36 protein-coding genes, 1 tRNA gene, 1 pseudogene and 1 riboswitch (1 of these 39 running past the window's edge) are annotated in these 57,671 nt (G+C 55.3%); of the genes and pseudogenes, 20 read left to right on the top strand and 18 right to left on the bottom strand.

The features are described 5' to 3' along the window. The 4 genes and pseudogenes from BHW66_RS11100 to BHW66_RS11085 form a co-directional block, all read left to right on the top strand. A protein-coding gene (locus BHW66_RS11100) for a beta-phosphoglucomutase family hydrolase (protein ID WP_012420683.1) crosses the window boundary here: on the top strand, positions 1-328 show its 3' portion. 281 nt of this gene lie to the left of the window's left edge; the window shows 328 of its 609 coding nt (coding positions 282-609); the start codon falls outside the window, past its left edge; the stop codon is at positions 326-328. 149 nt (positions 329-477) lie between these two features. After that, entirely contained in the window at positions 478-2,331 is a 1,854-nt protein-coding gene (gene ilvB, locus BHW66_RS11095; protein ID WP_094140204.1) for a biosynthetic-type acetolactate synthase large subunit, read from the top strand. Between the two features lie 714 nt (positions 2,332-3,045). Beyond that, positions 3,046-3,877, top strand: a pseudogene (locus tag BHW66_RS11090) (basic secretory protein-like protein). Positions 3,878-4,196: 319 nt separating this feature from the next. Beyond that, positions 4,197-5,093: a phosphatidylserine decarboxylase gene (locus BHW66_RS11085; RefSeq protein ID WP_022198805.1), complete on the top strand. Its 897-nt coding sequence runs from the start codon at positions 4,197-4,199 to the stop codon at positions 5,091-5,093. Positions 5,094-5,221: 128 nt separating this feature from the next. On the opposite strand, the gene rpe is transcribed toward BHW66_RS11085, so the two are convergent. Next, entirely contained in the window at positions 5,222-5,875 is a 654-nt protein-coding gene (rpe, locus tag BHW66_RS11080) for a ribulose-phosphate 3-epimerase (protein ID WP_031931165.1), read from the bottom strand. A gap of 24 nt (positions 5,876-5,899) precedes the next feature. Further along, the gene (gene leuS, locus BHW66_RS11075) at positions 5,900-8,473 is read right to left on the bottom strand and encodes a leucine--tRNA ligase (RefSeq protein WP_046435859.1); all 2,574 of its coding nucleotides are present in this window, start codon (positions 8,471-8,473) and stop codon (positions 5,900-5,902) included. Positions 8,474-8,642: 169 nt separating this feature from the next. Between leuS and BHW66_RS11070 the strand changes: the two genes are divergently transcribed. Further along, positions 8,643-10,328: a sulfatase gene (locus BHW66_RS11070; RefSeq protein WP_232051405.1), complete on the top strand. Its 1,686-nt coding sequence runs from the start codon at positions 8,643-8,645 to the stop codon at positions 10,326-10,328. 315 nt (positions 10,329-10,643) lie between these two features. On the opposite strand, the gene BHW66_RS11065 is transcribed toward BHW66_RS11070, so the two are convergent. Further along, entirely contained in the window at positions 10,644-11,390 is a 747-nt protein-coding gene (locus tag BHW66_RS11065) for a hypothetical protein (RefSeq protein WP_128153903.1), read from the bottom strand. A 221-nt stretch (positions 11,391-11,611) separates the two neighbouring features. On the opposite strand from BHW66_RS11065, the gene nspC reads away from it, so the two are divergent. Further along, a complete protein-coding gene (gene nspC, locus BHW66_RS11060) occupies positions 11,612-12,814 on the top strand; it encodes a carboxynorspermidine decarboxylase (protein ID WP_022198810.1) in 1,203 nt (400 codons plus the stop codon). A 23-nt stretch (positions 12,815-12,837) separates the two neighbouring features. After that, on the top strand, positions 12,838-14,775 hold the full coding sequence (gene speA, locus BHW66_RS11055) for a biosynthetic arginine decarboxylase (RefSeq protein ID WP_046435856.1): 1,938 nt from the start codon (positions 12,838-12,840) through the stop codon (positions 14,773-14,775). Positions 14,776-14,845: 70 nt separating this feature from the next. On the opposite strand, the gene BHW66_RS11050 is transcribed toward speA, so the two are convergent. After that, complete coding sequence (locus BHW66_RS11050; protein ID WP_164907728.1) at positions 14,846-15,940, bottom strand: site-specific integrase; 1,095 nt, start codon at positions 15,938-15,940, stop codon at positions 14,846-14,848. 325 nt (positions 15,941-16,265) lie between these two features. On the opposite strand from BHW66_RS11050, the gene BHW66_RS11045 reads away from it, so the two are divergent. From BHW66_RS11045 to BHW66_RS11035, 3 genes are all read left to right on the top strand, one after another. After that, entirely contained in the window at positions 16,266-18,404 is a 2,139-nt protein-coding gene (locus BHW66_RS11045; RefSeq protein ID WP_102732122.1) for a glycoside hydrolase family 2 TIM barrel-domain containing protein, read from the top strand. Between the two features lie 22 nt (positions 18,405-18,426). After that, positions 18,427-22,296 carry a glycoside hydrolase family 2 TIM barrel-domain containing protein gene (locus BHW66_RS11040; RefSeq protein ID WP_249851450.1) on the top strand — a complete coding sequence of 1,290 codons (3,870 nt, stop codon included), beginning with the start codon at positions 18,427-18,429 and terminating at the stop codon, positions 22,294-22,296. A 151-nt stretch (positions 22,297-22,447) separates the two neighbouring features. After that, positions 22,448-25,024 (top strand): glycoside hydrolase family 2 TIM barrel-domain containing protein, encoded by a 2,577-nt coding sequence (locus BHW66_RS11035; protein WP_249851451.1) that lies wholly within the window; start codon positions 22,448-22,450, stop codon positions 25,022-25,024. Here the strand turns inward: BHW66_RS11035 and BHW66_RS11030 are convergent. From BHW66_RS11030 to BHW66_RS11005, 6 genes are all read right to left on the bottom strand, one after another. Next, entirely contained in the window at positions 25,019-26,398 is a 1,380-nt protein-coding gene (locus BHW66_RS11030; RefSeq protein WP_253822269.1) for a replication-associated recombination protein A, read from the bottom strand. The genes BHW66_RS11035 and BHW66_RS11030 overlap by 6 nt on opposite strands. A 248-nt stretch (positions 26,399-26,646) precedes the next feature. After that, the gene (locus BHW66_RS11025; RefSeq protein ID WP_286689035.1) at positions 26,647-26,847 is read right to left on the bottom strand and encodes a hypothetical protein; all 201 of its coding nucleotides are present in this window, start codon (positions 26,845-26,847) and stop codon (positions 26,647-26,649) included. 50 nt (positions 26,848-26,897) lie between these two features. Next, positions 26,898-27,893, bottom strand: coding sequence for a hypothetical protein (locus BHW66_RS11020; RefSeq protein WP_146023918.1), 996 nt, complete (start codon positions 27,891-27,893; stop codon positions 26,898-26,900). A gap of 520 nt (positions 27,894-28,413) precedes the next feature. Then, positions 28,414-29,658, bottom strand: coding sequence for a 6-phosphofructokinase (locus BHW66_RS11015; protein WP_102758619.1), 1,245 nt, complete (start codon positions 29,656-29,658; stop codon positions 28,414-28,416). Between the two features lie 78 nt (positions 29,659-29,736). Next, positions 29,737-30,234 (bottom strand): sialate O-acetylesterase, encoded by a 498-nt coding sequence (locus tag BHW66_RS11010; protein ID WP_205596314.1) that lies wholly within the window; start codon positions 30,232-30,234, stop codon positions 29,737-29,739. Positions 30,235-30,874: 640 nt separating this feature from the next. Next, positions 30,875-31,975, bottom strand: a complete 1,101-nt coding sequence (locus BHW66_RS11005) for a substrate-binding domain-containing protein (RefSeq protein WP_081863700.1) — start codon at positions 31,973-31,975, stop codon at positions 30,875-30,877. 403 nt (positions 31,976-32,378) lie between these two features. On the opposite strand from BHW66_RS11005, the gene BHW66_RS11000 reads away from it, so the two are divergent. Together BHW66_RS11000 and BHW66_RS10995 are read left to right on the top strand one after the other, a co-directional pair. After that, positions 32,379-32,657, top strand: a complete 279-nt coding sequence (locus BHW66_RS11000; RefSeq protein WP_286689034.1) for a hypothetical protein — start codon at positions 32,379-32,381, stop codon at positions 32,655-32,657. Between the two features lie 43 nt (positions 32,658-32,700). Beyond that, positions 32,701-32,856, top strand: a complete 156-nt coding sequence (locus tag BHW66_RS10995) for a hypothetical protein (RefSeq protein WP_253822271.1) — start codon at positions 32,701-32,703, stop codon at positions 32,854-32,856. A gap of 65 nt (positions 32,857-32,921) precedes the next feature. On the opposite strand, the gene BHW66_RS10990 is transcribed toward BHW66_RS10995, so the two are convergent. From BHW66_RS10990 to BHW66_RS10960, 7 genes are all read right to left on the bottom strand, one after another. After that, positions 32,922-33,004 (bottom strand) — tRNA-Leu (locus BHW66_RS10990). Between the two features lie 443 nt (positions 33,005-33,447). Beyond that, entirely contained in the window at positions 33,448-34,038 is a 591-nt protein-coding gene (locus BHW66_RS10985; RefSeq protein ID WP_094140151.1) for a bifunctional adenosylcobinamide kinase/adenosylcobinamide-phosphate guanylyltransferase, read from the bottom strand. Continuing rightward, positions 34,013-34,828 (bottom strand): cobamide remodeling phosphodiesterase CbiR, encoded by an 816-nt coding sequence (gene cbiR, locus BHW66_RS10980; protein WP_022198824.1) that lies wholly within the window; start codon positions 34,826-34,828, stop codon positions 34,013-34,015. The genes BHW66_RS10985 and cbiR overlap by 26 nt, the downstream gene beginning before the upstream one ends. Next, the gene (gene cobS, locus BHW66_RS10975) at positions 34,825-35,565 is read right to left on the bottom strand and encodes an adenosylcobinamide-GDP ribazoletransferase (protein WP_022198825.1); all 741 of its coding nucleotides are present in this window, start codon (positions 35,563-35,565) and stop codon (positions 34,825-34,827) included. Before cobS ends, cbiR begins: the two co-directional genes overlap by 4 nt. A 19-nt stretch (positions 35,566-35,584) precedes the next feature. Next, a complete protein-coding gene (gene cobT, locus BHW66_RS10970) occupies positions 35,585-36,625 on the bottom strand; it encodes a nicotinate-nucleotide--dimethylbenzimidazole phosphoribosyltransferase (RefSeq protein WP_253822272.1) in 1,041 nt (346 codons plus the stop codon). Between the two features lie 5 nt (positions 36,626-36,630). Further along, on the bottom strand, positions 36,631-37,614 hold the full coding sequence (cbiB, locus tag BHW66_RS10965) for an adenosylcobinamide-phosphate synthase CbiB (protein WP_253822273.1): 984 nt from the start codon (positions 37,612-37,614) through the stop codon (positions 36,631-36,633). 3 nt (positions 37,615-37,617) lie between these two features. Then, positions 37,618-40,194, bottom strand: a complete 2,577-nt coding sequence (locus BHW66_RS10960) for a cobyric acid synthase (protein WP_102759459.1) — start codon at positions 40,192-40,194, stop codon at positions 37,618-37,620. 337 nt (positions 40,195-40,531) lie between these two features. Beyond that, positions 40,532-40,678, top strand: a riboswitch (cobalamin riboswitch). A 61-nt stretch (positions 40,679-40,739) separates the two neighbouring features. Between BHW66_RS10960 and BHW66_RS10955 the strand changes: the two genes are divergently transcribed. From BHW66_RS10955 to BHW66_RS10945, 3 genes are all read left to right on the top strand, one after another. Continuing rightward, positions 40,740-42,719: a TonB-dependent receptor gene (locus tag BHW66_RS10955; RefSeq protein WP_237970306.1), complete on the top strand. Its 1,980-nt coding sequence runs from the start codon at positions 40,740-40,742 to the stop codon at positions 42,717-42,719. Between the two features lie 272 nt (positions 42,720-42,991). Beyond that, positions 42,992-44,983 carry an extracellular solute-binding protein gene (locus tag BHW66_RS10950; protein WP_162000323.1) on the top strand — a complete coding sequence of 664 codons (1,992 nt, stop codon included), beginning with the start codon at positions 42,992-42,994 and terminating at the stop codon, positions 44,981-44,983. A 98-nt stretch (positions 44,984-45,081) separates the two neighbouring features. Beyond that, positions 45,082-47,424 (top strand): beta-galactosidase, encoded by a 2,343-nt coding sequence (locus BHW66_RS10945; RefSeq protein ID WP_102758558.1) that lies wholly within the window; start codon positions 45,082-45,084, stop codon positions 47,422-47,424. Positions 47,425-47,677: 253 nt separating this feature from the next. Here the strand turns inward: BHW66_RS10945 and BHW66_RS10940 are convergent, their stop codons facing one another. Further along, positions 47,678-48,280, bottom strand: coding sequence for a porin family protein (locus BHW66_RS10940; protein ID WP_161994102.1), 603 nt, complete (start codon positions 48,278-48,280; stop codon positions 47,678-47,680). Positions 48,281-48,427: 147 nt separating this feature from the next. Between BHW66_RS10940 and BHW66_RS10935 the strand changes: the two genes are divergently transcribed. The 5 genes from BHW66_RS10935 (at position 48,428) to BHW66_RS10915 (ending at position 57,505) form a co-directional block, all read left to right on the top strand. Then, positions 48,428-49,756, top strand: coding sequence for an amidohydrolase (locus BHW66_RS10935; protein WP_046435845.1), 1,329 nt, complete (start codon positions 48,428-48,430; stop codon positions 49,754-49,756). Positions 49,757-49,888: 132 nt separating this feature from the next. After that, positions 49,889-51,283, top strand: coding sequence for a dihydrolipoyl dehydrogenase (gene lpdA, locus BHW66_RS10930; protein WP_046435684.1), 1,395 nt, complete (start codon positions 49,889-49,891; stop codon positions 51,281-51,283). Positions 51,284-52,709: 1,426 nt separating this feature from the next. Beyond that, a complete protein-coding gene (locus BHW66_RS10925) occupies positions 52,710-55,529 on the top strand; it encodes a type I restriction endonuclease subunit R (RefSeq protein WP_046435682.1) in 2,820 nt (939 codons plus the stop codon). A 20-nt stretch (positions 55,530-55,549) separates the two neighbouring features. After that, positions 55,550-55,933, top strand: a complete 384-nt coding sequence (locus BHW66_RS10920) for a four helix bundle protein (protein ID WP_046435680.1) — start codon at positions 55,550-55,552, stop codon at positions 55,931-55,933. 27 nt (positions 55,934-55,960) lie between these two features. Beyond that, positions 55,961-57,505, top strand: coding sequence for a type I restriction-modification system subunit M (locus BHW66_RS10915; protein ID WP_046435678.1), 1,545 nt, complete (start codon positions 55,961-55,963; stop codon positions 57,503-57,505). The last annotated feature ends 166 nt before the right edge of the window (positions 57,506-57,671 follow it).

The following is a 57,671-nucleotide window of genomic DNA, read 5'->3' as shown; positions in this document are numbered from 1 at the left end:
AAAGGAAGGCATGCAGCCTATCCGGGAAGTGGTGGAATTCGTGCATTCCCTGGGAGACGCCCCCAAGGCGATAGCTACCGGGAGCGCCATGCCGGGAGCGTCCCGGACTCTGGCTGCTGCCGGACTTTCAGGCCTTTTTGATGTGATTTTGACGCCGGATGAGGTGGAGCATGGCAAACCTGCTCCGGACATGTTTTTGAAGGCGGCGGAACTCCTGGGGGCATCCCCGGACCGTTGCGTGGTTTTTGAGGATGCCGAACCCGGCATGAAAGCTGCCGCGGCCGCAGGAATGGACTGCGTACAGGTCCGGCGGCCATCCCTGTCCTGATTCCTCTTTCCGGATTTGGTACGGAAGGGGATTCCGGGATTTTCCTCCTTTCTCCATGCCCTTCTTCCTTTTAAGGAAAAGGCTTCACATTGCGCCCGGAATGCGTTAGAACCTTTTTTCCTATTGAACAAATAAAATATTATTTGCACATGAGCACAAACGACAAAACATCATCCGCCCCGACGAAAACCCGCATGACAGGAGCTGAAGTGCTCGTGGAATGCCTCGTGCGTGAAGGTGTAGACGTCGTCTTTGCCTATCCTGGCGGCGCCAGCATGCCGATTCATCAGGCCCTGAGCCATCAGCCCAAGATACGGACCATCCTGCCCCGCCATGAACAGGGCGGGGCATTCGGCGCGGAAGGCTATGGCCGCGTTACGGGCAAGGTGGGCGTTTGCATTTCCACTTCCGGCCCCGGCGCCACCAACATGATTACCTCTATTGCGGATGCTTATCTGGACTCCACGCCTCTGGTGGCGATTACGGCTCAGGTCATGCGCTCCTTGATTGGACGCGGCGCCTTCCAGGAAACAGACGTATTCGGCATGACCGCCCCTATCGTGAAGCACAGCTATCTGGTGACGGAACCGGAAGAACTGCCCCGTATCATCAAGGAAGCCTTCTACATCGCCTCTACGGGCCGTCCGGGCCCTGTGCTGATTGACATGCCCAAGGACGTGCAGGAGGCCGTGTTTACACCGGACTTTGACATGGAGATGGATATTCCCGGCTACAACCCCGTGCTGCCCGTCCCTGCGGATAAGCTGGAAGAACTCATCCCGTTGATTGAAAACGCCAGGCGGCCTGTCATTTACGCCGGCGGCGGCATCATTTCTGCGGAAGCTTCCGGGGATCTTCTGGAATTTGCGGAACGTTCCCAGATTCCTGTGGCGACCACCCTGATGGGCATTGGCGCCATGCCGGAAACCCACCCTCTTTCCCTGCGTTGGCTGGGCATGCACGGAGCCGTGTTTGCGAATAACGCCGTGAATGAAGCGGATCTGGTTATTGCCCTGGGCGCCCGGTTTGACGACCGCGTGACAGGCGCCGTCAATATGTTCTGTCCGGAATCCACGATCGTTCACATTGATATCGACGCCAGCGAGATCAATAAAAACAAGAAGGTGGCGTATCCCATCCGCGCAAACGTGAAGGACGCCCTCCGGGTGCTCAACTCCGCTCTGGCCGCAAAAGGCTGGGAGCGCAAATCCTCCGTCTACACCCGCACTCCTGAATGGTTCGGCGTGATTGACGGCTGGAAAAAACAGTACCCCTTCTCCTATGAGGACCGCAAAGGGTATATCGCCCCGCAGGCTGTCATTGAGGAGCTCTACCGCCAGACGGCGGACAAGGACCCCATCATCTGCACGGGGGTGGGCCAGCATCAGATGTTTGCCGCTCAATTCTTCAAATTTGACAAGCCCCGCCGTCTGGCCACTTCCGGCGGTTTGGGAACCATGGGCTATGGACTTCCCGCCTCCATGGGAGCGTGCCTGGCTTATCCGGACAGACTGGTTGTGAATATTGACGGGGACGGTTCCATGCTCATGAATATTCAGGAGCTGGCAACCATTCATGTGGAGCGTCTGCCCGTCAAATGCATTATTCTGAACAACCAGCACCTGGGCATGGTGGTCCAATGGGAAGATTTGAAGTATGATTCCAACCGGGCCCAAACCTTCCTGGCGGACCCGCACGACAATTATGATCCTACCCATAAAACGGAAGATGTCATCTACCCGAATTATCCGCTTATTTGTGCCGGGTTCGGCGTCAAGTGCGAGCGTGTGCTTCGCATAGAGGAGCTTCCGGCGGCTATCACTCGGATGATTGAATCCCCTGAGGCCTATGTCCTGGACGTCATGGTTCCCCATGATGTGCATGTGCTGCCGATGATTCTGGGGGGCATGAGCTACAAGGATGTGATTCTGGAACGTATTGCCGGGGATGGTTCCGCCAAAAAGGCGTCTGAACTGGGCAAGGAAATCCCGACTGCCCTGTAAGAGCGAGGCAAGCTTCTTCTATTGAGCCTTAAACAGGAGCCGTCCGTAAGGGCGGCTCCTGTTGCATGGCGGCGCAAGTGGAATGCAGGTCAGTTGACTGCCATTAGGGTGGCAGCAAGGCATGTATATAGATCCGGATATTCCTGTTTTCCGGTAGGTGAATTCCTGGTTTTGTGAAGGAATGAGGAAGATGTTTCTGGACGCAGTAAAAAAGAACGGTTAGCATCAATGAGCCAAATTGAGTGCAAGCTGGCTCGGACGTGAAGTAACTGAGGTTTTCTAAGATGATGCCACATCGGATGCTGCGCTTGCGCCAACCTCAAGCTCACAGAAAATTTCCGGGAATCCGGCGCATGCTGTAAGCGATTGAGAAATGTAGCTTGACAGAAAAATTCCCTTTGATCAGGCCTGACCGCATCTGGTTCTTGCATCAGGTTGGCGCAAGACCTTTGTTGCATGTTTGATACTCAAACCGTATTCGTCAGGCCGTCGCACCCACACGGGTGCGTGAATTGAAGTTTTTATGTATGTTTGACATATTTAAATACGAATCGTTGTTTTATTAAGGGAGGGAGATATATTGAAATAAGGGTATTTGTTGCTGAAGAATGAAAGATGGATTTTTGTGTTTTTTGTTGAATGCAATATTTTGACGGAGGAAGTTGGTTTTTCGGCTGATAGAGGAGAAATGACGGGAAGTATTATTGGACGAATATGAAAAGATATTGTCTGGTTTCCGGGTTATGTTTGTGCTTGTTCATGGGGATATTTTCATGTATTCTGGAAGCTCCGGAGCATAAGACGGAAAAAGATGCCTCAGCCATTGTTCTGAATGAGGATTCGGATATAATCTGGGGGGAATTTTTCTTTGGGCCGCATTTCATTCGATGATAAGGCTCCGCATAGTAAAGGTTCCCGCATTTTTCACCGATTGATTCCAGATACGGAGGTTTATATCCGTCAGTTGTCCCGTATTGTTCTCCATACGTTGTATGAGAGTCCTGAAGAATGTATTGTTCCTGTCCACCATTTGCGTTTCATGCTGGAGGATACCGATGGAGTTGCCTGCAAATGGGGAGGAAATGGAGAGGTGGCCATTTCCTGCAGCACGCGCCATATTGAGGGTTTGTTTAAAGATGATGATGCGGCGAAGGTTTATTTTGAAATTCGAGGAGTCTTGTTGCATGAGCTAACCCATGTTTACCAACAGGAACCCCAGGGGATAGGTTCCTATGGAACGAACAGGGAATTTAGAGCATTTATCGAGGGGATGGCTGATGCCGTTCGTATAGCTAACGGGGGATTCCATAGAGGAGCCTACCGTCCTACGGGCGGCAGTTATATGGATGGCTACCTCCATGCAGGTCATTTTTTTGTGTGGCTGCGGGATTATAAAGACCCTGAATTTCTACGCAAATTGAACCGTAGTGCTCTTGAGGTCGTTCCGTGGTCGTTTGATGGCGCCGTTAAATATGCTTTGGGCAGCGAGTATCATATTGATGAGTTGTGGCGGGAGTATCAAAGGGTAATGGAAGAGGAGAAATAGGGGCGTTTCATAGTTCAGGAGTTTTGATGGGATATCTAGACAGGAGGCTGGAATAGAAGGAATGGCCGTGGAGAGCGTTCTTAAGGCGTGGGTATTTCTCGTTTACCATTTTTGAAAAGCAAGGTTTGAGTGGCCCGGCAGAAAGACAGGATGCCTCATGCTTCGCAGTATTTGAATCCTGGGCGGGACAGGGTGCCTTGGACAGAGGGATGGGAAACGGTGAGGAGGAGCGAAGCTCCCATGCTGCATGCTGGAAACGGGAGGCAGGGATATTCTTTCGGCTGGACAAACGGAGGGGCGGAAGACACTCTAGGGTTTCATGGAGGGCATACGCTATTACAACCGCTATACGGGCAGGGAGGAACGGGAGCAGGTACCGGGGGAGAAGTATATGCAATGGATTTACGGCACTGCTTCGGGGAAGGCGGCACTGCATGTCCTGATTAAACGCGGCGTTTTTTCCCGTTTGCTGGGTTGGTTGAAGAATCGCCCTTCCAGCGCCCGCTCCATTCCCTCCTTTGTGGAGGAGTACGGCATTAATATGGAAGATTCTCTCAAGGGAGTGGGGGAGTTCAGGCATTTCAACGATTTTTTCTACCGCCGCCTGAAACCGGGAGCTCGCCCTTTGGCCGGCGGGGAGGATACGGCCGTTTTTCCCGCGGATGCCCGGCACATGGGCTGGGAACGCGCCGACCGAATTAAGAACGTTTTCGTGAAAGGGCAGCGTTTTGACCTGCCTTCCCTTCTGGGGAGCGACACCCTGGCTGAGCGGTATGCGGCCGGCGCCGTCGTCTTGTCGCGCCTGTGCCCTACGGATTACCACCGTTTTCATTTTCCGGTGTCCGGGGTGCCCGGTCCCTGGACGAAGCTGGGAGGCCCGCTGGCAAGCGTGTCTCCGTATTGCCTGCGCGGCCGTCTGGCGTGGTTATGGACTAATAAAAGGAATTTGACCCTGATCCGGTCAGAGTTGTGGGGAGAGGTCGCCATGCTGGAGGTGGGAGCTACCGGAGTTGGGTTGATTGAAGAGACGTATGTTCCGGGTGTTTTCTCCGCAAGAGGGGCGGAGAAGGGGTATTTTGCCTTTGGAGGCTCCACGGTAATGTGCTTTTTTGAACCGGGAAGAGTCAGTTTGGCTTCCGATTTGTTGGAAAAGACGGAAGAAGGCTTGGAGCTGTTTGCCCGGCAGGGAGACATGATGGGCACGGCAGCGACATAGCCTCCGGGCTGGCGTGCCTGTCCCGCAATGTTTTGAGTAGGGCTCTTTCCTGACGGAATGCCGGGGATGGATTCCGGCGTTTCAGGGCGGATTTTCGGATTTTTTGATTTTCCGAAGTGCCAGGCGGGTCATTTCATTTCCGCAATGGCGCGGGCCATATCCGGAGCCTTGAAGGTAGAGGAGCCTGCCACCAGCACATCCGCTCCGGCCAGAGCACACTGAGCGGCATTGTTTTGGCCAATTCCTCCGTCCATTTGAATGAGGAAGGAGGCGCGGTTTTCCGTGCGCCATTCGGCGGCTTTTTCCACCTTGTCCAATACGGAAGGCATGAAGGACTGGCCGCCGAAGCCAGGCACTACGGACATGACCAGCAGCAGGTCTATTTCCGCCAGGTAAGGTTCTACGGTTTCAAAGGGTGTGGCCGGGTTGAGAGCCAGGCCGTTTTTTACTCCGGCTTCCCGGATTCGCCCGAGTGTGTTGCGAATGTAGTAGGAGTCTCCCAGTTCCACGTGAAAGCAGATGAGGTTCACGCCAGCCCTGACGAAGCGGTCAAAGTAGTGGTCCGGCCGTTCTATCATCAGGTGGGCATCCAGAAAGCGGTCCGGCCCCACCGCTTTTCTGACGGCGGCGCAGATTTCCGGGCCAAAGGAGATGTTGTCCACAAAGTGGCCGTCCATGATGTCCAGATGCAGCCAGTCGGCGCCGGAGTCAAAGGCCCGCCGCGCTTCCTCCCCAATGCGGGAGAAATCAGCGGCCAGCAGGGACGGGGAGATTATGGTCATGGCTGAGGGAGGCTTTTCGGGATGTCAGTTGGCTACAATGTTGACCAGGCGGCCGGGCACGACAATTACCTTGCGCACAGTGACGCCGTCCAGGAAGGTTTTCACCTTGGCGGAGGCCAGGGCCTGTTTTTCCAGTTCTTCCCGGGAGATGTCCTTGGGCACTTCCAGTTTGTCCCTCAGTTTGCCGTTCACCTGGATGACCATGGGAACGGTATTTTCCTCCAGCAGGGCTTCCTCCCATTCAGGCCAGCTTTTCTGGCAAAGCTGCGTCTGGGCCAGAGCCGGGAAGGCTGTTTGCAGGCGGCTGTGTATTTCTTCCGTAAGGTGGGGGGCAAAGGGATTCAGCAGGGTCAGGAAAGCATCATAGTCCTGAACGTCCACCACATCCGCGGAGGTCATGGCATTGGTGCATTCCATCATTTTCGCGATGGCGGTGTTGAAGGACATGCCATTGATGTCCTCCGTCACTTTTTTAATGGTTTTGTGCAATTCCTTGCGTACGGCAAGCACCCCGGCTTCCGGAGCGTTCTCCACCAGTTTGGAGTTGATTTCCCATTCTCCTTCCTGATTTTCCCGGAAGGCCACGCGCCAGACGCGGGCCAGGAAGCGGGAAATGCCTTCCACACCTTTGGTTGCCCAGGGTTTCACGTCCTTGAGAGGGCCCATGAACATTTCATATAACCGCAGGGAGTCCGCGCCATATTCGCGGACGATGTCATCCGGATTGACGACGTTGCCGCGGGATTTGGACATTTTCTGGCCGTCTTCCCCCAGGATGAGCCCTTGGTTGACGAGTTTCTGGAAGGGTTCATTGGTGCTGAGGTAGCCTAGGTCAAAGAGTACCTTGTGCCAGAAGCGGGCATAGAGAAGGTGGAGCACGGCGTGTTCCGTGCCGCCCACGTACAGGTCCACGCCTCCGGGGGAGCCGGCGGAGCCCATCCAGTATTGTTCCGCTTCCCGGCTGACGAAGCGTTCCGTGTTGGCCGGATCCAGGTAACGCAGGTAGTACCAGCAGGAGCCGGCCCATTGGGGCATGGTGTTTGTTTCACGGTGGGCTGTGGGCGTGTAGGCTATCCATTCCGCAGCCTTGACCAGCGGGCCGCGGGGGTCTCCCGTGGGGGCGAAGTCGTCCAGATCCGGCTGGAGTACGGGGAGTTCGCTTTCCGGCAGGGCGCGGTGGTGACCGTTTTCCCATACGATGGGGAATGGTTCCCCCCAGTAACGCTGGCGGGAGAAGAGCCAGTCGCGCAGCTTGTAGTTTACTTTGCGGCGTCCCTTGCCGTTTTCTTCCAGCCAGAGGATCATTTTTTCCTTGGCTTCCGGAGTAGGCAGCCCGGTCAGGAAGCCGGAGTTCACGCTGGAACCTTCATAACCGCAGAAGCCGCGCCAGTCCATGTCTTCACTGGGCGGCTGAACTACCTGGAGAATGGGCAGGCCGAAGACCTGGGCAAAGGCGAAGTCGCGTTCGTCATGGGCGGGGACGGCCATGATGGCTCCGGTTCCGTAGCCCATCAGCACATAGTCCGCGATCCAGACGGGAATTTGTTTTCCATTGACCGGATTGACGGCATAGGCTCCGGTGAAGACCCCTGTTTTTTCCTTGGAGAGGTCCGTGCGTTCCAGGTCGCTTTTGGAGGCGCACTGGGCGCGGTATTGTTCCACAGCATGTTTCTGTTCCGGCGTGGTGACGGTATCTACCAGAGGGTGCTCCGGGGAAAGAACCATGTAGGTGGCTCCGAAGAGGGTGTCCGGCCTGGTGGTGTAAACAGTAATCGTTTCTCCGTCCAGGGTGAAGTCCACTTCCGCACCTTCCGATTTGCCTATCCAGTTGCGCTGAAGCAGTTTAATGGATTCCGGCCAGTCCAGGGGCTCCAGCTCGTCAATGAGGCGTTCCGCGTAGTCCGTGATGCGCAGCATCCACTGGCGCAGGGGGCGGCGTTCCACGCGGTGTCCCTTGGATTTCCATTCCTCCACTTCCTCATTGGCAAGGACGGTTCCCAGGTCCGGGGACCAGTTGACGGCAGCTTCCGCTACGTAGGCCAGCCGGCGCTGGTCGATTTCTTCCCGGCTCAATCCCTGTTCCTCCAGTTCGGAAACGGGGCGCGCCTTTTTCAGTTCCTTGTTGTAGTAGGAGTTGTAAAGCTGGAGGAATATCCACTGGGTCCAACGGACGTATTCATGGTCCGTTGTTGCTATTTCCCGGTCCCAGTCGTAAGAGAACCCCAGCATTTTGAGCTGGCGGCGGAAGTTGTCTATATTCCGGAAGGTAGTGACGGAGGGGTGCTGTCCGGTTTTAATGGCGTATTGTTCCGCCGGAAGGCCGAAGGAGTCCCACCCCATGGGATGGAGCACGTTGAAGCCGTTCATGCGTTTGAAACGCGCTACAATGTCCGTGGCGGTGTACCCTTCCGGATGGCCCACATGCAGGCCCGCCCCGCTGGGGTAGGGGAACATGTCCAGCACGTAGTATTTGGGTTTGGACGCATCAAAGCCCTCTTCTCCGGGGTTGTTTACTTTAAAGGTTTTCCTCTCGTCCCAGATCTGTTGCCATTTAGGTTCAAAAACGTCAAAGGGATATGGTTTCTTGCGCTCGGACATGACGGGAGGGAATGTATACTCCGCCCGCGGGTCAATCAAGCCTAAACCAGGCGGAATGCAGGCGCTTCCAATGCTCCGGGGGCATGATGCCGTTTTTCGGAAAAAAGGGGAAAGGTAAGAAGACGTTTGCGCGTATTTCTTAACTGAAAGGTTTTTGTTGATTGCGACCATGAAGTTTACTTCCTGTATTATGTCTGCCGTCTGCGGAGCATTGTTCCTGTTTGCCGGGGCATCCGCTCTGGGCAATGGTTCCAACCCTGTTTCCGGAAAGAAGCCCAATATCATCGTTTTCCTGGTAGATGACATGGGATGGCAGGATACTTCCCACCCGTTCTGGTCCGACAGCCAGGGCAACCCGAAGAAAACCTTTTTGAACAGGCGCTACCGGACGCCGAATATGGAGAAGCTGGCTTCCCAGGGCATGACGTTTACGGATGCATATGCTCATCCCCTTTGCACTCCTTCCCGGGTGAGCCTGATGTCCGGCATGAATCCGGCGCGGCACCGCGTGACCTGCTGGGTACGGGAACAGAACGGGACGACGGACGCCAACAGCAGGAGCCTCCTGCCTCCGGACTGGGCGTTGAACGGCCTTCAGCCTATAGGCACTCCCGCCAGGGGAACGACAAAACGCCCCATTTCCGGGGAGGATATGCGCTATCACATGACGCGTCCTTTTGCCACGGCGGCTACACTGCCAGAGATGCTGAAGAAGTGCGGTTATGTTACCGTCCATTGCGGGAAGGCCCATTTCGGCACGCAGGGAACTCCGGGTTCCAATCCGTTGAATATGGGATTTGATTATAATATCGCAGGTACGGAGATCGGCCATCCGGCGGATTACCGCGGTTCCAGGCATTACGGAAAGGGGTTTAACCATGTGCGCGGACTGGATGAGAATAATTATTACCAGGACGATGTATTTTTGACGGAGGCCCTGACGCGGGAGGCCATTAAACGCCTGGAAGCCATCAGGACCAATCCCAGGGAGGCTGGCAAGCCCTTTTATCTGTACATGGCCCATTACGCTTTGCATTCTCCGCTGGATGAGCGCGCTTACGACAAGAGGTTTGCGGATGCCTACAAAAACCCGGAGGACGGCCACAAGTGGTCCCGGACGGAGAAGCATTATTCCGGGCTGATCGAGGGGATGGACAAAAGCCTGGGGGATATCATGAAGTATCTCAGGGAACATCATCTGGAAAAAAATACCGTACTGGTGTTTATGTCGGATAACGGAGGCCTGGCCATCTCCGGCAGACTGGGCAATGAAGAGGCCAATTACCCTCTTTCCTTCGGCAAGGGGTCGTGCATGGAAGGCGGTATCCGGGAGCCTATGATTGTTTCCTGGCCGGGCGTGACGAAGGGCGGTTCAAGGTGTGCCGTCCCGGTGGTTATTGACGATTTTTTCCCAACTCTTCTGGATATCGCCGGATGCCGGAACGTAGAAGTTCCGCAGAAGCTTGACGGCTTAAGCCTGGTTCCTTTGCTCAAAGGCGGCCGGTTTCCTGAAGACCGCCCCCTTTTGTTCCACCAGCCGAATAATTGGGGGGAAGGCAGTCGGCAGGCGCCTCAGTATACTTCTTCCACCGCATTGCGCCAGGGGGATTGGAAATTGATTTACCGCCACCTGACCCAGAGCTTTGAGCTGTACCATTTAAGGAAAGATATCGGCGAGAAGGAAAACCTGGCTTCCAGGGAGCCGCGGAAAACCAGGGAAATGGCTGTTGTCATGGGCAGGTTGCTCCGGGAGAGGAAGGCGCAGATGCCAACCTATAAGAAGGACAATGAGCTGGGCGCTCCTGCCGGGAGTTCCGTTCCGTGGCCCGACCAGGTGAAGGGGAATGGTTTTTGATGATCCGCAATAACGTTTTTCCAAAGTTTTTTCATAACCCCCGGCAGGATTCACGTCCCGCCGGGCGGACCGGGTCGAGGCTGGGGTGCCCTCACTTCCTTTTCCAGTAGTTTTTTCTGTCCGGTATAGGAATGGTGTGTGTTTTCTTTTCCGGATGCAGGGTCATCGTTCTTCGTGAATGAAGGCCGCAGCTTGTTTCGGAGTAAGGGGAGGAATGAGCAAGGGAACTGGTTCGGGAGGGATAAAAACGCCCCGACGGATATGGCGTCGGGGCGTGACAGAGGTTAAATAACGAAGTTCCCTGAAAGGGAGGGTTTAAAAATCATCGGTGACAGCGGCATCATCCGTTGTCGTGGTATCTTCGCTTTCAGCAGCGCTGTCCGCAGAGGGTTCCTCTTCCGTTCCGGCAGTATCGTCGGCAGGAGTTTCTTCCGTAGCGCCTGGTTCAGAAACGGACGTTGCTGCGGATTTGGCAGCGGGCGCTGCGGACGGAGCAGCTCCCTTGGGCGGAACAACGACTTTCATGGCCGGAGGGGCGGGAACGGGAGTTTCCAGACCGTCAGCCTTGCGGGTGCTGACGCGGAGTCCGTCAGCATAAGCCAGGTTTTTCAGGATGGCATAGCCCAGGGCGGGAGCCCGGTCCGTCGTGTTGACCAGCATCTTGAAGTGGTTGTTGACGGACATCTTGCGGGCGTCCTTGCCATTGCGGAAGGGAATGATGCCTGTCATGTTGCCGTCATTGTCAATGCAGATCGCCCAGAAAGAGCGGTCTACCTGGATGAAGTACTGCGGGCGGATGTAGTCCATCGTTTTCCATTCAGCGCCCTTGATGTATTCCTCCATGGCGCGGCGCGCATTGGCCGGCATGCTGCCCCAGTCAGCGTAAACCCGGGAGGTCAGCGTTTCACGGCCATTGTAGCCGTGCACGGATACGTGCTGGGCAGTAGCAAATTGACGGGCATAGCTCTCGGGAGAGGCAGGTTGGCAAGAGCTGGTGAAGAGCGCTGCTCCGGCGGTCAGGATGCAGGCTGCTGCAGTAGTGAAGGGATGAATGTTAGTCATGGCAATCGCAATGGTTACGTTATAAAAGAGGAAAATACATCCCATTTCAAGGAAAAGAATGCAGGAGGTACCGTTTTGTGCCGTTTTTTGACGTTTCCGTTTGATGCGGGGGGCTGGCGGGAGTGGGGAAGGCGTTCTCATGCCCGTCTCGCAGGTATGATGGTAAATTACTAAAATTTTTCTCGCAAATCGTTCTGAATCGCTTAGGTTGTCGTTGCTTTATGTCCGCCTTTATCATCAGCCTGCCGGCCCTGGAACGCAACGCTCTTATCCTGAGGGATGTGGCGGATGCCGCAGGGTGCCGCATCGCTCTGGCGCTGAAGGGGTTTTCCTGCTGGCCCTGTTTTGAGGCCCTGTCCCCCTGGCTGGACGGCTGCTGCGCTTCCGGCCTGTGGGAGGCGCGGCTGGCCCGGCGCAGGTTCGGGAAGCATGTGCTGACTTATTCTCCCGGCCATGCCCCGGAGGAAATAGCGGAGCTGGCGGAGATTTCCAGCCATCTTGATTTTAACAGCCTGACGCAGTGGAGCCGTTTCCGGGAGGAAGTGATGCGGCATCCCCGCTTTGTTTCCGGTGAATTGAAATGCGGCTTGCGCGTCAATCCCCAATGTTCCACCGGGCATACGCCCATATATGACCCCTGTGCCCCCGGTTCCCGCCTGGGCGTGACGCCGGACATGATGCAGGGGGCGGACCTGTCCGGCATTTCCGGTCTTCATTTTCATACTTTATGCGAACAGGGAGCGGATGACCTGGCGGTAACGATGGATGCGGTGGAACGCCACTTCGGCCATCTTCTGAGCCGCCCGGAGATTTCTTGGCTGAATATGGGAGGAGGTCATTGGATTACCAAACCCGACTATGACCGGAAGCTGCTGGCGGCACTTATCCGCCGCATCCGCGAACGCTACGGCGTGGAAGTATGGCTGGAACCGGGAGAGGCCGCTGCCATTCATACCGGGGTGCTGCGGTGCCGGGTGTTGGACCTTTTTTCCGCGGAGGGGGTGAATCATGCCATTCTGGATGTTTCCGCATCCGCCCACATGCCGGATACGCTGGAAATGCCTTATCGGCCGGATGTGTTCCAGATTGCAGGAGACGCTTCCCTCCGTTCCGCGCAGCAGCCCGCCGTACGGTTGGAAGGGGAGAGCTATGCGCTGGCGGGGAAGGCCGGGGAAAAAGCTTATACGTACCGGCTGGGCGCCCCCACGTGCCTGGCGGGAGACCGGCTCGGAGATTATTCCTTCGCGGAGCCCCTGGCGGTAGGTGACGAACTTGTGTTTGACGATATGGCGCATTATACGATGGTGAAGACTACGTTTTTCAATGGCGTGCGCCATCCGGACATCGCCGTTCAGAGAAAAGACGGTTCCGTGGAGACGGTGCGCCGTTTTTCCTATGAAGATTTTGAGGCCCGCCTGGGCTAGAATATTTGACCAGACAGATTGACATGGCAACAGCTAAAGAAGGCATCAAGCAGAAAGTCCACGGGTGGAGTCACCATGATTCCGCAGATTTGTACGGCATTGACGATTGGGGGAACGGTTATTTCCGCATCAGCAAAAAGGGAGAGGTTACCGTACGCCTGAATGACGAGGATGGAGGAAAGAAGGATGTCAGCCTGTGCGATCTGCTGGAGGGGCTGAAGGAGCGCGGGACTACCGTTCCCGTTCTGTTCCGGTTCCGGGATTTGCTGCGCAGCCGTATTGCGGAGCTGAACGACAGTTTCCGGAAAGCAATCAAGGAGGCGGGGTACCAGGGTAAGTACCAGGGCGTTTACCCCATCAAGGTGAACCAGCAGCGCCAGGTGGTGGAGGAGATTGCGGAGTTCGGCACCAAGTATGATTACGGTCTGGAGGCCGGTTCCAAGCCGGAGCTGATAGCCGCCATGGCCCATATGCACAATCCGAATGCCTATCTGATTTGCAACGGGTACAAGGATGACGAGTTTATTGACCTGGCGTTGACGGCCCAGAAGATGGGGCTGAATATTTTTATTGTGCTGGAAATGCCTTCCGAGCTGGACGTTATTATGGAGCGCGCCAGAAGGATGGATATCCGCCCTAATCTGGGCGTGCGCGTCAAGCTGGCGGCCAAGGGGTCCGGTTTATGGCAGGAATCCGCGGGGGATAAGTCCGTTTTCGGGTTGAACGCAGCCCAGGTGGTGGATGTGGTGGATAAGCTGAAGCAGGTGGATGCGCTGGATTGCCTGAAGCTGCTCCATTATCATCAGGGGTCCCAGATTCCAAATATTTCCGTGGTGCGCGAGGGGCTGACGGAGGCGGTCCGCATTTACGTGGACCTGGTGAAGGAGGGCGCCCCTCTGGGCACGCTGGACATGGGCGGCGGCCTGGCCGTGGATTATGACGGTTCCAAGACGAATTTCCATTCTTCCTGCAATTATTCCATTGCGGAGTTTGCCCGTGACGTGGTGGAGGTTGTGGGAGACATGTGTTCCAAGTACGGGGTTCCCCATCCCACGCTGGTGACGGAGTCCGGACGGGCCGTAGTGGCCTATTATTCCGTGCTGGTGTTCAACGTGCTGGATGTGACGAGCGCGCCGGGCGAGGAACCTCCGCCCGAGCTTCCGGATGACGCTCCGGAGCTGTTGAAGGCTTTTGCGGATACGGACCGGACGCTGGCCAGGAAGAATATGCAGGAGTGCTATAATGACGCCTGCTATTACCGGGACCAGTTGAGAGCCCAGTTTTTTTACGGGAACGCCACCCTACGGCAGCGCGGGCTGGGAGAGGCTTATTATTGGCATATCCTGAGCCGCATTTCCCGCATGCTGGCGGAGATGGAGACCATTCCGGAGGATCTCAGGGAGCTTTCCTGCTCCATGGTGGACTTTTATTACGGCAATTTTTCACTGTTCCAGTCTCTTCCGGATTCCTGGGCCATCCGCCAGCTTTTCCCCGTGATGCCTCTGCACCGTTTGAATGAACGGCCCACGAATAAGGCCGTGCTGGCAGACATCACGTGCGATTGCGACGGAAAGATAGACCATTTCATTGACCGTGAGGACGTGGCAACCGCCCTCCCCCTGCATGCCATCAAACCCGGCGAGGACGATTATTACATAGGCGTATTCCTGGTAGGAGCCTATCAGGAGACCTTGGGGGATTTGCATAACCTGCTGGGAGATACGAATGTGGTTGGCGTGCATCTGGAAGGCGGCCGCCCCGTTTATACCCATGAAGTGGAGGGCGATACGGTGTCCGATGTCCTTTCCTACGTGGAGTATGATCCCAAGGAGTTGATCAACAAGTTCCGCACGTTTGCGGAGCAAGCCGTAGCCGAGGGGAAAATATCTCCGTCCGAACGCCGGAGAGCCTTGGAAGTGTTCCGTTCCGGATTGAATGGATACACTTATTACGAACTGTAGGAAACGGTCTTGTCTTTTGCTTCAACAGGGAGCGTCTGTCCCGTGCCGGCGCGTTTTCCTTTGTTGCGGATCAGGAGACCAGCGGTTCTTCCGGCGGTTTCGTTTCTTCAATGACCTTGGCTGGCGTCAGGGCCCAGAAGCGCGTGGCCGTTTGCGGAGAGATGCCTTTCATGTTCAAGTACCGTGTGCGGAGCAGGGAGGAGGAGCGGTGCCCCATTTCCATTTGCAACAGGTTGTAGTCCTTGAAGTGCTTGGCGTGGTAGCTGGCGTAGGTGTGCCGCAGGCAGTCCGGCACCCATGATTTTTTTCTTCCTCCCCAGCCGGCTTTTTTCCGGATTTTGCGCCACTTGATTGTCCACCCTTTCGGGCAGATGGGAGTTCCGGGTCCGGGTTTGGTCCTGTCACGGCAGAATTTGAGCCATTTGGCGAGCACGGGCAGGATGGTGACGTGCCTGGCGCCTCCGGTTTTGGTATGCTTGGAGTTCAGAATGATACAGCCGTCGCGGAGAGCGATGTTTTCCCAGAGCAGGCGTTCCACTTCCTGCGGGCGGATTCCTGCAAAGATCATCAGCGCCGCTCCGGCTGCGCAGCTTCCGTCAAATTCTTCCATGGCTGCCTTGAGAAGCTGAGTTATTTCCTTCAGCGTCAGAGCGGGGATTTCCTGCTCCTGCAGAAAAGGCGTGTCTACGCGGAGGATGGGATTCTCGTCACACCATCCGCGTTTGACGGAGAACGAGAAAATTCCGCTCAAGATGAGCCTCGCTTTGTGCCTCTGCCGGGATGTGGTAAAGGTATTCATCAGGATGTTCTGGCATTCCTCCACGCTCAGGTTGCGCAGGGAGGTGTGTTCCAGTTCCGGATTGCTCTTTTTAAGCTTGTGGATGATGCTCCTGATGTCCGTCAGCGTCCGGGGACGGCGGTGGCTTTTGGAACGTAGGCATTCCACGGCCGCCGTGCCGAAACTGACGGTTTGATGTTTGTTTTTAATGGCGTTCAATCCCAGGGAGACGACTTCCCGGCACCGGGTAATGGTACAGATTTCATCTCCAAGGGCTTCCTTGATTTCCAATACCAGCCTTGCAGCCTGGATCAGGGTGACTGATTCCCCCTCCAGAAGTGCGGCTCCGACATATTTCAATTTGTTTGTATTCGGTGCTTTTTTCATGTTCATTTCTCGTGTTTGTCCAAACACGGTTTTAATGAAAAAGGCTATCCTTATAATGGGGAAAACTTATGCTTTCCACTAGAAAACGCGTAACCGTCAAGGATATGTTGTTACTTATGTTTTCTTTGAACCGGCCGCAAAATCAAAGTTTCTGATGGTGCAGGAACCGAAAATGTTAGAAAGCGCGGCTCCCTGTGCTGAATGTCAAGATGGACGTGACTTGTCCGGCATGAGTATATTTCTGTCGGAAGAGGGGTAAAGGAACGGCCGGATGAAAGTATTTTATATGGCTGAACGTATATGGTAGGTACTGCTTTTCTGTACCATGAACATCAGAATTCATTCTTTCAACGTATCATGTGTCGGCCTTTGCTGCGTATTGGGGTCTTTTTTCGCGGCGGACGCCCGTGAGGTTTATCCCCTGAACGGTTCCTGGGATTTCAGTTTTAACGGGAAGCCTGCTGAAAAAGTGACGGTGCCCCATACATGGAACGCAGAGGATGCCGCCAATGGTGCTCAGGGGAAGCGGGAAGACGCCAAATCCGTCAACAGTGACGCCTACCGCCGCGGGCCGGCCGTTTATTCGCGCACGCTTCCGGTGGAGCCCAGGCCGGGCAAGAGGTATTTCATCCGCGGCGGGGGAGCCAGCATTGTTTCCGAGGTTTCCGTCAATGGGAAACCTGCCGGCAGCCATGAGGGGGCGTTTACGGCTTTCTGTTATGAAATAACGCCCCTTTTGAAAAAAGGCTCCAATACGATTTCCGTTCTGGTGGACAACACGCAGCGTAATCATATCGCCCCCCAGCGCGGGGATTTTTCCATGTTCGGCGGGCTGTACCGGCCCATTGAACTGATTGAGACGGACGGTGTCTGCATTGATCCTCTTTTTTATGCTTCTCCCGGCGTTTTCATCACGACAAAGTCTTTAAGCAAATCCAAGGCCGAGGTGGAAGTGAAGACCCTTCTCAATTCGGACGGAAAGGCCGGGGATGTGGATGTTGCCGTGGAAATCCTGGACATGAAGGGCAGGAAGGTAGCCGGGAAGACGGTAAAGGCCGCCGCCGGGGAAAAGAATAGACTGGAGGTTCCCGTAACGCTGGCAATCGCCAATCCCATACTCTGGAACGGAGTGAAGAATCCTTACCTGTACCAGGTGAAAACTTCCATCAGGACGGCAGATGGCCAGACGGATGAGCTGGTGCAGCCGCTGGGACTGAGGACGGTTTCCGTCAATCCCAAGGAAGGTTTTGTCCTGAACGGAAAGACCATGCAGATCAAGGGGGTCAGCCGCCATCAGGATATGAAGGGGAAGGGGTGGGCCCTTTCCCCGGAAGATGAGGCGCGGGATATCAGGCTGATTGCGGATATGGGGGCGGATGGGGTTAGAACGGGCCACTATCCCGCATCCACCAATATTTACGACCTGTGCGACAAGGCGGGGCTGATTGTCTGGTCCGAGGTCCCCAATGTCAACCTGGTGTGGGATACGCCGGAGTTCCGGGAGAATAACCGCCTCCAGGCCCGGGAGATGATTTTCCAGCATTGGAATCATCCCTCCATTTGCATGTGGGGAATTTTCAATGAAATCGGACACCAGCCCGAGGCTGCCACGAGAGGAGTGGACATGGAAGCTGAGTTGACGGAATTGAACAAGTTCGTGAAGGAGACTGATCCCTCCCGCATGACCGTGGGGGCCAGCAATCAGGCGGGCCGCAGAAAACTGAACAATATTCCTGACCACATCGCATTCAATACGTATCCCGGCTGGTACGGAGGAGGGCCCGAAACCATGAAGGGCAACCTGAACGGCTACATCCGCGACTATGGCGGCAAGATGGGCATTGCCGTCAGTGAGTATGGTCACGGCGCCAGCGTGGACATGCATGAGAATCCGGCCCAAAGACCGTCTCCCACCGGATTCTGGCATCCGGAGGAATGGCAGTCCCATGCGCATGAGGTCAATTACAGGTGCATCAGGGAAAGGCCGGAGGTGTGGGGGGCCTTTGTCTGGAACATGTTTGACTTCGGTTCCTCTTCCCGTTTTGAGGGGGAAAGCCCCGGCATTAACGACAAGGGGCTGGTGACCTATGACCGCAAGACGCCCAAGGACGCCTATTTTTTCTACAGGGCCAACTGGAGCCCCCGTCCTACCGTATACATCACATCCCGCAGGTTTGCGGAACGTACGGAAAAAACGGTGCCCGTGAAGGTTTACAGCAATGGTTCCGTGGTGAAGCTGAGCGTCAACGGGAAGCCCGTTGGGAGTGTCAAACCGGATGATTTGAAGCGCGCCGTCTGGCCGGAAGTGACTCTCAAGCCCGGCGTCAACACTATTACGGCCACGGCTTCCATAGGAGGGAAAACGTACACGGATTCCTGCAAGTGGACGTTGAACCCTGCCGGAGGTGACGGGAAGAAGGATTCAGAGCGTTATCAGGATCCGTCCCTGAAAAAGTATAAGTAAGCAATTCCATATTCATTCCGAGATGAAGACGGTACGCGCGTTTCTGTTTTCCGTGATGTGTCTGGCTCCGGCTCTTCCCCTGCTGGGGGATGTTCCGGATTGGGAAAATGAAGAGGTGACGGGAATCAATAAGGAGGCTCCCCGAGCCTCCGTTTTTCCGGCATCGGATAAAACGTTGAGCTTGAACGGGGATTGGAAGTTCAAATTTTCCATGACTCCGGACGAGAGGCCTGCCGATTTCTTCAATCCCTCCTATTCCGTTTCCGGATGGGATACGGTCAAGGTTCCTTCCAACTGGCAGCTTTACGGTTATGGAACGGCCATTTACACGAATGTTCCCTATCCATTCAAGCCGAATCCTCCCAAGGTAATGGGGGAACCGCCCAAGAACTGGCCGGCGTACAGGGAGCGTAATTCCGTGGGTTCCTACCGCCGGGATTTCAATTTGCCCGTTTCCTGGAAGGGAGAGCAGGTGATGATCCGGTTTGACGGGGTGGAGTCCGCCTTTTATGTGTGGGTAAATGGCCGTCAAGTCGGCTATTCCGAAGATTCCTATACAGGGGCGGAGTTTGACCTTACTCCCCATGTCAGGCCCGGCAGGAATACGATTGCCGTGGAAGTATACCGCTGGAGCGACGGTTCTTACCTGGAGGACCAGGATTTCCTGCGCCTTTCCGGCATTTTCCGGGACGTGACCCTGTTTGCCCAGCCGCAGACGCACGTGCGTGACCTGTTCCTGAAGGCCGGACTGGACAGGGAGGATTACACAACCGGGGTACTGGACGGAACGTTCACCATCCGCAATTCCGGTAAAAAGGATATTCCCGCCGGCATGAAGCTGAATTATTCCATCGACGGGATTTCCACCAAATTGAACTGGGAGGGCAGGAACGGTTCCGGCCGCGTGCAGACGGATAACAGGGGAAGGCTGGATTCCGGAACGCTGGAGGTTCCCTCCATTCCCTCCGGAGGCGAGGTGCAGATTTCCCTGAACAGGAAATTTCCCGGTGTGAAGCCATGGACGGCGGAAACGCCCAACCTGTACAGGGTGACTTATTCTCTGAATGGAAAGGATACCCGTTCCGTCAATATCGGGTTCCGTTCCGTGGAGATTGCGGATAACGGCGCCGTGCTGATTAACGGCAGAGCCGTCAAGTTCAAGGGTGTCAACCGCCATGAAGCCCATCCCGATTACGGGCGCGCCATTCCGCGGGAAGTGATGGAAAAGGACGTGCAGATTATCAAGGCGCATAATATCAATACCGTCCGTTGTTCCCACTATCCCAATCATCCTTATTTTTATGAGTTGTGCGACCGCTACGGCCTGTACGTGATGGACGAAGCCAACTGCGAAGCCCACGGCATCCGCAATAGCAGCATGGATATTTCCCGGAAGCCTTCCTGGAAGAAAGCCCATGTGGAGCGCAATATGAGCATGGTGCATCGTTCCAAGAACCACCCTTCCATTGTTTTCTGGTCCCTGGGCAATGAGTCCGGAAACGGCCCCAATTTTGAGGCGGCAGCGGCGGCTGTCAGGGCTTATGACACTACGCGGCCCCTCCATTACTGCGAATTTCCGCACGGCCACAAGGCCGTGGATATGGATTCCGCCATGTATCCGCCCGTGGACCGGGTGGAAAACTGGGGGAAGCAGAAAACTTCCCGCCCCTTTTTCGTGTGCGAATATGCCCACTCCATGGGGAATGCCCTGGGGAATTTCAAGGAGTACATGGATGCCTTCGAGTCTTCCCCGCGCATGGTGGGCGGGGCCATCTGGGATTTCGTGGACCAGTCCCTCCGCGCCAATCCTGCCGGAAACGGCATTTACAAGCCCGCCCCTTTCAAGGGAGTAACACAGGCTTACGGCGGCATGTTCGGAGACAGGCCCAACCAGGCCAATTTCTGCGACAACGGCATTATTCTTGGCAACCGGAACACCACGGCCAAGACGAAGGAGGTGAAGAAAGTATACCAGTACATGGCTTTTGAGCGCAAGGACGGGTCCCTGTCCGTTCGCAACAAATATTTCCATAAGCCTTTGAAAGGTTATACGCTTTATCTGGTATCCCTAGCTCCCGGCGGCGGCCATGCCGTGGAGCGCATGGTTCTGCCGGAGGTCCCCCCCGGCAAATCCGCAACGGTGAATCTGCCTTCAGCCGCCATGCGGACCGGTTCCCTGATGGTTCTGGCGGATGTCCGCTTCAAGCTCCCGGAAGACATAAAGGAACTTTCCGTCAGTCAGCTGGAACATGTGGTGAATGAGTGCGAAGCTTATGAGTGGTTTCCGGCGTCCGCGGAGAAGGCGGTTCCCGCGCCTCCCCCGGCGGGTTTGCCTGCCGTTTCCGTGCGTCAGGGGGATCCCGTGGTCGTGCAGGGGAAGGATTTTTCCGCATCCTTCAAAAACGGGATGCTTTCCTCCCTCCGGTATGGCGGCCGGGATTTGATGTTGCCCGGCTATCCGGTGGAGCTCCAGGCGTACCGCTCTCCGGTGGATAACGACGCCTGGATCAGGAACAAGGTTGAAGGGAAAATGAAGATGCAGAATATGAAAGCGGAATATTCCAACGTTAACGCTGCCGTCATTTCCCCCGGCGTGGCCCGTATCACGGCGCAGTTCCGGACGAAAGGTTCCGAGCTTGCCTTTTCCGGGGAAGTCGCGTGGACGGTTTTCGGCAACGGCATTATCAATGCTTCCGTCCGGATGTATCCCTCTGCCAGGGGAGAAGAACTCCTCCGGCTGGGCGTCACTTTCGGGATGCCTGCCGCGTATGACCGGGTAGAGTACCTGGGGCTGGGACCGTGGGATAATTACCGGGACCGCCGTACGAGCTGCTGGAAGGACGTTTTCCGCACTTCCGTGGACGATATGTTTTTTGCTTATTCCCGGCCCCAGGATATGGGCAACCGCATGGAGACGGACTGGATAGCCTTGTCCAACCCCCGGGAGGCCCGGGCTCTGTGGGTAGGTTCAGCCTCTCCCGGGGCTCCGCTGGAGGTTTCCGTTCTGCGTTATACGCCGAAGGAGCTTAACGACGCCAGGAGCCTGGACAGGCTGCCGGAGAAAAATAAAGTGATTGTGAATCTGGATGCTTTCCAGATGGGGCTGGGCGGCTCTTCCTGCGGGCCGCGCCCGCTGGCCAGGTACCAGACATTGAGCAAGGCCACAGCTCTGGGGTTTGTGCTGGCGCCCTCGTCCGCCCTGCTGAATCTGGCGCGCACGGGACTGGCTGTTCCCCATTCCCCCGTCATTGAACGGGATGGAAACGGCATGGTCAGCCTGGTTTCCTCCACGCCTGAGGCGGAGATAACGTATTCCGTCAACAAGGGTCCGGAAAAAACGTACCGGAATCCCTTCAAGCTTCCCGAAGGGGAAGTGAGGGCCTGGGCTGTTTCCATGAAGTCCGGCAAGGTTCCTTCCACGTCTCCCGGAGAGAGAAAATTCCCCCTCGTCAAGGGGCAGGGCGAATGGAAAATTTTAAGCGCTTCCTCGGAAGAGCCGGATACCGGTTTCGCCCACTTTGCCATTGACGGGAATCCGGATACCTGTTGGCATACATCCTATACGAACGGTCTGCCGGGGTTCCCCCACTCCATTGCCGTGGATATGGGAACCAGAATGAAGTTTACCGGGTTTATCTATACGCCCAGAATGGACAGGGATAAGGGCCTCATCAGCCAGTATGCGTTTTCCGTTTCCGATGACGGGCGGAACTGGAAGGAAGTGAAGAAAGGCCAGTTCACGTACCATTATATCAGGAAGGACCCCGCGGTTCAGCGCATCGACTTCGGCAGGCCTGTGGAGGCCCGCTACTTCAAGCTGGATGCCCGGTCCCCGGTGAAGGGCGGCGAGCAAAGCGCCACCGTTGCGGAACTGAATATCATCACCCAGTAACGGGTAGGCAGACGTTTTGCGCTGCTCCCCGGATGGAGAAGTTTTCCAGCCGTGCGCCCTTTCCGGGGTGCGCGGCTTGTTGTTGAGGGCTTTTCATGGGCGGAAATGTTTTTAACTGAAAGAAAAAGCAGGACGGAATGGTAACACACGTATGCGCAAGATGATGGCCTGCATGCTGGGCGCTGCCCTGTGTTTTTCCATGGCCGGAGCGGAAACAGGCGTTTCCTCTGCGGAAAAAGTTGCATTCCCCTGCGAGAGGATGATCTGGAACCGCGGCTGGGAGTTCCGGCTTGAGGACGAGCCCGGAAAGAGCACCTGGCAGACGGTTCATCTGCCCCATACGTTCAGTCTGCCCTACTTTATGTCCGATTCCTTTTACACGGGACGAGGCACCTACCGCAAGAAGCTGGTCATGCCGGAGGAATGGCAGGGGAAGAAGGTGTTTCTGGATTGCGGCGCAGCTTTCCAGGTGGCGGAGGTGAAGGTGAACGGGAAGACTGCGGGAAGGCATGAAGGGGGATATACGGCCTTCCGGTCGGATTTGACGCCTTTCCTGAAACTCGGCGAGAACTGGGTGGAGGTACGGGTGGATAACCGCTGGAGCCCCCGCATGGCGCCGCGGGCGGGGGAGCATACTTTTTCCGGAGGCCTGTACCGGAACGTATATCTGCACGTGTGTTCTTCCGTGTATTTGCCTGCGCACGGAGTATGGGTTCAGACGCCGGAGGTGACGGCGGCCCGCGGGAAGGTCCGGATTCTGACGGAAGTGAAAAATGATACCGGGATCGTGAGGAAAGTGACGGTGCGGCATACTGTGCGGGAGGAGCAAAACGACCGCGTGGTGCTGCGGGGAGAGAAGGACGTGGAGCTGGGCGCCGGAGAAGAGTCTCGCGTACAGGCTGACCTGCCTCCGCTGGCCTCTCCCGGGTTGTGGAGCCCCGCAGCCCCCAATATGTACCGCGTGGCGACGGAGTTGCTGGACGAGAAGGGGCAGGTGCTGGACCGGGCGGAAAATCCCCTGGGTTTCCGTACTCTGGAGCTGACGGCGGACCGTGGCATGCTGATGAACGGGAAACCTGTTTATCTGCAGGGAGCCAATGTGCACCAGGACCACGCCGGATGGGGGGATGCCGTGACGGACGCCGGGGCCCGCCGTGATGTGCGGCTGATGAAGAACGCCGGGTTTAATTTCATACGCGGCTCCCATTACCCTCATTCCCAGGCGTTTCTGGATGCTTGCGACCGGGAGGGAATGTGCATGCTGAATGAAGGCGTTTTTTGGGGAATGGGCGGGTTCAAGGAGCATGACAGGTACTGGAATTGCGATGCCTATCCAACGGAAAAGAAGGACCGTATTGCGTTTGAGGAAAGCTGCATGCGCCAGGTGAGGGAGATGGTGCTGCAATTTCGCAACCATCCTTCCATTGTCATCTGGAGCATCAGCAATGAACCGTTTTTTACCAGGCATGCGCCGGAGGCCAGGGCTTTGTGCAACAGGCTTATTGCCTTGGTGAAGGAGCTGGACCCGACGCGCCCCGTGTGCGCCGGGGGAGGGCAGCGCGGAAATTTTGACAAGCTGGGGGACATGGCCGCCTTCAACGGGGACGGCTCCCATGTGAAGACGCCCGGCAGGCCCAGCATGGTGACGGAGTACGGTTCCGTGAGCTGTCGGAGGCCGGGGATGTATGCGCCGGGGTGGGGGGATATGAAGAAGGATAAAGAGGCGGGGATTCGCTATCCCTGGCGCGTGGGAGAGGCGGTCTGGTGCGGCTTTGACCACGGCAGCATCTGGCCTTCCGGCGGGCGCATGGGCATTGTGGATTACTTCCGCATTCCCAAGCGGGCCTGGTACTGGTACAGGAATGAGTTGAGGAATATTCCTCCTCCGGAGTGGCCCGTGGAGGGGACTCCGGCACAGGTGAAGCTGTCCGCGGACAAGAAGGTCATCAGCCCGGCGGACGGCACGGATGACGTGCATGTGACCGTGAAAGTGGCGGACGCCGACGGAAAGCGGATAGCCAATGCCGTTCCGGTGACGCTTACGGTGGAATCGGGGCCCGGGGAGTTCCCCACCGGCAAGAGCATCACGTTCACGCCCGGAACGGATATTGATTTGATTGACGGCTGTGCGGCGATTGAGTTCCGGTCTTATTATGCCGGGAAGACGGTGATCAGGGCGTCTTCTCCCGGATTGAAGGGGGATAACCTCCAAATCGTTTGCCGGAATGCTCCGGCTTACGCAGCGGGCAGGAGCGCGGAAACGCAGGAAAGAACCTACAAGCGTTTTACTGCCAAGGAGAGGGGGGTCCAGCTGGCGCGGTACGGACGGTCCGAACCCGGAGAGAAGGCCAATTTGGCCGTATTGAGGCCCTGTTCCGCTTCCTCCGGGCTTCAGGAGGCGATGAAGGCTTCCGACGGCGACGATGTTTCCGCATGGCATCCGTCCGAGGAAGACAAAGCGCCGTGGTGGCAGCTGGACATGGAGTTTGAATTCCGCCTGGACCGGGTGGAGGTGAAGGCCGCCGGAAGCTGGAAGGGGCCGGCTCCCGCGGTTCAGGTCAGCAGGGACGGAAATAGCTGGAAGGACATTAAAGCCGTTTTGCGCAGGGATGGGACGGAGCTGACCGCAATGTGTCCGGAAGGGACCGGCGCCAGGTACGTACGCATCCGCCTGTCTCCGGGGCAGGGCATTGCGGAAGTGGCCGTATGGCCGGCGGATGCGTCATGAAGGCTCCTGCTTTTCCGGAACGGGAGGCTTTTTCCAGTTCCTGCGCGTACCGGAGTTTCCGGCGTCCTCTTCCGCCCGCTGGCGGCGCAGTTTGTCCCAATAGGCCAGGCGTTTGTTGATTTCCCGTTCAAAACCCCGTTCCGGCGGCCTGTAGAACTGGCGGCGGGGCATGTTGTCCGGAAAGTAGTTTTGCCCGGAGAATGCGTCCGGCGCGTCATGATCGTAGGCGTAATTTTTTCCATAGCCCAGTTCCTTCATGAGTCTGGTGGGCGCGTTGAGGATGTGTGCCGGGGGCATCAGGGAGCCGTATTCCCGCGCCGCTTTCCGGGCTGCGCTCCACGCGGTGTAGGCGCTGTTGGATTTGGGGGCGCAGCCCAGGTAGATGATCAGTTCCGCAATCGCCAGCTCTCCTTCCGGGGAGCCCAGGCGTTCATAGGTGTCCCACGCGGCAATGGCCATTTGAAGTGCGGCAGGGTCCGCCAGGCTGATATCCTCCATGGCGAAACGGGTCAGGCGGCGCAGGAGGTAGAGAGGGTCCTCGCCGCCCTCGAGCATGCGCGCGGCCCAGTACAGGGCCGCGTCCGTATCCGATCCCCGCAGGGATTTATGCAGGGCGCTGATGAGGTTGTAATGGCCTTCCCGGTCCTTGTCGTAAACCGGGGCGCGTTGCTGGACAATTTTCAGCAGCGCGTCCGTGTCCAGCATTTCATCGGGCTTGCGGAGGTCAAAGACGCTTTCCATCAGGTTAATGAGGTAGCGTCCGTCTCCGTCTGCCAGTTCTGTCAGGGTGGCGCGCGCCTCCGGCGCGAGCGGAAGTTTGCGCTGAAGAAGGGCTTCCGCCCGTTCAATGATGCTTTCCAGAGCCGGGGCGTCCAGGGAGTGCATGACGAAGACCTTGCAGCGCGAGAGAAGGGCGCTGTTCAGTTCAAAGGAAGGGTTTTCCGTAGTGGCCCCCACCAGCGTAACGGTTCCGTTTTCCACATATGGCAGAAAGCCGTCCTGCTGGGCGCGGTTGAACCGATGGATTTCATCCACGAACAGGAGGGTTCCCTGACCGTATTCCCTGCGCCTGGCCGCTTCGTCAAAGGCTTTTCTCAAATCCGCCATGCCGGAGAAGACGGCGGAGAGAGCTGTGAAATGCATGGACGTGCGCGTCGCCAGAATGCGCGCCAGCGTGGTTTTTCCGCAGCCGGGAGGCCCCCACAGAATAAAGCTGGTCATTTTGCCGGAGTCCGCCATGAGCCGGAGAGGGCCTCCTTCCCCCAGCAGGTGGTCCTGGCCCATGATTTCTTCCAGTGCGGTCGGCCTCAGGCGATCCGCCAGAGGGCGGTCTGCAAAGGCGGCGAACAGGCCCGGCGCATCGTCTTTTTTCATGATGCCCATCATACGCCGCCGGTAAAAGGAAGGCAAGGGGAGCATGAAGGCATTTCAGGCGTTTCGGGCAAAACGGCACGTCATGGAGAGGATGTTGCCCCGGCTTTGAGAGGCGGAAGAGAATTAGGGAGGAAAAAGAAAGATGCCTGAGAAAAACAGTGTATAGGGAACATGATCTTCCGGCATGTTTTCCATGTGTTTTCTGTTCTGTTTTCCGGCGTATGCGGCATGTCCGAGAATGCTCAGAATCAGAGCATGCCCCGGCCCGTGTCCGTGAAGGTGGAGGCCAGGGAGGCGGCAAAGCCCGTGAAGCTGGATGAAGGAATGCGCATCGTATGCAGAGAGAAGAGCGGGGAGTTCCGGCGTCGGGCGCGTTTGTTGCAGCAGTTTTTGTCACGCGGAACCGGATTGGCTCTGGAAGGGGGCGGAGGCACGGTGATCCGCGCCATTCGCCGCCGGGGAGGAGACGCCCCGGCTAGGTTGACAGTAAGCCCGCTTGTTACTCGGCTGAGGATTCGGGAGAGTTCGTGTCAATGGCTTCCTGGAGGCGCTCCGTCCGCGCCAGCATGTTTTCCAGAATTTTCAGAATATAAGAACGTGTTGTAGCCGAGTGGTCCGCTCCGCGTACGAAGGAAAGCCCCCGGTACCGTCCTACCGTTTCCAGGCGAAGATTCATATTTTCTCCGGACAGGTCTTCACCGGCAGGAGGAGGGTAATTGGAAGCGGGGCCGCTCAGGGACTTCATTTGCATGGTATCCATATTAAGCAGGCAGCTTTGTATTCCGTTGGTGAAGATCAGGCTGCCCTGATGACGCTTGTTTTCCGGCCACAGCCTGTAAATGGTAACGGCGCTTCTTCCCCCGGGATTGATCAGAATGGCAGGGAAAACATATTTGCCGCCTCCTTTTTTCCGGACGGTCACGTCAAAGTCGCATTCTCCGGAAAATCTGGTCGTGACGCGGGAGGAGAGGCGTACGTCAAAAGGCGCTTCCGGCGGCAGGGGAATCATGGTGGCGGCAGACAGGGGCGATCCCGGAGGGAGTTCCGGAATCGGGAAGGGGAGTGTAATGATGTCAATGGCGCAGCTGATGATGCCGATGATTGCGAACAGCAGGATGCCTTTGTTCCGGAGCTGGGCTGAGAGCATTTTTCCATATTCCTCCGGATAATGCCTGCCTGCGGATGGCTCCTGCCGAAGGTAATAGCCGGTCAGGCGTGAAATGACAATCAGAGCTGCCGCCATGGCTGCCAGCCATGCCAGGGCAAAAGCCAGACTTTCCGCTAAGGGAATTGTGGTGAACAAGCCGAATGTCCCAATAATGAAAGCCGTCAGCAGGAGAAAGACGGCCAGGAAGGTGATGCAGCCTAAAGGGGCCGTGGAGACGGGAATCCAGAAACTGCCGCGTTTGCCGAGGGCTCTCAGAATCAGGATGGCAATGCAGAAAGCAAGGATAGCCAGCGTTGAATAAAAATGTTGAAACAGATAATCGAGCATGGCATGCGGGAAAAACTTGGATAGGCAAGCGGGAAGCGATTCCATGCCGGTTTCCTGAAAGATATCCGGAAACAAGCAGTTTTGCGCCGCGAAATGATAGAAGCCGAATGTTGAACTCCTTTATTATTCTAGCCTTTTTCTATCCTTGCCTGCAAGATTTTTCGTTTACCTGTTCCTTCCCATTTGTTTTTGATATATTTGAAAAACATTGTTTCATAAGAAGATATGAGGGAAATCGGCTCCATTTCCATTCAGTAAAAAAGATGCTGTTTTCTATAAGCGGAGGATTCTGAAAAGATAAAACGCACGTTATGGATAAGAGGGAAAGACGGAAGAATCTGTCAGAGAAGAGGCTGGTTTTTCCTGTTGATGAACGAAACTGCTATACCGGCTTTCCTTTCTCATACCTTTCAGGAGATCGGGAAAGGGGAAGGGCGCCGACCGGATGTTTACCTGAAAAAGCGTGGAGCGGGCAACTCCGGCCGGGGTGATGAGGCAAAACACTTTCCCGAAGAAACAGCTACTGCTGTTCCGGTTTCGCCAGCACTTTCCTGAGTTTCGCGAAGCGGGGCAGGGAACATTCCTTCCGCATGGCCGTCTCTCCCTGGATCAGAGGCAGAACATAGTCAATGAACGGCTGTTCCACGCCATTGCTGCGGGCGTTGATCCATTCGCGGGGGACAAGTTTTTCCACATTGGCCACTTCTCCCAGACCTATCAATTTAGTCTTGCAGGAATAAATGCCATTCTCCGTAACCCGTTCAAAAGCTACCATTTTATCCGTCTGGCCGGAAACGGCGGCTTCCACGGCAGCTGTTCCCGCCATATACGCTTCATCAATATCCGTCTTGGAGGCGACATGGGAAGCGCAGCGCTGGAGGAGTGAAAGTTCAATGCTTCTGACTTTGGCTCCGGTTTGCCGCTTGACGGATTCCGCAAGCATGGCTCCCAGGCCGCCCAACTGCGTATGGCCGAAGACGTCCCTGTCTCCGGATTCCGCGACAAAGCGGCCGTCCGCATATTGCACGCCTTCCGAGACGGCGACCATGCAGCTGCCGTTCTGTCTGTAAATCCGGTCCACATCCTGCCAGAATTCCTCCATGCGGAAGGGAACTTCCGGCAGGTAAACCAAGTCCGGCCCAGCTCCCGCATACGTGGCCAGAGCTGCGGAGCCGGCCAGCCAACCGGCGTGGCGGCCCATGATTTCCACGATGGTGACGCGTCCCTTGTCGTACACGCGGAGATCCTGGTGAACTTCCATGCAGGAGGTCGCGATAAATTTGGCGGCAGAGCCGAAACCGGGGCAGTGGTCCGTGCCGTGAAGGTCATTGTCAATGGTCTTGGGGATTCCGATGACGCGGCATTCGTAACCGGACTGCTGCATGAATTTGGATATCTTGTTGCAGGTATCCATGGAATCGTTGCCCCCGTTGTAGAAAAAGTAGCGTACGTCGTATTTTCGGAATATTTCCAGCAGACGGCGGTAATCCGTATCATCCACGGATGGGGCGGCCATCTTGTAGCGGCAGGAACCCAGGGCCGAGGCCGGAGTATATTTGAGCAATTCCAATTCTCCGGGGTCTTCCCGAGCCATATCGAACAGGCGTTCTTTGAGCACTCCCTCAATCCCGTTGGCGGCTCCCAGCACGCGCGTGACCTGTTCGCTTTGCAGGGCGGACTGAATGGCTCCCAGTGCGCTGGCGTTGATGACGGCGGTGGGGCCACCGGACTGGCCGATGATGCATGCTCCTTTCAATGGGTTCATGGGCAATAATGGATGAGAGAGTTGTGTTGCGCCCCCTTTCAACGGCGTTGGAGGCAGGAAATGAAATGATAGTCAAACCTATCCGCAGCCCGGAGGGATGTCAAACATTATTGGTTTTCCGGATGGGGCTGGCGGGGCTGGAGAAAGTGGGGAAGAAAAAAGAGCCGGGGTATCAGTTTTTTTTGTCTCCAGAGCTTTTCCAATGCGGAGGCAAAGCGTTCCCAGGGCCAGAATTCCATGCGTACCCAGATGGACGGTATCCGTGGGATAGGGGGTGCGGAAGTCCACGCTGCGCAGCTGGAGATCGTCTGCGGGGACATAAACCGCATTGTTGACGGAGAGGGAGGTACGGGATTCTTCCGCCACATCCTTTTGCCCCTGCCGCACTTCTTCCCTGCCCGGAAAACGGGCCGGAGCGGGCACGGGAAGAACGCTGCCGTAGATAAAGGCCAGACCGGGGGCTTCCAGATCCGCTCTGATGCGTTTAATCAGGTTGTTCAGGTTGGCGCCGTAAGACAGAGCGTTTTTGATGCCGGCAATGTCCCTTGCGTCTCCTTCCCCCTGTTGCCACACCATGGCTTTCAGGACAGGAGCATGTCTCTGTTTTTTTCAGAGCTTCCATTCCGTTGCGGACGGTACGGATCAGTTTGACGTATTCTTCCCCCTGCTTATCCTGAGAAGTTTTTCCTGGGTTCCATTGCCGGAAAAGGTTGCTTCCGCTCCGGGCGTGTTTGATGATGGCCCATTTTTTTGCGGGAATTTTTTCTGCAACGCTGTTCCCAGGCTTAGTTCCACGCCAAAACGGTCGGGGGATTCGGATGCCGGGCTCAAGGGAACAAGCTGTTCTGCCGGTCCTGTCCCTTTGAGGGAGCCGGAATAGTACAGAAGAATCCGTTTATCCGTCTTGAAGCAGGGAGGAATGTTGTTGACATATCCTTGCCCTGTGGCGTTTGACTGGCCGCCGATAAGGATGACGTTGATTTCATCCGCATGCAGGGGTGGCGCCGGAAAGACCGTCAGGGGAGCAAAGCAGCCATGAAAAGAGGAAAAAACGTGCAGAGCGTGGAAGTACGGAAACAATCATGGCGGGGATATCCCTGATACGTTTCCGGAAAGAAGATTCTGTCTTCTGGAGGAATTCTTCTTTGCCTGCTGCCAGGATATTTTACTGTTGGTGCTCTTGTTCCCTTGATTCTTTCCTTTCCGGAAAAAGGCATTATGCGGAAGGTGCGTGCAGGGAAACGGATTGGCCGGGGTATATTTCCGGAATGACGGAAATGCTCTTGATATTTTTCCCGGCTGTCAGGGAGCGGAGCATCCGTATGAGCTTGTGAACCGTTTTTGTCTGGTTCTCTTCATAATAGGTGATCGTGGGCAGCAGGCGTTCCATGAAGGGTTCATACGTCAGGCTGACCAGGCTGAGCTGATCCGGAATGCTCAGCGAACGGGCTTCCACCCAGGAAAGAATGGGAACGATCTGGTTGCCCCGTGTGGCTACCAGGGCGGACATATCCGGATGTTCTTTAAACGCTTTGGCCAGATATTCAAAGAAGAGCGGCGTTTCAAACGGGGTGGGAACCAGGATGGGATTCCATCCCTGTTCCGCAAAGCTGAAAAAACCTTTTTGCATGAGCTGGTGGCCCTTCAACGGATCAGGAGGCAGGCACAGGCCTACCGTTCGATGCCCCTTGTTCCAAAGATGCTGCGCCGCATGATGCGTGGTGGCCGCCCAGTGGCGGTCCAGATAGGGAAGGTTGCTGCTCTGGTAGGAGGTGCCGCGCACAATGCAGGGGATGCGGTGCGTCTTGAACCAGAGCTGGGTTTGCTCCGAGGAACGGTGAAGTATCCAGCAGACGCATTCGGATTTGGTAACCAGCTTGGCAAGCCTCTTGTCCGGATTGTTGCCTAAGATCCAGGGAGCTTCAAAGATACGGACGCTGATGCCGTCTTCCTCCAGAATTTTGGAGATGGTATATATTTCCGCCAATACGCTTTGAGCCAGCCTTTTGAGGGGCTGGGGCGTCAGAAACCCGAGAATTTCTTTTTTTTCCTGAACCGGATGGCAAAAGATATTTTTAACCGTTTCTTCTTCCGTAGTTTTCAGGATGCGCCGCGGAACCTTGATGCGTGGGGGGGCAATCCATGCATCCCTTTCCAGAAGGGCCAGGGCCTTTCTGATGGTTTCCCTGCCTACGGATAACCTGTGCCCGAGTTCTCTTTCTCCGGGCAGGATATTGACCAGGCTGCCGCTGAGAATCATCTGTTTGATTTTATTGGCTACTGTTTCAACCAATGAAGAAGCTGGCAACGAAGTCATACTCTTGTATATACGTATCGCATTGCGTGAATTCGAGCCAATTGTAGGGATTGCCTGGCCCGCAGAATCCGAAAGGAGATCTGGTGTTGTTGCAAGTTGTTGATATTCTGTAAATCGTTTTAGGATTTAAGCTACTGGTCTTTTTTTGATGAGGTAAAGTGGGCGGATAATGTATAAATGATATAGTGTTATCAATGCATTACATTCCTGAGCGGTACGGCTTCAGGTGGTTTGTAATTATTTTTAATTCATTTAAGATAAATATTTTATTGCGTATTTTGTTAGACAGGGCCATTTATTACCTCCCTTTTCTCACTTTCCTCCATATTTCCGGCAGGAAATGTGCACGTATCAGCATGGATGACTTTTCTCCCGTTTCCGGCACTAAATCTGCTTGATGAAAGTGAATACCATACCGGGCGCATCTTATGCGCTGACTTGTACGGCTGCGTGTACTATCCATGCGCTTCTTAGCGACGCTTCTTCTCTGGTTATCCTGGAAACGGAAAATCCCGGACAATATTTTTTTATAGCTCCCACTGATACAGTAGAGGTATCAGACGAACACGCCCTGGTGACACAAACTTTTAAAGCGGCCGCTCCGGGATTGTCTGCCCGCGGCGGCATAAGGCCGGGAGTAAATGCCGATTTGAAAAATCCGACGGTGGAAAAAGCGGTATGAACCATTTCTTTTTTCTGATCGTCCGCGATTAAGCGCAGCGCTCATGAGCAATCCAGTCAAAAGGCTGTTCGCCAATAGTTTTTCGAACCTTTACGGGGAGCGGGGGACGGGACTTCCCCGCCAGATTATTGTCTGGCGCGGACTGGGTGCGGAAGTCCGTTTCATTCCTTTCTGGAATTACTACGGGGAGTCTCTTTGAGAAATGAAGCGTTATGACTGGTAATAGAAAACCCTGGGAGCGTTTAGCTACCAGGGTTTATTGATTGGTACCGCCGGTGGGACTCGAACCCACACTCTTTTGGAACTCGATTTTGAGTCGAGCGCGTCTACCATTCCGCCACGACGGCACGTGAAGCGAAAGAATTAAGAGGCAAGAGGGCCGGAGAGTCAAGAATTTCCTGTGGAATATGGTGAGCTGCTGAAAAAACGGAGGGATTTTTCTGTGGATTCCCTCCGTCATGTTTCCGGATGGAAATAAATGTTTGGAATGAGCAATGCACGGCAGCGTTAACGCTTTGGTTGACCATGTGTTCCTTCTGTTCCAGGCGGTAGAAGGTTTCGGCTCCCAAACTCTAGAGATGGTTCGGTTCAGACCAGCGTTGACGATTGAGGTATGGTGTCCCGGCCGAACACCGGATTTCCTTTTTATTCCCCGCCTGTGCCGCGAACTTCCCGGAAGAGCTTTTCATGGATGATGAAAGCGGAACCAACATGGCACAAGGGGGGATGGTACGCTTAATCTCCGGCGTTTTCTTTTCCTGACTAACAGGAGAACCGCTCTCCGGGCGTTTCAGCCTTTTTTCACGGTCAGGGGCAGTCCCGCCACCATGAAGTAGACTTCATCCGCGCTTTTGGCAAGGAGTTGGTTGGCAATGCCCAGCCCGTCGCAGTAGTGGCGCGTTTCCGCATCTGACTGGCTGATGCCCATGCCGGTTTCAGAAGAAACAAGCACCCATGGCACGGGGGATTGGCGGATGAGCTTTTTCAAAGCTTCTATTTCCTCAATCAGCGCTTCCTGGAACGGCTCGTAGTCCGTGGGGTCCTTCTGGGCGTACAGGGTATTGGAGGCGAGCAGGGTGACGCATTCCAGAATGACGCCGTCCACCTGGTCCAGCAAGCCGGATTCCCCGACGGCAGAAGCTACATGACGGGGACATTCCAGCGTGAGCCAGCTTTCAGGACGGCGTTCCCGGTGCTTGCGCACGCGGTATTCCATGGAGCCGGCCCCGGGCCAGACTTCCGCCGTGGCGACGTACAGGATTTTTTCCCCGAATCCGGCGGCTATTTGTTCAGCGTATTGGCTTTTGCCGCTTCTGATGCCGCCCAGGACGAGCGCCATGCGTGCGGTATTGGCGTCAGTGTTTGGTGATGTAACGTTCATGGGATTCCAGCATAGCCTGGTGGGAGTTCAGGAAGTCATCCAGGCTGAAGACTTCCAGCGTAATAAGAGGGGAGAAATGGAGGTCCCACATGGGGTGCAGAATGGCGTCCAGAGTAGCGGCAGGCATGTGGTGCAGGGATTTGTGGTCCCGTTTTTCCAGCCCGTGCAGGTGGCACATGCGTATGTCCGGCAGCCAGAGCGGCAGAAGTTTTTCCGGCCGCAAGCCTTCTTTCCAGACATGGCCTATGTCAAAGCAACGTGAATGGGGTGTAGCAGCTACCAGTTTGTCCAGATAGTCGGTCGGATGGCGTTCCAAATTTTCCAGGGCCAGGCATTCCGGTGCGGGGAGGTGGGGCGTGATTTGTTCCAGACTCCGGAGGATTCGTTCCGTTTCGCATTCCGTAAGATGGGGGCGCATATCAGGACCGGGAATATGGTCCGTGACCACATGCATGACCCAGGTGTGGGGTTCCAGTTCCCGTGTCAGGTCAATGGCGCGAATGATGTTTTCCGTATAACGGCGGCTTGATTCTTCCGTGGCGAAGCCGCCGTCCGTGGGCAGGTGGACGTTCCAGGTAACCCCGGCATCTGCAGCGATTCCGGCCAGTTCCCGTATTTCCGCAGGGGTAATGAGTTCCTTTCCGCATTCTCCGGCTTCCAGCAGGAGCAGAGCGACATCATCCGCGTAATGGACGCATTCCCTGATGGCGGGCACGTAGTAGTCCGGGATGATAAAGGAGGTGCATCCGATGTTGAGGCCTGGAACGCGGCATTTGTGTGGAGTTTTCATAAAGTGCAGAAGGTGAGCAGGACAAGCCATTCCGTACATTCTACGGTACAGCCGAATACATCCCCGGTAACGCCGCCCAGGCGGCGGCGCGCGTATAGAAGCAGGCCCATGGAGCCGGCCAGGGCGGAGAGCAGGGCGTACAGCCCGTTCCATCCTGCCAGAGCGCAGGCAGCCAGGGTGACGGCTGCAGCAGCCAGGGCGTGCCCCGGGCGCGTTCCCTGCTTGAACGCTTCCCCCATGCCGCCGGGGCGTGCGCCCGGAAAGCGCATGGCGATGAATATCTGGCTGCGGGCAAGCAATCCTGCCAGAGCGCACGCCGTGAGCAGAAGTTCCCAGGAGCCGTGGGCCGCCAGAGTCGCCAGGGCGGCTCCCTTGAATGCCAGGTTGAAAAACAGGGCCGTGCCGCCGAAGGTTCCCAGACGGGAGTCTTTCATGATTTCCAGCCTGCGTTCCCGGGATACTTCAATGGGAAGCCCGTCTCCGCAGTCCGCTACTCCGTCCAGGTGCAGGCCGCCCGTGACGGCTACCCAGCAGGCACAGCCGATAATGCCGCAGACCAGGGGGGGGAAGAGCAGGGTTGCCGTCCAGGTCAGGCCGCCCGCAAGCCCCCCCACTACCAGGCCAACCAGCGGTAGCCAGGCGGAAATTCCGTTCAGGTCATTTTGCAGCGGCCACGGCCCAACGGGCAGCCGGGTCAGGAAGCCGAAGGCGGAGCGGATGGTAGTGATGACAGCCATGGATACAGGGAAGAAAGGGTCAGCGTGGAACGGTGATGTCCAGTTCCGGCAGGGTTTTCATTTCAGAAAGTACGCGCGTGGCGGCGTCCAGCAGGGGAAAGAACAGGGCGGCCCCCGTGCCTTCCCCCAGGCAGAGGCCCAGGTCCATGTACATGGTGACGCCGATGTGGTCCATAATGAGCTTATGCCCCGGTTCCGCGGAGTTGTGGGAACCGATGAAGTATTGCGCCGCTTCCGGGCGAATGCCCTGGGCGATGGCCGCGGCCGCCCCGGCAATGAAGCCGTCAATGACGATGGGAACGCGCAGGGAGGCCGCCCCCAGCATCAGTCCGGCCATGGCTCCTATTTCCGGTCCTCCCACCTTCGCCAGCACGTCGATGGCATCGGAAGAGTCTGGCTTGTTCAGGGTGATTCCCTGTTCGATGAGTTTTATTTTTTTGCGGATGACTTCTCCTCTGACACCGGAACCGCGTCCCGTCACGGTTTCCACAGGGGTGCCCGTGAGCACGGCCACGATGGCGGAAGAGGGGGTGGTGTTGCCAATGCCCATTTCTCCGGCAGCCACAATGTCCAGCCCTTTGTTTTTTTCTTCACGGGCCATGTCAATGCCCACTTGCAGGCATTCCAGGGCCTGTTCCCGCGTCATGGCCGGCCCCTTGCTGAAGTCGTTGGCTCCGTGCATGACTTTTCTTTTGACCAGCCCCGGCAGATCGCCGAAGTCGTAATTGACGCCCACGTCCACTACGGAAAGGCGTGCTCCCGCGTTGCGCGTAAAGGCGTTGATGGTGCCTCCGCCCTGAAGGAAGTTGCGGGTCTGGATGTAGGTGACGTCCGTGGATGTCAGGCTGAGGCCGTGGTCGGCAATGTGGTGGTCCGCGGCGAACAGGACCACGGCTTTGTCCTTCAGGCGCGGCGCGGGATTGCCGGTCATGGCGGCAATACGGATGGCCACGGGTTCCAGTTTCCCCAGGGCAAGGGGAGGCTTGGCCAGAATTTTCTGATGTTCCAGGGCCGCTTTTGCGGCCTGTTCGTCCAGCGGGGGGATATGCAGTTTGTTCATGATGGTCAGAGGCGGGGGATGAAGAGAAGAAGGAGAGTGAACGCCAGCGTACCCGTGACGGCAGTCGTCCACATGAGCCGAATGGCCAGGGCCAGGTCGCTGGCGGAGGCTTTGGTTCGCCCTGTTCCTATCCAGGGGTAGTTTGCAGGAATTCCCTTGTAAGAGACCGGACCCCCGAGACGGAGGCCCAGCGCTCCAGCGAAGGCCGCTTCGCTCCATGCGGAATTGGGGCTGGCGTGGGCATTCCGGAAGGCCCATCCCATGGTGAGCGCCCTCCGGGCGGAGGTTCCTTTCACCATCAGGGCGGAAAAGGAAATACATGGTAAAATAAGGCGTGCGGGGATGAAGTTGAGCGCGTCATCCGTGCGTGCGGCAAAGGTGCCGAAGTGTTTGTACCGGTCATTTTTTTTCCCCCACATGGCATCCAGGATGTTGAAAACACGATGCGCCAGCGCGGCGGAAGCCGCCCCGGAGGCGCCTCCTGCCAGGCAGCCTGCTGAGGCCCAGAACAGGGTGGAAAAAACGCCATCCGTCAAGTTCTCCGCCACGCTTTCAATGGCCGCTCTGGCGATGCCGTAGACGTCCATCCGTTCCGTATCCCGTCCCACGATCATGGAGACGGAGTGCCGGGCCTCTCCGGCGTTCCCGCTGCGCAGGGCGTTTTCCACCTTCCGGGCATGCTCGGCCAGGCTGCGCGGGGCCATGCAGATGTAAATGACCAGAACGGACGGAATCCAGGGTGCCCAGGGGGAGGGTAACAGGGAAAAGGGAAGGAAGAGCGCCGCGCAGCCGAACCATGCGGCAATGCAGGTTGCCAGCGCGGCCGCCATTCCCGCATGAAAAGTTCTTCCCCACTTTTGCCTCGCCAGTGTTTCCATGCGGAGCGCGCACCGGCCGATCAGACAGACGGGATGGAATCTGTTGGGCGGTTCTCCCGCCAGAATATCCAGCAGGAAGGCCGTAGGCAGGATGAACGGGCACGGGAACATGGATCAGCGTTTCAGTTGGAGAGCTCGGTAAATGGTTTTCAGGTCCAGATGTTTCCGGACCACGTCCGCCAGGCGGTCCAGCGCTCCGTCCAGGTCATAGGCGGTGTGCAGGGCTGGGTTGGCTTTCAGTCCTGAATCTTTCCTGACCATGTTGATGAATGCGCGGCGGAATTGGTCTCCGTCCAGCATGCCGTGCAGATACGTGGCCCAGATACGGCCTTTGCCGTAGCCGCAGGGGGAGCCGTCTTCCCGGAACATGACGGGGGGGCTGGATTCTTGATGGCTGGTGACGCCATGGTGGATTTCATAACCTGCGGCGGGAACGGGCAGCGGCGTGTTTGCCCGGCGTACGTTGATCAGGGTTTTGGCTGAGGAGAAGGTGGTGGAAAGTTCCAGCAGCCCCAGTCCTGGCGTGCGCTCCTCCGGGGATTCCATGTGCAGCGGGTCCAGAATGTCCGTCCCCAGCATTTGCAGCCCTCCGCAGACGCCCAGAAGCCACTTTCCCTTTTCGGCATGACGGCGGATGGGTTCTTCCAGCCCGGCGGAACGGAGAGAGGCCAGGTCCGCAGCCACGCTTTTAGTGCCGGGCAGAATGACCAGGTCCGGATTTCCCCATTCCTCCCGTGTCCGCACCTGGCGGAGCCGGACGTCCGGCTCCGCCGCCAGAGGGGCGAAGTCCGTGAAGTTGGAGACGTGGGCGGGCATGACTACGGCCACATCCAGGCAATCCGCATGTTTCCCGTGCTCCCCGTGGCCAGAGGGCAGCGTGGCGCGGTCTTCTTCCGGAATGTTGATGTCCCGCATCATCGGGATGACGCCCAGCACAGGCTTGCCCGTACGGTTCCGCATGTAGCTGTGCGCCGGGGCCAGCAGATCCGGATCTCCTCGAAATTTGTTGACCACGAACCCCGCCAGCAGTTCTTTTTCCCACGGGGCGAATGTCATCCACGTTCCCAGAAAGGAGGCGTACACTCCGCCACGGTCAATGTCCCCGGCGAGCAGGACTCTGGCACGCGCGTAGCGGGCCATGTTCATGTTGACCACGTCTGCTGATTTCAGATTGATTTCTCCGGGGCTTCCGGCCCCTTCCAGGCAGAGGAGTTCATATTCGTCCGCCAGGGAATCGTATGCTTTGCATACGTCCGGCCAGAAGCGCCTTTTAGCCGTGAAGTATTCCCGCGCGTCCATGCGGCCTACGGAGCGCCCCATCACGATCACCTGGGAGCCGGTATTGGAATGGGGCTTGAGAAGAATGGGGTTCATTCTGGCATCCGGATCAATGCGGCAGGCCTGGGCCTGCACCAGCTGGGCGCGGCCCATTTCCTCTCCCAGCGCAGTTACGCCGGAGTTGAGAGCCATGTTCTGCGCCTTGAACGGCGCCACGTGATAGCCGTCCTGAAGGAAAATGCGGCACAGGGCTGCCGTGAGAACGCTTTTTCCTGCATCGGAGCAGGTGCCCTGAATCATCAGGGCCGGTTTGGGAGCCTTACGGATAATGGAGGGGCCGTTTCCCGCCAGTTCGGCGCGCAGAGCTTCCGCCAGCAGAGCGTGTTCCTCCGGCGTGCGGACGCCGGAGCGCAACCAGCCGCCCGTTTCCAGCCCCGGATAATTGGAACAGTCGCGCAGCGCGATACCGTATTTTTTCAGGAGCCGGGCTGCCAGGCCATGAGGCGCCCCCGCCAGGCGGAAGAGAAGGAAGTTGGCCTCGGACGGGAGTACGGCGGAGCCCGGCAGGGAGGAGAGCCTGCGGAACAGGTCGTCCCGGCGTTCCCGGTTCCGGGCGCGTTCCCTGTCTGCCCAGGAGGAGGGCTGTGCCAGCACGGCCTTCACCGCTGCCGCCGCAAAGGCATTCACGTTCCAGGCGGGCAGGGATTGCCGCAGCCGCTCCGCGAGCGGAGCGGCACAGATGGAAAAACCGCACCGGACGCCGGCCATGCCGTAAAATTTGGTCAGGGAGCGCAGAACCACCAGGTTGGGAAGGAGGGCCGCTTCACGGAGCAGTGATTCCGCTCCTTGTACGTAATCCATGAAAGATTCGTCAATGATCCAGAGGACTTCGGGGCGGCTCTGGACAACCCTGTGCAGGGCCGCTGCGTCCAGCAGGCCGCCGGACGGATTGCTGGGATTTGCCAGAAAAACAGCGCTTCCGTCTGCGGCCTGTTCCTCCAGACGGCAAAGAGACGGGAGGAAGGAATTTCGTTCCTCCGTCCGGATGGAAAGAACATCCGTGCCGTGGCGCAGGCAGGCCAGCCTGTATTCGGAAAAAGCGGGTTCCGGAATGACGGCCTGTTTAAGGTTTAATGCGCGCGGAAGAGCGTGAATGAGTTCATTGGCCCCGTTTCCAAATACGAAGCAGCCGGAAGGAAGCCCGTAATGAACCGCCGCCAGTTCCCGCAGATCCGCCGCATCCGGAGAAGGGTAGGGTACTGCGTTTTCCATGGCCTTCCACAATGCTGAAACGATGAACTCCGGCATACCTTCCGGCCTCAGGTTGACGCTGAAGTCCAAAATATCCCGTTCCGGGCGGCAGGCCTCCTCCGCCAGGGATTTTAAATCTCCGCCATGTGAAAAAACGTTCATGCCACAGTAATTGGAACCGGCGTACCGAAGGGCTGCCCGCGCCGGAGAAAAAAAGGAAGCGCCTTGCAAGTTCGGAATTCCACGTAGCCGGAAGCTTCGCCGGAGACGGGAAATCTTCCCTGTTGCGGGAACGTGGGAACAAGGAGCGTCATGAGCGCATCATGTCCTGTATGCGCCGGGAGTGACAAGACAAAAATGGAAAGCCCCGTGAGGAAAAGAGGGATGGAGAACAATACGCTGAAAAGGGAAAACGACTGCAATTCATCTGGATGTTCAAAGAAAAATTTTTTTGTCTTGTCATACCGGTCTCTTTGGTATTTCATCCGTCCCATGAACCCTTATGGGAAGGGTTACAGACCTCAGGGACGCCCGTAGCCGGGCAGGAAATAAATGGGGAATACCGGTGTGAGTCCGGAGCGGTACCGCCACTGTAAGCGAGCCTGCCTCGCAAGCCAGAAAACCAGCCTGTGAGGTTGTCCAACTGTTCGGCGAGTTACCGAACGTAAGGCACTACAACCATGCTTTATACGAAGAAAGCCCTTCAAATGGGCGCAATTGCTGTTGGCCTTGCCGCATTCGCAGGCCAGTCCTCTCTTGCCGAGTCCGCTAAAAAGGAAGACTCCAAGCCCTCCGTCAGGACGGAAACCATGCAGGTTATGCCGGAACTGACTATGGCATCCCACTTTGTGGGCGTGCCGTACAACCGGTCTGGAGTGTCCGTTTCCATCATCAATCCGGAAGAATTCCAGAAGGCGGGCATTGAAACCCTGACGGGAGCCCTTTCCCAGACGCCCGGCGTTTTCACGCTGGACGGAGGCGGCACCTGGCAGCGCGGTTCCGTGAGCAACACCGTCATCCGCGGGATGAACAAGGATACCTACACTCTGACCATGGTTGACGGCATGCGCATCAGTGATGCCAACATGTCCGGCAACAAGCTGCTGGGCATCACTAATCTCTTTACGGTGGGCAATGTGGAAGTGGTGAAAGGCGCGCAGGGCGCCGTCTTCGGTTCCGGCGCCATTGGAGGCGTCGTCGCGATGGATACTCCGGAGGGGGAAGGCGATCCCGTAACCAGGATTTTTGCGGAGGCCGGTTCTTTCGGCTCTTTCAACAGCTATGTCACTTCCTCCGGCAAGATCAAGAAGCTTTCCTATTTTGTAGGCGTTGGGTTTGAAACTACGGAAAACGATCCGTCAATCTATCCGTCCATTTATGACAACAGGACAGGCATGAACGATTTCCGCCAGTGGCAGGAAGCCGTGCGCCTGGGCTATGACATCAATGACAAGGTGAAGGTGAGCTTTACCTATCGCCGCCTGGATTCCTACTTTGAATATCCCACGCCTTATGTGGATTATAACCAGTGGCCTTCCGTTCCGGATCCCCATCTGTACAATACGGAAGACAAGAACCGCAGCAATCTGGTGACAGGACGTGTGGATGCGGAAATTTCCAAGCTGTGGTCCACCAGCTTCATGGTGGGGCATTACAACATGGACTATTCCTGCCATACTCCCGGATTTGATTTCCAGCCCAATGTGATGCGCAACCGCCGTTTTCAGGCGGAGTGGCGTAATGCGCTGACGTGGAACAAGGAATGGAAAACCATCGCCGGCATGGCCTGGGACCGTTCCGACTACATGAGCGAAAACAATTACGTTGCCAAGGATGAATGGCAGAGCACGCTTGCCTTCTTTGCGGAGCAAATGTGGTCACCCACGGACAGCTTTGACGCCAGCGTGGCCCTGCGCCTGGAACATGATTCCGTCTGGAACAATCATTTTACGTGGCGTTATTCCAATTCCTGGAAAGTGACGGGCAAGGATTCCCCCACCCGTATTTTCGGTTCCGTGGGTTCCGGTTTCCGCGCGCCCACCTATTTTGAGCAGTATGCGGCCAATTATGGTTATGTTGGCAACCCTGATCTGGATGTGTCCAAGTCCCTGGGCGGCGATCTGGGGGTGGAACAGCGTCTGGCGGACGGCCATTATGCTTCCGTGACGGGCTTCTGGACCCGTATCGACGATGAAATCGGCACCATGAGCGTAGGTACCTGGCCTAATTCCTATACCACTTACACCAATTATTCCCACTGCACTTCCTACGGCGTGGAAGTGGCGTTCAAGGGACAGTTCAAGGACGCGTGGAACAGCGGCTATTATGCCAATTACACCTTCACGATGCCCAAGCGCGATTCCATCGGCAAATACGAAACCATTCAGATGGCCAATACCGCCCGCCACACCATCAACGCAGAGGTTTATACCTCCCCGGTTGAAAAGCTGACGGTCGGCTTCGGCGTAACGGCCGCCATGGGACGCACGGATTACAATTATGCCCGTCTGGACAATTTCTTTACGGCGCGCCTGTTTGCCCGTTACCAGGCAACGGACAATGTGTCCCTCCATGTGCGTCTGGAAAACCTGTTTGACCAGAAGTTCATCATGACGAATGATTATAACTTCGGCCCGCGTGAAGCCCGTGGATTCGGAATCTTCGGCGGTGTGACGGTCGAATTCTAAGTTCCTTTCAATATTAATTGTTGATTGCTCCCCCATCTTCCGTCTTGCGGACTGTTTCAGGCGAAGTGAACGGTTCCGCGCGGAAGATGGGTTTTCTGTTTTCCGTAGTTTCCGGAATCGGTTAACATGTGGCGGCCATCTGAGTTGTGTTGCGCTGGATATCCATACTGGGGGCATTGGCCCTTTCCGTCTTTCTGGGAGGTGTCTTTTACTTTTCCCAGCGTGAGAAGAATGTTTGGCATGAATTTTCCGGCCGGATGGACGGCAGGGGGATGCCTGCCGTATTTGACGGTTTTGTGGAACGCTGGAACAGGGCCGTGGAACGGGAGCTGCGCCGTGAATTGGCTGAAGGGGAGAGGAAGGAAAAACTTCTGGTCGTTTCCCGCGGGGAAGGGGACGGCCGGCGTTTGGCGGAACAGGCTCGTTCCGTGGAACGCATCAGGAAAAGGCTGTTATTGAAAGACCATATCCGCCTTCTTCCTCTGGAAGACGTTCCGGACGGATTGGAATGGCAAACCGGAATGGAAGAGCCGGATGTGGGTGATCCGCGCGCCGTCAAGGGTGGAAGAGTCCGGTTGTGGATCAATACTCCGTTTCCCGGAACTTTGCGTGCTTTCGGGCCGGGAAGTGAAAATTTTTTCAATTACTCCGCCATTGACAACGTGTGGCTTCCCCTCGTGGGGCTTCATCCGGAAACCTTCCGTCCCATTCCGGGCCTGGCGGACCGCTGGGCCTTGTCCGCAGACGGAAAAACTGTTTTTTATCATCTGGATCCGGAAGCGGCCTATTCGGACGGACGCATCGTGAAAGCGCAGGATTTTCTGCTGAACATTTGCCTCCGTACGTCCGGTTTTGCCCGGGATCCGTTCTGGACAACCCTGTTCCGTTCCATGTATGATCAGATTACGGTATACGGGGATTCCATCATTGCCCTGACGCTGCCGTCCCGCGGGCCGCTGCTGCCTTACATGGCCTGTGCGGATTTTCATCCGGCCCATCCCGGTTTTTACCATGATTTCAACGCTCTGTTTCTGGAACGCTACCAGTGGAAAGTCCCTCCAAATACGGGTGGCTACATGGTTGTTCCCGCTAAAATCCGGATAGGAGAAAGCATTACCCTGGCCCGCGTGAAAAATTGGTGGGCGAAGGACAGGAAGTATTACCGCCATTCCTGCAATGCGGACCAGGTGGAACATGTGTTTGTGAACATGGAAAACAAGGCGGTTGAAATGTTCCGCCGCGGGGAACTGGACATCATGAACGTCCGTAAGCCGGAGGTGTGGGAAACGGGTCTGGAACTGCCGGAAGTGCACCGGGGCTATATAGATAAATACAGTCTGGAAGCCAATTACGCCTGTCCCCCGTACGGACTGTATCTGAATTGCTCGGACAAACTGTTGAAAAATCCGGATATCCGCCGCGGGCTGGCGCATTCCGTGAACATGGGCCTGGTGATTGATACTTTGTTCCGCGGGAATATGAGAAGGCTCGGTTCCTACATGGAGGGGTACGGAGACCTGACTCTTCCGCTGAAAGCTCCGGAATACAGCAAGAAAAAAGCCATGGAATATTTTGCCCGCGCTGGCTACCGGGAAATGGGGACTGACGGCGTGCTGAAAAATGAACGGGGAGAACGGCTGGTGGTGGAACTGACGTTTGCGGATTCATCCGTCCTGATGACCAACGTCTGTTCCATTCTCCGGCAGGAGGCCCTGAAGTGCGGGGTGGACCTGCGTCTGGATTCTCTTACCTACAGTGTCTGTTCCCGTAAGGTTTTTGAAAAACGGTATCAGGCGGCTCTGTGGGCGTGGCCGCTGCAGACGCCGTTCCCACGGCTGTATGAAACATTTTCTTCCGAACTGGCGTATGATGCCCGCGGAAATCCCGTAGGCAATACGAATAATATTATGGCTGTGTCGGACGCTGAACTGGATGCCGCCCTGGATGCGGAACGCAATGCCCCGGATACCGGTTCCCTGAAGCTGACTCTTCACCGTGCCCAGCAGCGTCTTTATGAACTTTGCGTCTGGATTCCCGGCTGGAGGGAACCATACACGCATGTCGCCTGCTGGCGCTGGATACGCTGGCCGGAATCTCCCACCCGGTTCTGTTCCCCCAGAATTTACAATCCGCTGGAATCGCACCTGTACTGGGTGGATGAAGAAATGAAGAAGGAAACGCTGGAGGCTCGGAGCCGTGGCGTACCGTTTGAAGAAAAGCATCAAATAATATATCTTGAAAGACAGGATGGAGCCGTTCCGTAATAAAACCGGGTCACCGTCTCCTTTTTAAATTGAAAGGAGGTGATTTTTCATCATAATCTCCTTCGCATTTACCGTAATTAATTATTAATTCCATAATCATGAAATTATCCTTTTTCTCCGTTCTGCTTCTGGCAGGGCATCTTTGCGTGGCTGCTCCCATGCCTCTGCCGGAATCCAATGACGGAGCCAGGCATGTCTTCTCTACTAATCAGGAAAATTTTTTGATGGACGGAAAGCCCATCAAAATCATTTCCGGGGAAATGCATTATCCTCGCGTGCCGCGCCAACACTGGAAGGACAGGTTCCAGCGCATAAAGGCCATGGGCATGAATACCGTCTGCACTTATCTGTTCTGGAACGTGCACGAACCGGAACCCGGCAAATGGGACTTCTCCGGCAATCTGGATTTTGTGGAATTCATCAAGGAAGCGCAGAAGGCCGGCCTGTGGGTCATTGTGCGTCCCGGGCCCTATGTGTGCGCGGAATGGGAATTCGGCGGATTTCCCGGCTGGCTGCTGAAGGATGAAGATTTGAAAGTCCGTTCCCAGGATCCCCGCTTCCTGGAACCGGCCATGGCTTATCTTAAAAAAGTCTGTTCCATGTTGGAACCTCTGCAGATTACCAAGGGAGGCCCCATCATCATGGCCCAGGTGGAAAATGAATATGGTTCCTATGGTTCTGACAAGGATTACGTGAAAAAGCATCTGGACGTTATCCGGAAGGAACTTCCGGGAGTTGTTCCCTTCACGTCGGACGGCCCGAACGACTGGATGATTAAGAACGGCACGCTTCCGGGCGTTGTTCCCGCCATGAATTTCGGCGGCGGGGCCAAGGGCGCCTTTGCGAATCTGGAGAAGCACAAGGGTAAAACGCCCCGCATCAACGGCGAATTCTGGGTGGGCTGGTTTGACCACTGGGGCAAGCCCAAGAATGGCGGCAGTACGGAAGGTTTCAACCGAGACCTGAAGTGGATGCTGGAAAATAACGTCTCCCCCAACCTCTTCATGGTGCATGGGGGGACCTCCTTCGGCTTCATGAACGGGGCGAACTGGGAAGGCGCCTATACGCCGGATGTAACCAATTACGACTACGGCGCCCCCATTTCCGAAAACGGAACCCTGACGGACCGCTACCGCACCTTCCGCCAGACTATTCAGGATTATTACGGTGATACGTACAAGCTTCCCGAACCTCCCGCCCAGCCGGAAATGATGGAGCTGCCCCCCATCACGTTTACGGAAACGGCCGGCATGTTTTCCCGTCTTCCTCAGCCCTCCATCCGCAAGGAGCCCGTCCACATGGAAGCCCTGGGGCAAAGCCTGGGTTTCATCCTGTACCGGACAAAGGTGCAAGGACCGGTGAAAGGAGAACTGAAGATGAACAACATGCAGGACCGCGCCATCGTTTACGTGGATGGCAAGAGGCAGGGGGCGGCGGATCGCCGTTACAAGCAGGATTCCTGTGATGTGGTGATTCCTTCCGGACTTCATACGGTGGACATTTTTGTGGAAAACATGGGCCGCATCAACTTCGGCGGCCAGATACAGGGCGAGCGCAAGGGCATCCGAGGGCCCATCACGCTGGACGGCAAAAAGCTGGAAAACTTCCTTATCTACAACTTCCCGTGCAAGGGAGTGGAGCTTCTTCCCTTCTCCGGCAAGAAGCCGGCGGGCGACCAGCCCGTGTTCCACCGCGGGTATTTCAACGTTTCCAATCCCAAGGATACCTACCTGGATATGCGGGACGGCTGGAAGAAAGGCGTTGTGTGGGTGAATGGACGCAATCTGGGCCGCTTCTGGTTTATCGGCTCCCAGCAGGCTCTTTATTGCCCCGGAGAATACCTGAAGCCTGGGAAAAATGAAATCGTGGTGCTGGACGTGGACGGAGGTTTCGGCACGGTGAAGGGTGTGAAGGAAGCCATTTATGAAGTCAACAGGGACCCTGCCATGGCGGATGTCTTCCGCGTAGGCAAACCTGTGGCCCCCGCTGCCGGCCAGCTGGTGCACAGGGGTTCCTTCGCCAAGGGGGCAGATCAGCAGGAAATCAAATTCCGCGCTCCCGTCCAGGCCCGTTACATCGCCATTGTCAGTAAAAACGCCCATGACAACGGCCCCCATGCCGCTATTGCGGAGCTGAACTTCCTGGACGCCTCCGGCAACCTGCTTCCCCGCGAACAGTGGTCCGTGGTTTATGCGGATTCCCATGAAACGACGGGGGAAGCCGCCCAGGCGGGCCTGGTGATGGACAACCAGCCCACCACCTACTGGCATACCAAGTGGCAGGGGGACAACCCTCAGCATCCGCACATGATCGTGCTGGATCTGGGCAAGGTGCAGAAACTTTCAGGATTCCGCTACCTGCCGCGCCAGAACAGGGAAAACGGCCGCATCAAGGACTATGAAGTCTATGCGTCTCCCAAGCCGTTCAAGCCTGCCAAGTAAGGTTCTCTGAATTGTTGAACTTTTCAGGGCCGCTTCCTCCAGGATGAGGGGGCGGCCTTGTTGCGTCCGGACATCCCGGAAGAAACAGTCCTCCTTTGCCCGGATAAGAGCCGTTCCGGTTTAAAGATGCGTATCAGCTTTCCGTCCCTTTGTTTCCTGCTGTTGTGCGGGCCGGCATTCCATGCGCAAAAAAAGGCGGCTCCGCAGTATAACGGAGCCGCCGGAAGACCGTAATAAACCTGATAATTGTTTGTTAGAAATTCCAGGAGAAGCCCAGCTTGATGGTGTGGTAGCCGGGGTCATTGTAGCCCTGAATCTGGTAATATTCGTAGCCGAGCACGAAGTCCGCGCTATTGGAGATGCTGAACTTGAAGCCGGCCTGGGCAGCCCAGGAAAACTTGGTGGAGGAAATGGTTCGGGAACGGCTGCCGTCTTCCAGTCCATGAATGGTGGTCTTCACGTCGCCGTAAGTGGCGCCGACTTTGCCGCCCAGATAGAACATGGTGTAGTCGCCGATGGGAAGGTTCAGCGTGTAACCGGCCATCATCGGGATATAGGTGGAACGGAGGCTGGCGGTATAAGGCCCGCTGATGCCCAGGTCCTGCACGCTGGGGTGGTGGGAACCGGCCAGGATGCCGCCGTTCAGGGAAATCTGATGAACAATGCTGCCGGTTTCAATATAGTTGAAAATGCTCAGATTGCCGCCGGCCACGTTGGGCATGGCGTCTTTGGTGGCGATTCCGTAAGCCCCTTCCAGGGACATGCCGAACTGGCCGTCGTACTTGTCGGCATGATAGGCGCTGGCGGAAGACACGGAGGCCGCAAGGGCCAAACCTAACAGTATAGTTTTGTTCATATGGGGATAAATGGTGAATTTAACTGTGGTCCATTCTTGGCAGTTTTCTCTTTTGAAGTCAAACATGAAATGTCAAATGGACGCGAAATCCTCAAACCCGGGGAGATGAAGTTGCCAGAACGCTCCCGGTGGGGTACATTCTGCGCCATGGAACAACAAGCGTGTGATTTGTTGGTGACCGCTTTCCGCATGCTGGGCGGAGCGGAACAGTCCAGCGCTGCCGGAGATGCGGCCGTCGCCGTTCGGGACGGGAAAATTCTGGAAACGGGAAGCGCCGCAGAACTGGAAGCCAGGTGGACGCCCTCCGTTCGCAGGGATTTGGGGAATGCGCTGCTGATGCCGGGGCTGATTAATGCCCATACGCATGTCCCCATGACCTTTTTGCGCGGTTTTGCGGATGACTTGCCGCTGATGGAATGGCTGACCGGGCATATTTTCCCGGTGGAAGCCCGGCTGACGGATAAAATCGTCTCCCTGGGGGCCCGGCTGGGCATGTATGAAATGATGCGGACGGGCACCACGGCGTTTGTAGATTCCTACCTGTTGGAGGCCAATGTCCTCCAGGAAGCGGAACGCATGGGAATGCGCTGTGTTGGCGGGGAAGTCGTTTTTGCTTTTCCCTCTCCGGCATACGGGGGGTGGGATGGTGCGGAAGCCCTGTACCGGGAGCAGGCGGAACGCTTTTCCGGCCGCGGCAGGGTGCAGGTGGCCCTGATGCCGCACAGCGTGTACACTACCAGTGACGAAGTGCTCCGGCGTTCCATGAAGCTGGCGGAGGAACTGGATATGATGCTGCATATCCATCTGTCCGAATCCGCCGGGGAAGTGGAGCAGTGCCGTTCCCTGCACGGAGGAAGGCGCCCCGTGGGCTATGCCCGCGATATGGGGCTGCTGAATGAACGCGCCGTGCTGGCTCATATGGTGGACGTGACGGATGAGGAACTGGAGCTGGTGGCCGCTTCCGGGGCGGCGGTTGTCCATAACCCGGTCAGCAACCTGAAACTGGCGTCCGGCTTCGCCCGCGTGCGGGATATGGTGCAGGCCGGCGTTCCCGTCTCTCTGGGAACGGACGGAGCGTGCAGCAACAACAGTCTGGATATGTTTGAAACAATGAAGCTGGCCGCTATTCTTGCCAAGGGGTACAGCGGTGACGCTACTGCGCTCCCCGCCATGCAGGCGTTGAAGATGGCTACGGCGGAGGGCGCCCGCATTTTCCGGACGCCGGGGTTGGGAACACTGGTTCCGGGAGCTCCCGCGGATATGATCGCGCTGAACCTGGATGAACCGAATCTGTGCCCGATGTTCAACGAGACATCCCATGCCGTTTATGCATCTTCCGGCAAGGATTGCGTGTTCACCATGGTGGAAGGGAAAATTTTGTATGACCATGGAATTTACACGGATGGCCTGTATGCGGATACCGCCGCGGAAATGCGGGACCTGGTGGAGTGGGTGAAGGGGGGCAATGATAGTTAAGAGTTAATAGTGATTGGCTAATAGTTGTCGTGCTGTTGCCTGTTAACTGTTCTCCGGGAACGGCCCCCCTGAGTCGGCGCATGCTCATATTCCTTCTTTACCCGCAAGGGGGGATGCCTTTATAGTAATTTCATGCAATATGATCTCATCGTCATTGGTGGAGGCCCTGCCGGCTATGTGGGCGCCATCCGCGCCGCCCAGCTGGGGAAATCCGTGGTGTGCGTGGAACGCGAGCGGGTAGGGGGCACCTGTCTGAACTGGGGTTGCATTCCCACCAAGGCGCTTCTGAAGAACGCGGAGGCCTACCTGACTGTAACGGCCCGTGCCAGGGAATTCGGCATGACGGTGGAGGGCGTCAGCGTGGATTGGAGCGAAGTGATCGGCCGTTCCCGCAAGGTCAGCGACCGCCTGGCCGGCGGCGTGGGGTTCCTGTTCAAGAAAAATAAGGTGGATTCCGTTACGGGGGAAGCCTCCATCATTTCTCCCGGCAGGGTGGAAGTAAAGGCCGCCGACGGGACGGTGAATGTTCTGGAGGGAAAGAATATCCTGGTCTGTACCGGCTGCGTCACCCGCACGGTGCCCAGCCTCCCCCTGAACGGCACTACCGTCATCGGCTCCAGGGAAGCCATGGTGCTGGAAAAGCGGCCTGAAAGCATGATCATCATTGGTTCCGGAGCCATCGGCACGGAATTTGCCTACATTTACAATTCATTCGGCACCAGAGTGACGCTTATTGAAGCGCTTCCCCGGATGCTTCCCAATGAAGACGACGACTCCTGCATGACGCTGGAACGCGCATTCAAGAAGCAGGGCATCAAGGTGATGACGGGAGCCTCCGTGGAATCCGTTGCGGAAACCTGTGACGGACAGGTCAAGGCCAGCGTGAAAAACAGCAGGGGACAGGAAGAGGAAATCACGGCGGATGTCTGCCTGGTGGCCATCGGCGTGAAGCCGGTTGTTCCCGCCGCGCCCGGCCTGGACCTGGAGCTGACGGAAAAGGGATTCATCAAGGTGAATGACCGCTATGCGACTTCCATACCCGGCGTGTATGCGGCAGGCGATGTGATCGGCGGCGTGCTGCTGGCGCATACGGCTTCTTTTGAAGCTGTGCAGGCAGTAGAAGGCATGTTTAATCCGGACTATCAGCCCAGGCAGGTGGGCTTTTTCCCGAGCTGCACATATTGCTACCCGCAGGTGGCTTCCGTAGGTAAAACGGAACGCGCCCTCAAAGAGGCGGGCGTGGAATACAAGGTGGGGAAATTCCCCTTCCAGGCCATTGGCAAGGCTGTAGCCGCCGGAGAACCGGACGGTTTCGTAAAAACCCTGTACGGCGCCAAAAACGGAGAACTCCTGGGCGCCCACATCGTGGGGCCGGAAGCCACGGAGCTGATTGCCGTGCTGGGCATCGGCATTCAGGCGGAACTGACGGACGAGGACATCCATGCCACCATTTTCGCCCATCCCACGCTGTCTGAGGCCATCCATGAATCCATGCTGGCTTCCGAGGGAATCGCCATCCACATGTAACGGTTTTCAATGGGAGTCCCCGGAGGGGGCTCCCATTGATTCCTTTATCCTGTAAAGGATGAATATCAATCTGCGTTGGAAAAAGACGCTAAAGGGTGAATTTGTTGATGACGGCTACAGTCCAGCAGTTCCCGTGAAGACTCAGATAGGCTTTGAGCTGGTTCAATAGTCAATGTAGATGGTCGGCTGCAAGCCCAGGAAGGCCGCAATTTGCTTGTACATACTTGCGGTGATTCCATTGCGGAGGAAGCGATTTTCCTGATTAATGAGAAATTTTCCCCATGCCGACCCGGTATGCGGGAAATATGAACATGATGGCGGAGCGGGAGGGAAAGAAGATATTGGGCAAATAAACAATCATAATGGCTCATGTATTTGTAATTGTGCGGTTTAGCGATTTTGCGTGAAATATCAACAATTGTTAACGCTATTTTGACGTCACCAAAATTGGGTGTACTTTTGGGTGCAAACAATTTTACACGCCATTGATTATGAACATAAAAAGAATCGTAAATTTTAAATTAGAACAGCGAAAGAAGAAAGGTATTGCCGTTACGGAGAATGTGCCCATTCGCATGAGTCTGACATTCGACGGCAACCGCATAGAGTTTTCTACCGGCTAAAGGAGAAAGCCGTCAAAGCCGGAATCAGCATAGCGGAATTGCTCCGTATTGGTGCCTTCAAGCTCTCGATTGTTGAACGTCTCACCGACTTCGAGCGTGATGCTATACGCGAACTGATGTACCAAGGAAAGAATCTCAATGACCAAGTAAAGGCTTGTTAGGCCAATGCAGGGCCATCGACGAGACGCAAAGCCGAGGTTTGTCTCGACGGAATTTTAGCCATTCTCGGTAAGTTGAAATTCCAAAATTCCGCATTGTTATGATAGCGAAAATACTATGCAGCGGCGGAGTCGGCGATATTGTCGGCTACGTCATGCGGGAGAAACACAATAAGGAAAAGTACACCGCTGACACATGGTGGCTGATAGTGTGACCAACCATAAATGCCCGTAAGGGTCATTTGTCCCATGTGAAACACTCCCGCCATGAAACGGACATCATCAAATCTTTAATTCGCCGCCATGAGCAGCGTTCACAAGCCGACACCACCTTCTCGTACTATTATCCCACCACCCCTTAATCCCGACCAATGCCACCGAAAACACTCCATCGTTGCCGGTGGCATTCTATGTTTTCATTAGCCTCTCGTTTATAGTCATATGTTTCTCAACATATTTCGATTGCCATGTCAGAAAAAATCGCTAATCTTGCAATATAGTAACCTTAAGATTCTGAAGATGACTGAAACGGTTAAAGCATAACGGAAACGATTCCACAAAACCAAACAAACTCCAAAGCTCCTAAGCAGTCGTTACAGGCTCGGTCAGCCTTCAGAAAACTGCCCGGAGTTTTATTATTTTTAGATGCCACTTACTCAAAGCGAAGATGCACTGGAAAAAGGCTTGATAAAAACCCTCACTGATATGGCGTATGAATACGTTGAAATCAATGAGGAAACCAACCTTATATCCAATTTCAAACGACAGTTGGAAAAACATAATGCCAAGGAGCTTGCGTCGCATGGCAGAACGGAGCTTACAGATAATGAGTTCAATAAGGTCATGCTCTATCTTGAAGGCGGCACTACGTTTGAGAAAGCCAAGAAATTGCGGGATTTGTTGCCATTGGAGCTTAACAATGGACAGCGTGTATGGCTTGAATTTCTCAACCGTCACAAATGGTGTCAGAATGAATTTCAAGTTTCCAATCAGATTACGGTAGAAGGTCGCCGTCAGTGTCGCTATGATGTTACCATACTGATCAACGGCCTGCCTCTGGTGCAGATTGAGTTGAAGAAACGGGGTGTGGAACTGAAACAGGCATATAATCAGGTTCAACGCTATCACAAGACATCGTTCCACGGTCTATTCAACTATATTCAGATTTTTGTGATTTCCAACGGCGTGAATACCCGCTATTTCGCCAATAACCCCAATAGCGGTTATAAGTTCACGTTTAATTGGACTGACAGGAGAAACAATCCGTTCAATCAACTCAGCCTTTTCGCCGCTGAATTCTTCGACCCGTGTACACTTGGCAAAATCATCAGTAAATATATCGTGCTACATGAGGGTGATAAATGCCTCATGGTTCTGCGTCCATATCAATACTACGCCGTAGAGGAGATTCTTGACCGGGTTGTCAACAGCAACGACAACGGGTATATCTGGCACACAACCGGCGCGGGAAAGACTTTAACATCATTTAAGGCGGCACAACTCGTTTCGGAGGTCGATGAAATAGACAAGGTGCTTTTTGTCGTTGACCGTCACGACCTCGACACTCAGACACAGGCTGAATATGAAGCCTTTGAACCGGGAGCCGTTGATGGCACGGACAATACCAAGGAGCTTATCCGCCGTCTCGACAGCGATGCAAAAATCATAATCACCACAATTCAAAAGCTGAATTGCGCAGTCACAAAAGACTATTACAACAGACATATTCAGGATGTGCGCAATAAAAAGGTCGTGATGATTTTTGATGAGTGCCACCGAAGCCATTTCGGTGAAAGTCACAAAAATATTGTGAATTTTTTCAAAAATCTTCAAATATTCGGCTTCACAGGCACGCCGATATTCGTCGAGAACTCGAAAAATGACCGTACAACCAAAGAAATCTTCGGCAACTGCCTGCATAAGTATCTGATTAAAGATGCTATTGCCGATGACAATGTATTAGGCTTTCTTGTTGAATATTACACCGGAAACGCAGAACTTGACCTTGAAAGCGAGAGCCGTATGCGTGAAGTTGCAAGGTTTATCCTTAACAACTTCAATAAATCCACTTTTGATGGCGAATACAACGCTTTGTTTGCGGTTCAGTCAGTGCCGATGCTTTTGCGTTACTACAAAATTTTTAAGGAATTAAATCCCGATATCAAAATCGGTGCGATATTTACATACGCAGCAAACGGCAGTCAGGATGATGAAGCCACCGGCATGAACCGGGGGTTCGCAAATTTGAAAGTCGCTGCCGATGAGATGCAGGAAATCATAAATGACTACAACAAAAACTTCGGCACATCCCACTCGGTAGAAAACTTCGGACTCTATTATGATGATATCAACAAGAGGATGAAGAAGAAAGACCCGAAGATGAAGCCTTTGGACTTGTTGCTTGTCGTCGGGATGTTCCTTACAGGTTTCGATGCTAAGAAGCTCAACACTCTTTATGTCGATAAAAATCTTGAATACCATGGGCTGTTACAGGCTTTCAGCCGCACAAATCGTGTGTTGAACGAGAAAAAGAGATTTGGCAAGGTAATCTGCTTCCGCGACCTCAAAAGCAACGTGGATGCGTCTATAAAGCTGTTCTCCGACAATAATCCTATTGAGGATATAGTGCGACCGCCGTTCAAAGATGTCAAACGTGAATACATTGAAAAGACGGAGCAGTTCCTGTCGAAATATCCGAATGTGGACGAGATAGACAATCTCGAAAGCGAGAACGACAAGGTTGCTTTTGTCCTCGCCTTCCGCGATATAATCAAGAAACACGCTGAAATGCAGATTTATGAGGAATATTCACCTTCGGATATATCGTTCATAATGACAGAGCAGGAGTTTCAGGATTTTCGCAGCAAGTATCTTGACATTGCCCAGAACTTTGGAGCGTCCCCGGCCAAAGTAGCTGCAGAACCTGCCGCCGCTTATGATGACGAAGCCCAGACAACACTTGAAGATATTGACTTCTGCCTCGAACTGCTCCACAGCGATGTCATCAACGTGGCATACATTCTCGCGTTGATTCACGACCTTGACCCGTCAAGCGATGACTACTCGGAAAAACGCCGGGAGATTCTTAACACGATGATTCGTGATGCCGAGATGCGCAGCAAGGCTGAGCTTATCGACGGTTTCATCAGCGAGAATGTCGATGCCAATCAGGATGAATTCCGACGGTCTAAGGCTGACGGCACCATAGATCTTGAATCCCGATTGGTAGAATATGTACGCAAGGCAAAAGACCGCGCCGTCGAGCAACTTGCCAAGGAGGAAGAAATCGACCGGACGGCACTTCATAAATTCATGGAGGAATACGACTATCTCCACCGTGAGAAAGACGAGATACTTCAGGATGCCATCAAGAAAAAGAAACTCGGTCTGAAACAACGCCGTGGCGTTTTCAACCGCATCATTCAAAAACTCCGTAAAATCATAGAAATATATAATTGGGAATAGATGTTTAAAGGTTACAGATTATGGAAGAGAATTGTTTTTCTTTTGAGAATCTGAGAGTTTATCAGGATGCAAGGCAACTCGTTGTGGTAGTTTACCGGCTTTCTTCAAAGTTTCCGCGCACAGAGGCGTTTGCGTTGTGTCAGCAACTGCAAAGATCCATCGTTTCTGTGCCATCGAATATCGCGGAAGGCAGCGGCCACCGTTCTGTCAAAGAGAAAATTCATTTCATCGAAATTGCATATGGCTCTTTGATGGAAGCATATTGCCAGTTAGAGATAGCCTCCGACCTAAGCTATATCACTGCAGCGGAACTGCATGACATTAAGCCTCGCTTCCATGCCCTCTCCCGCCAACTATCGGCATTAGCTAAATCCTTCACCGAAAAACTACCCCCTAACCATTAACCCTTTAATTTCAAAGAAATTAAAACAATGAGCGAGGAACTTCAACAGCAGCTTCGCAGTCAACTTTGGACTGTGGCCAACAACCTTCGCGGCAATATGTCGGCGAGCGATTTTATGTACTTCACCCTCGGATTCATATTCTACAAATACTTGTCAGAGAAGATAGAGATGTATGCCGATGACATATTGTCGGAGGACGGTGTTACATTCAAGGAGGCGTGGGCAAGCGACGATGCCGAGCTAAAAGCCGACATAAAAGATGAGTGTCTGAGCAACCTCGGATACTTCCTCGAACCGGAATTTCTTTTTTCGAGCATAATTGAGGCGATTGACCGCGAAGAGAATATCCTGCCACAGCTTGAACGCTCGCTGAAGAAAATTGAGGACAGCACGGTCGGACAGGACAGCAACGAGGACTTCGGAGGTCTTTTCTCCGACATTGACCTCGCATCACCTAAGTTGGGAAAGTCTGCCGATGATAAAAATACGCTCATATCCAACGTGCTTGTCGCTCTCAACGGCATAGACTTCGGACTTAACGAGGCTTCCGAGATCGACATTCTCGGCGATGCCTACGAGTATATGATAGGTCAGTTTGCCGCCGGTGCCGGCAAAAAGGCCGGTGAGTTTTACACTCCGCAGGAAGTCAGTCAGATTCTCGCCGAGGTAGTAACCACCGGAAAGACACGTCTGCGCGATGTATATGACCCTACTTGCGGTTCCGGCTCCCTTCTTCTGCGGACAGCCCGCAACGGCAATGCCGATACCATTTATGGACAGGAAAAGAATCCCACCACGTTCAACCTTGCCCGAATGAATATGCTGCTTCATGGTGTCAAGTACAAAGATTTCACCATAGAGAACGGCGACACACTCGAAGCGGATGCCTTCCCCGACAGGGAGTTTGATGCCGTAGTTGCAAATCCTCCTTTCTCGGCTCAATGGAGTGCGGCGGAGAAATTCAACTCCGACGACCGTTTCAGCAAGGCGGGTGCATTGGCTCCTAAATCGAAAGCTGACTATGCTTTCATCCTGCACATGATCCATCACCTCAATGATGGTGGCACACTCGCCTGTGTAGCCCCCCACGGGGTCTTGTTCCGTGGCAACGCCGAGGGAAAGATACGCCGTTATCTCATCGAGAACAAGAACTACATTGACGCTATTATCGGTTTGCCCCCAAATATCTTCTACGGCACAGGAATACCCACCTGCATCATCGTAGCCAAGAAATGCCGCAAAGAGGATGATTCCATTCTTTTTATAGATGCGAGCCGGGAGTTTGAGAAAGTTAAGACGCAAAACAAGCTGCGTCCCGAACACATACAGAAGATTGTAGATACTTACCGCAATCGTACTGAAATCGAAAAATACAGCCATCTGGCACCGCTTCAGGAGATAGCCGACAACGATTACAATCTCAACATTCCCCGCTATGTAGATACATTCGAGGAAGAGGAAGAAATCGACATCAAGGCAGTAATGGCGGATATCAAAGAGCTTGAAGCGAAACGTTCCGAACTTGACGCGCAAATCGAGGTATATCTCCGTGAACTCGGAATTGTGGAGTAAGAATCCTTAATGTAGAACCGTAAAGATTGAAAATCCAGATGGCTGACACTGAAAACAACAAAAACTCCAATTCGCCCGCTTCCACATCCGCTCCCGCCCTGCGCTTCCCCGGCTTCACTGAACCGTGGCAAAAATCTCCTCTAAATCATTTTGCGAAAAAAATCAC

The sequence above is a fragment of the Akkermansia sp. 54_46 genome (genome assembly GCF_001917295.1).
Taxonomy (GTDB): domain Bacteria; phylum Verrucomicrobiota; class Verrucomicrobiia; order Verrucomicrobiales; family Akkermansiaceae; genus Akkermansia; species Akkermansia muciniphila.
Note: the sequence above shows the minus strand (reverse complement) of the source record. Positions and strands in the feature narration are given on the sequence as shown.

Coding starts and splice junctions, on each gene's coding strand:
- BHW66_RS10985 (WP_094140151.1), bottom strand. CDS start 34,038: ATGAACGTTACATCACCAAACACTGACGCCAATACCGCACGCATGGCG.
- BHW66_RS10940 (WP_161994102.1), bottom strand. CDS start 48,280: ATGAACAAAACTATACTGTTAGGTTTGGCCCTTGCGGCCTCCGTGTCT.
- BHW66_RS10945 (WP_102758558.1), top strand. CDS start 45,082: ATGAAATTATCCTTTTTCTCCGTTCTGCTTCTGGCAGGGCATCTTTGC.
- BHW66_RS11020 (WP_146023918.1), bottom strand. CDS start 27,893: ATGCTCGATTATCTGTTTCAACATTTTTATTCAACGCTGGCTATCCTT.
- BHW66_RS10950 (WP_162000323.1), top strand. CDS start 42,992: ATGCCTGCCGTATTTGACGGTTTTGTGGAACGCTGGAACAGGGCCGTG.
- nspC (WP_022198810.1), top strand. CDS start 11,612: ATGTCCGCCTTTATCATCAGCCTGCCGGCCCTGGAACGCAACGCTCTT.
- BHW66_RS11065 (WP_128153903.1), bottom strand. CDS start 11,390: ATGACTAACATTCATCCCTTCACTACTGCAGCAGCCTGCATCCTGACC.
- BHW66_RS11025 (WP_286689035.1), bottom strand. CDS start 26,847: ATGGCGCGGATCACCGTGCCTCCGCCCCCTTCCAGAGCCAATCCGGTT.
- BHW66_RS11085 (WP_022198805.1), top strand. CDS start 4,197: ATGGAGGGCATACGCTATTACAACCGCTATACGGGCAGGGAGGAACGG.
- BHW66_RS11050 (WP_164907728.1), bottom strand. CDS start 15,940: ATGAAAAAAGCACCGAATACAAACAAATTGAAATATGTCGGAGCCGCA.
- BHW66_RS10960 (WP_102759459.1), bottom strand. CDS start 40,194: ATGAACGTTTTTTCACATGGCGGAGATTTAAAATCCCTGGCGGAGGAG.
- rpe (WP_031931165.1), bottom strand. CDS start 5,875: ATGACCATAATCTCCCCGTCCCTGCTGGCCGCTGATTTCTCCCGCATT.
- BHW66_RS10920 (WP_046435680.1), top strand. CDS start 55,550: ATGGAAGAGAATTGTTTTTCTTTTGAGAATCTGAGAGTTTATCAGGAT.
- BHW66_RS11030 (WP_253822269.1), bottom strand. CDS start 26,398: ATGAAAAAAGACGATGCGCCGGGCCTGTTCGCCGCCTTTGCAGACCGC.
- BHW66_RS10915 (WP_046435678.1), top strand. CDS start 55,961: ATGAGCGAGGAACTTCAACAGCAGCTTCGCAGTCAACTTTGGACTGTG.
- lpdA (WP_046435684.1), top strand. CDS start 49,889: ATGCAATATGATCTCATCGTCATTGGTGGAGGCCCTGCCGGCTATGTG.
- BHW66_RS10995 (WP_253822271.1), top strand. CDS start 32,701: ATGAGCAATCCAGTCAAAAGGCTGTTCGCCAATAGTTTTTCGAACCTT.
- cbiR (WP_022198824.1), bottom strand. CDS start 34,828: ATGAAAACTCCACACAAATGCCGCGTTCCAGGCCTCAACATCGGATGC.
- BHW66_RS11045 (WP_102732122.1), top strand. CDS start 16,266: ATGAACATCAGAATTCATTCTTTCAACGTATCATGTGTCGGCCTTTGC.
- BHW66_RS10955 (WP_237970306.1), top strand. CDS start 40,740: ATGGGCGCAATTGCTGTTGGCCTTGCCGCATTCGCAGGCCAGTCCTCT.
- BHW66_RS11035 (WP_249851451.1), top strand. CDS start 22,448: ATGCGCAAGATGATGGCCTGCATGCTGGGCGCTGCCCTGTGTTTTTCC.
- BHW66_RS11015 (WP_102758619.1), bottom strand. CDS start 29,658: ATGAACCCATTGAAAGGAGCATGCATCATCGGCCAGTCCGGTGGCCCC.
- BHW66_RS11010 (WP_205596314.1), bottom strand. CDS start 30,234: ATGGTGTGGCAACAGGGGGAAGGAGACGCAAGGGACATTGCCGGCATC.
- cobT (WP_253822272.1), bottom strand. CDS start 36,625: ATGAACAAACTGCATATCCCCCCGCTGGACGAACAGGCCGCAAAAGCG.
- BHW66_RS11070 (WP_232051405.1), top strand. CDS start 8,643: ATGAAGTTTACTTCCTGTATTATGTCTGCCGTCTGCGGAGCATTGTTC.
- cobS (WP_022198825.1), bottom strand. CDS start 35,565: ATGGCTGTCATCACTACCATCCGCTCCGCCTTCGGCTTCCTGACCCGG.
- leuS (WP_046435859.1), bottom strand. CDS start 8,473: ATGTCCGAGCGCAAGAAACCATATCCCTTTGACGTTTTTGAACCTAAA.
- cbiB (WP_253822273.1), bottom strand. CDS start 37,614: ATGTTCCCGTGCCCGTTCATCCTGCCTACGGCCTTCCTGCTGGATATT.
- ilvB (WP_094140204.1), top strand. CDS start 478: ATGAGCACAAACGACAAAACATCATCCGCCCCGACGAAAACCCGCATG.
- BHW66_RS10935 (WP_046435845.1), top strand. CDS start 48,428: ATGGAACAACAAGCGTGTGATTTGTTGGTGACCGCTTTCCGCATGCTG.
- BHW66_RS11040 (WP_249851450.1), top strand. CDS start 18,427: ATGAAGACGGTACGCGCGTTTCTGTTTTCCGTGATGTGTCTGGCTCCG.
- speA (WP_046435856.1), top strand. CDS start 12,838: ATGGCAACAGCTAAAGAAGGCATCAAGCAGAAAGTCCACGGGTGGAGT.
- BHW66_RS10925 (WP_046435682.1), top strand. CDS start 52,710: ATGCCACTTACTCAAAGCGAAGATGCACTGGAAAAAGGCTTGATAAAA.
- BHW66_RS11005 (WP_081863700.1), bottom strand. CDS start 31,975: ATGACTTCGTTGCCAGCTTCTTCATTGGTTGAAACAGTAGCCAATAAA.